We start from the raw sequence: 45,103 nt of genomic DNA, 5'->3' as shown, positions 1-45,103 counted from the left end.
CGCCATGATCGTCAGACTAGCTCGCCAAGAGCCTCTCTTGCCGATCTCGTGGCATCGCGAACCCGCAAGGTGATCATTTGTCAGACACGGCCTAGGGGGCGGGACCTTCGCGCTGCCGGAACCGGCCCGGCGCCCGGCCGCACCCGGCCCGCGCCGACGCGGGGCCGCGCCCCGCCCCGGCCACCACCGGCCCGGGCACCGGACCAGGCCCGGGCCCCGGACCAGGCCCGGGCACCGGCGCCGGTCGCGGCTCCCGTGCCGTCCGCAGCCGCCCCGCCCGGTCTCGGAGGCGGACGACCCCGGCCGGTACCGACAGCCCCCGCCGGGTAGCCCTGCCCCGGTCGGACGCCTCCGCCCCGTACCGTTGCCTCCCGTGACTTCCACCGGATCCGCCGTCGGCGTCCTCTCACCCCGGCGGTTCGTCGACTGGTTCCGGACGCATCCGCTCGCCTTCGACGCGACGCTCGCGTTCGGCGTGCTCGTCTGCATGATCGCCGGGTCCTTCACCGACCCGCACGGCAGCCCGAACGGGCCCACCTTCGGCGACCGCGCGCCCGACGCGTACAGCGTGCTGCTCATGGTCGCCGGGGCCGTCGCCCTCGTGCTGCGCCGGCGCGAGCCCTTCGCCGTGCTCTGCTTCACCGCGGCGGTCACCCTCGTCGAGCTGGTCGACGACAACCGGCCCGCCCCCATCTCCATGAGCGTCGTCGTCGCGCTCTTCACGGTCGCCGCGCGCACCGACCGGCCTACCACCTGGCGGGTCGGCCTCGCCACCATGACGGTCCTCACCGCCGCGGCCATGGTCTTCGGCCCGACCCCCTGGTACGCGCAGGAGAACCTCGGCGTCTTCGCCTGGACCGGCATGGCGGCCGCCGCCGGGGACGCCGTCCGCAGCCGGCGGGCCTTCGTCGACGCGATCCGGGAGCGCGCCGAACGCGCCGAGCGCACCCGCGAGGAGGAGGCCGGACGCCGGGTCGCGGAGGAGCGGCTGCGGATCGCCCGCGACCTCCACGACGTCGTCGCCCACCACATCGCCCTGGTCAACGTCCAGGCCGGAGTCGCCGCCCACCTCATGGAGAAGCGCCCCGACCAGGCCAAGGAGGCCCTCGCGCACGTCCGCGAGGCCGGTCGCTCCGCCCTCGACGAGCTGCGCGCCACCGTCGGCCTGCTGCGCCAGTCCGGCGACCCGGAGGCACCCACCGAGCCCGCCCCCGGCCTCGCCGTCCTCGACGGGCTGCTCGACAGCTTCCGCAAGGCCGGCCTCCCGGTCGCCCTGGCCCGCGCCGACGGAGACGGGCCGCTGCCCGCCGCCGTCGACCTGGCCGCGTACCGGATCGTGCAGGAGGCCCTGACCAACGTGCGCAAGCACGCCGGGCCCGACGCGCGGGCCGAGGTCAGCGTCGTACGGGTGGGCCGCACGGTCGAGATCACCGTCCTCGACGACGGCACGCCCCCGGCCGCCCCGGCCGGGGACCCCGCCGGCGGCCACGGGCTGCTCGGCATGCGCGAGCGGGTCGGCGCGCTCGGCGGCACCCTGACCGCCGCACCCCGCTACGGCGGCGGATTTCGTGTACAGGCGATACTGCCCGTGGTCCCCCGCACAGGAGGGGACGAGGGGGAGGACGCGTGACCATCCGGGTGCTGCTCGCCGACGACCAGGCCCTGCTGCGCAGCGCCTTCCGGATCCTGGTCGACTCCGAGCCCGACATGGAGGTCGTCGGCGAGGCCCCCGACGGCGCCCGGGCCGTCGAGCTGGCCCGTACCGAGCGGCCCGACGTCGTCCTGATGGACATCCGCATGCCGGGCACGGACGGCCTCGCCGCCACCCGCGCGATCACCGCCGACCCCGGCCTCTCCGGCGTACGGATCGTCATGCTCACCACCTTCGAGGTCGACGAGTACGTCGTGCAGTCGCTGCGCGCCGGGGCCTCCGGCTTCCTCGGCAAGGGCGCCGAGCCGGAGGAGCTGCTCGGCGCGATCCGCATCGCCCACGCCGGCGAGGCGCTGCTCTCCCCGGCCGCCACCAAGGGCCTGATCGCCACCTTCCTCGCCCAGGGCCCCCGGGACGACGGCGCGGGCGCCGCGGGCGAGGAGGGCCGGGTCCGCTCCGAACGCCTCGCCGCGCTCACCGCCCGCGAGCGCGAGGTCCTCGTCCTCGTCGCGGGCGGCCTGTCCAACGACGAGATCGGCCGGCGGCTCGACGTCAGCCCGCTCACCGTGAAGACCCACGTCAACCGGACCATGGCCAAGCTCGGCGCCCGCGACCGGGCCCAGCTCGTGGTCACCGCCTACGAGTCGGGACTGGTGCGCCCGAGGACGGAGTGACCCGGAGCGCGGGTGTACTCCCAACGCGGTATGCGCGGCGTAAAGAAGTGCACCCGGGGGCCGAGGACTTCCGGCGGCGGATGGCCGATCGTAGGGACGGGGGCGTCCCGGGCCGGTCGAAGGCCGGGACGGGACGCCCCCGACCGCCGACGCGTACGCCACGGAAGAGAGACCCCATCCCATGTCCTGGCTGTCCAGATTCAGCCTCGCGCAACGGGCCCTGATCGGGCTGACGTCGCTCGTCGCGATCGTGTTCGGGGCGATAGCGATCCCGCAGCTCAAGCAGCAGCTCCTGCCCTCGATCGAGCTGCCCGTGGTCTCGGTCCTCGCCCCGTACCAGGGCGCCTCTCCCGACGTGGTCGAGAAGCAGGTCGTCGAACCCCTGGAGAACAGCCTGAAGGGCGTCGACGGCCTCACGTCGGTCACCTCCACGGCCTCCGAGGGCACGGCCCTCGTCATGGCCTCCTTCGACTACGGCGACGAGTCGACGAAGCAGCTCGTCGCCGATGTCCAGCAGGCCGTGAACCGCGCCCGCGCCCAGCTGCCCGACACGGTCGACCCGCAGGTCGTGGCCGGCTCGACGGACGACATCCCGACCGTCGTCCTCGCCGCCTCCTCCGACAGGGACCCGCAGGCACTCGCGGACCTCCTCGACCGGACCGTCGTGCCCGCCCTCCAGGACATCGACGGCGTCGGCCGGGTCTCCGTCAGCGGCGTCCAGGACCTCCAGGTCTCCGTCACCCCCGACGAGCGGAAGCTCGCCGGGGCCGGACTCAGCACCATGAAGCTCGCCGAGGCCCTGCGCTCCGGCGGCGGCACGACGCCCGCCGGCTCCTTCACCGAGGACGGCAGGAGCCGCACGATCCAGGTCGGCGGCGGCTACACCTCCCTGCGGCAGATCGAGGACCTGCGCATCCCGTCGGCCGCCCCCGGCAGGAAGAAGGCCGTCCGCCTCGGCGACGTGGCCACCGTCCGCCAGGAGGAGTCCCCGCGCACCTCCCTGACCCGCACCGACGGCAGGCCCAGCCTCGCCGTCACGGTCACCATGGACAAGGACGGCAGCGCCGTCGCGATCTCCGACGCCGTCGCGGAGAAGCTGCCGGACCTGCGCCGCGACCTCGGCGCGGGCGCCGGGCTCACCGTCGTCTCCGACCAGGGCCCGGCCGTCGCCGACGCCGTCTCCGGCCTCACCACCGAGGGCGCCCTCGGCCTCGTCATGGCCGTCCTGGTGATCCTGGTCTTCCTCACCTCGGTCCGCTCGACCCTGGTGACCGCGGTCTCCATCCCGCTCTCGGTCGTCCTCGCCCTCCTCGTGCTGTGGACCCGCGACCTCTCGCTCAACATGCTGACGCTCGGCGCGCTCACCATCGCCGTCGGCCGGGTCGTCGACGACTCGATCGTGGTCCTGGAGAACATCAAGCGCCACCTCGGCTACGGTGAGGAGCGCCGGGAGGCGATCCTCACCGCCGTCCGAGAGGTGGCCGGCGCCGTCACCTCCTCCACCCTCACCACCGTCGCCGTCTTCCTGCCGATCGGCCTGGTCGGCGGCATCGTCGGCGAGATGTTCAGCCCCTTCTCGCTGACGGTCACGGCGGCCCTGCTCGCCTCCCTGCTCGTCTCCCTGACCGTCGTCCCGGTCCTCTCGTACTGGTTCCTGCGTGCTCCCCAGGGCACGCCGGAGGACCTGGCCGAGGCCCGCAGGAAGGCCGAGGAGGCGGAGGAGAGGAGCCGCCTCCAGCGCCTGTACGTGCCGGTCCTGCGGTTCGCGACCCGGCGCCGGTTCGCGAGCCTGGGCATCGCGCTCGCCGTCCTGGCCGTCACCCTCGGCATGACCCCGCTCCTGAAGACGAGCTTCTTCGAGCAGGGCGACCAGAAGGTCCTGAGCATCAAGCAGAAGCTGGCGCCCGGCAGCTCCCTGAGCGCCTCCGACGAGGCCGCGAAGAAGGTCGAGAGGCTCCTCGCGGAGACCAAGGGCGTCAAGGACTACCAGGTCACCGTCGGCTCGTCCGGCTTCATGGCGGCCTTCGGCGGCGGCACCGGCGCCAACCAGGCCTCGTACCAGGTCAGCCTGGAGGAGTCCGCCTCGTACGAGAAGACGCGGGACGCCCTGGAGAAGGGGCTCGCCGGTCTCGACGGGATCGGCGACGCCACCCTCGCGGCCGGCGACGGCTTCGGCGGCCAGGACCTGAGCGTGGTCGTCAAGGCGGCCGACCCGGAGGTGCTCGCGAAGGCCGCCGAGCAGGTCCGGACCGCGGTCGCCGGACTCGACGGCGTCACCGGCGTCCAGAGCGACCTCTCGCAGTCCGTCCCGCGCGTCTCCGTCACGGCGAAGCCCGCCGCGGCCGACGCCGGCTTCGACTCCGCCTCGCTCGGCATGGTCGTCGCCCAGGCCGTCCGGGGCACCCCGGCCGCCAGGGCGACCCTCGACGGCAGCGAGCGGGACGTCCTCATCACCTCGGCGAGGCCCGCCACGACCCTGGACGGGCTGAGGGCGCTGCCCCTCGGCCCGGTGCGGCTCGGCGACGTCGCCACCGTCGAGCTGGTCCCCGGCCCGGTCTCCATGACCCGGATCGACGGCGCCCGCGCCGCGACGATCACGGGCAAGCCGGTCGGCGACGACACCGGGGCGGTGAGCGACGCCCTCCGGAAGGAGATCGGCGGACTCGACCTGCCGGCGGGTGCCACCGCCACCGTCGGCGGCGTCAGCGAGGACCTGCAGGAGACCGGGATCAAGATGGCCCTGGCGATGCTCGCGGCCGTCGCGATCGTCTTCATGCTGCTCGTCGCGACCTTCCGGTCGCTGATCCAGCCGCTGATCCTGCTGGTCTCGATCCCGTTCGCGGCGACGGGCGCGATCGGTCTGCTCGTGGCCACCGACACGGCGATGGGCGTCCCGGCGATGATCGGCATGCTGATGCTCATCGGCATCGTCGTCACCAACGCGATCGTCCTGATCGACCTGATCAACCAGTACCGCGAGCGGGGCCTCGGCGTCGTCGAAGCGGTGGTCGAGGGCGGCCGGCACCGGCTCCGCCCGATCCTGATGACCGCCCTGGCGACGATCTTCGCCCTGCTGCCGATGGCCCTCGGCATCACCGGCGAGGGCGGCTTCATCGCCCAGCCACTGGCGGTGGTGGTGATCGGCGGCCTGATCACCTCGACGCTGCTGACCCTGCTCCTCGTCCCGACGCTCTACGCGATGGTGGAGCTCCGCAAGGAGCGCCGCGCGAAGCGGAAGGCGGCGAAGAGGAAGGGGAAGGACGACGCCGTGGCGCACGACCCGGAGCAGCCGGACGTCTCGCCGCTGGACGCGACCCTGCTGGACCTCCTGGACTGAGCCCGGTACGCACGAAGGGCGCCCCGCTCGTGTCGCGGGGCGCCCTTCGGCGTACGTACGGGGTGAATCGTTACGGCAGTGCCAGCATCCGCTCCAGGGCCAGCTTCGCGAAGCTCTCCGTCTCCTCGTCGACCTGGATCCGGTTGACGAGCTTGCCCTCGGCCAGGGACTCCAGGGCCCACACCAGGTGCGGCAGGTCGATGCGGTTCATGGTCGAGCAGAAGCAGACCGTCTTGTCGAGGAAGACGATCTCCTTGCCCTGGTCGGCGTACCGGTTCGCCAGGCGCCGCACGAGGTTCAGCTCCGTGCCGATCGCCCACTTGGAACCGGCCGGGGCCGCCTCCAGGGTGTTGATGATGTACTCGGTCGAGCCCACGTGGTCGGCGGCGGCGACGACCTCGTGCCGGCACTCGGGGTGGACCAGCACGTTCACGCCGGGGATGCGGGCCCGCACGTCCTCGACCGACTCCAGCGAGAACCGGCCGTGCACCGAGCAGTGGCCCCGCCACAGGATCATCTTGGCGGCGCGCAGCTCCTCGACGGTCAGGCCGCCGTTCGGCTTGTGCGGGTTGTAGAGGACGCAGTCGTCCAGGGACATGCCCATGTCGCGGACGGCGGTGTTGCGGCCCAGGTGCTGGTCCGGCAGGAACAGCACCTTCTCGCCCTGCTCGAAGGCCCAGTTCAGGGCCCGCTCGGCGTTGGACGAGGTGCAGATCGTGCCCCCGTGCTTGCCGGTGAAGGCCTTGATGTCGGCCGAGGAGTTCATGTACGAGACGGGCACGACCTGCTCGGCGATCCCGGCCTCGGTCAGCACGTCCCAGCACTCGGCGACCTGCTCGGCGGTGGCCATGTCGGCCATCGAGCAGCCGGCCGCGAGGTCGGGCAGGACGACCTTCTGGTCGTCGCCGGTGAGGATGTCGGCCGACTCCGCCATGAAGTGCACGCCGCAGAAGACGATGTACTCCGCCTCCGGCCTGGCGGCCGCGTCGCGCGCGAGCTTGAAGGAGTCGCCGGTCACGTCGGCGAACTGGATGACCTCGTCGCGCTGGTAGTGGTGGCCGAGCACGAAGACCTTGTCCCCGAGCTTCTCCTTGGCCGCGCGGGCGCGTTCCACGAGGTCGGGGTCGGAGGGCGACGGCAGGTCGCCGGGGCACTCCACGCCGCGCTCGCTCTTCGGGTCGGCCTCGCGGCCGAGCAGGAGGAGGGCGAGCGGCGTCGGCTGAACGTCGAGCTCATGACGGGGATGGGCCGTGGTCACAGCACGCACCCTTTCTTCGGGGAACCTTTTCGTCTAAATGACGCTATCTATGATAGCCCCTTCACGTCATGTTGACGATGTCCATAGTGTCGATGTGACGAGTTCGCCTTCCACGGGTGTGGACAGGGTGTGCGAGCATGAAAGGAGGAAAAACCCACTCGGCCCGGAATGAATCCGGGGCACCGTCGGTTTCCACCGTCGGCAAGCAGTCTCCGTACACACCGGGAGAGAAGCAGATGTCCGTATCGGACGAGAAGACCACTGTCAGCGACGGCATCCTCCTGTCCGACGCCGCCGCGGCCAAGGTCAAGGCCCTCCTCGACCAGGAAGGCCGCGAGGACCTGGCCCTGCGCGTCGCCGTTCAGCCCGGCGGCTGCTCCGGCCTGCGTTACCAGCTGTTCTTCGACGAGCGTTCGCTCGACGGCGACGTCGTGAAGGACTTCGACGGCGTCAAGGTCGTCACCGACCGCATGAGCGCCCCGTACCTCGGCGGTGCGTCGATCGACTTCGTCGACACCATCGAGAAGCAGGGCTTCACCATCGACAACCCGAACGCCACGGGTTCCTGCGCCTGCGGTGACTCGTTCAGCTAGGGCCGAGTCGTACGCGTGAGTGAGGGCGGGCCCCGGAAGAGATTCCGGGGCCCGCCCTCACGCGCGTCCGGGGACGTCAGCGGCGCGGCACCGTCTCGCCGCTCGCCGCGTCCACCACCGGCCGCGAGCCGAGCGGGGCGTCCAGGTCCACCGTCTTCACGACCTCCACCGCCATGGCCACGCACATCCGGCCCGGCTCGGTCGGGGACTCCTCGATCCGCAGGGCGACCCGCTCCGGGGTCTCCTCCGCCGTGACCGTGTACGTGCTGCACACCCCGCCCCAGAAGGCGACCGTCAGCTTCCGCCCGTCGTCCCCGGTCCTGTACGACTGGACCTGCCGGGCCGGCGCCGTGCCCTCGCCGGCCGGCGGCGGGGTCGTCACCGGCGGAGCCGACCGCCGGTCCTCGACCGCCGTGCGCACCACCGTGTACGGCGCCGCGTCCGCCGGGTCCGCCGTGAACAGCCACGCCGGTACGAGCAGCCGCTCACCGGCCACGTCCTGCGCCGCGAGGCCGAACACCGCGCCCGTCACCGGCACCTCGACCGGCGGGGCCGAGTCCGAGGCCGTCCCGCAGGGCACCACCGCACCGCCCGTGGGCTTCCCGGCGCCCGGAACCTCCTCCGTGCCCGGCTTCCCGGCGCCCGGGGCCTCCTCCGCGCCCGGCCGTTCCCCGTTCGGGACGGGCGTGGCGCAGCCGCCGATGCCGACCGGGCCCGTGCCCTTCGAGTCCTCGTTCAGCTCGGCGAGGGCCTTCGCCGCCCCCACCACGGGGTACGAGGCGCCCTCGGCCGGCTCGTCGAGCATCCCGCTCCCGCCGGAGATCCGGCCGTCCGGCTCGACGTGCAGCCCCGTCGACCAGCCGTAGGTCGGCAGGCCGCCCACCACCGGCTCGGCGTTGACCACCCGCACGGACCCGTTCATCACCTGCCCGGCCGTCACCTTCGCGTCGTCCTGGCCGAGCGCCTTCAGGACGGGAGCGGCCGCCGCCCTCGCCGCCGCCTCGCTCACCGGCGAACCGCCGCGCGGGGTCTTCGCCTCGCCCGGGGGCGGACACGCCTTGCCCTTGAGGCAGGTGTCGCCGACCGGCCCGCCGTCGTACCAGGAGTACGTCCAGTTCCCCGGCGCCTTGCGCGCCACGTCGAGGCGCGGCCCCGAACCGTCCTTCTCGGGCGCGATCGACCAGACGTCGTTCGCCAGGACGGGACGCCCGGAGACGCCGAGCGCGTCGGCCAGCCTGGTCACCTCCGCCGAGGTGACCAGGCCCTCCGGCCGGTGGACCGCGGCCGAGGAGGGCCCCTGGGGGAGTGGGCCCTTGGCTTTGTAGACGGTCCCGCGCGGACCGCCGCCCGGATCGGGCTCGCCCGGCGCGATCCCGGGACCCCCGTCCGTACCGCCGTCGCCGCCCCCCGGACGCAGGGGCGACGGGGGACCGGCCGCGTCCGCGGACCGGCTCGCGCCGTCCGCGCCGCCGCCGTCGCCGGACGCCGCGGTGGCGAGGTACACCCCACCGCCCCCGGCGAGCAGCACGCCCGCCGCCACCGAGGCGGTGAGCAGCGTCCGCCGCCTCCGACCGTTCTCCGTACCGCTCACGGCTCAGCTCCTTCGGCCCTTGGTGTCCTGTGGAAGACACCGGTGGGACGGAGCGGACGCCCGGACGGTTCCGTCAGCCGCCGTACTCGGCGGTGGCGTCGATCAGCCGGGCCGAGGCGGCCGGCACGACGACCCCGTTGATCAGGGCGGGGGAGACCGGGGCGGACTCCGGCGCCTCCGGGGCCACCCAGTGCGGGGCCATCCGGGCGCCGTCGCCGCGCAGCTGGGCGAGACTCATCTCGGACTCGTGTCGCTCGCGGGGAGCGGGGTAGAGACTCATGGGCGCACCGTACGCACCACGAGCCCGCGGAGAAAAGGCCTACTCTGGGGTAGTTTCCACTGTTCGGCAGGGCCGCCCCCAGCGGGTAGCGTGAACTGTCATTACCGCCTTCCCGCAGGAGCGCCCGCCGTGCGTATCGCAGTCACCGGCTCCATCGCCACCGACCACCTCATGACCTTCCCCGGCCGGTTCGCCGACCAGCTCGTGGCCGACCAGCTGCACACGGTCTCCCTCTCCTTCCTCGTGGACAACCTGGACGTGCGCCGGGGAGGCGTCGCCGCCAACATCTGCTTCGGCATGGGACAGCTCGGCAGCCGACCGGTCCTGGTGGGCGCGGCGGGCTTCGACTTCGACGAGTACCGGGCCTGGCTCGACCGGCACGGCGTCGACACCGGCTCGGTCCGCATCTCCGAGGTCCTGCACACCGCCCGCTTCGTCTGCACCACGGACCGGGACCACAACCAGATCGGCTCCTTCTACACGGGTGCGATGAGCGAGGCCCGCCTGATCGAGCTCAAGGCCGTCGCCGACCGCGTGGGCGGCCTCGACCTGGTCCTGATCGGCGCAGACGACCCCGAGGCGATGCTCCGCCACACCGAGGAGTGCCGGACCCGCTCCCTCCCCTTCGCCGCGGACTTCTCGCAGCAGATCGCGCGCATGGACGGCCGGGAGATCCGCACCCTCCTCGACGGCGCCACCTACCTCTTCTCCAACGAGTACGAGAAGGGCCTCATCGAGTCCAAGACGGGCTGGACCGACGCGGAGATCCTCTCCCGCGTCGGCCACCGCGTCACCACCCTCGGCTCGCGCGGCGTGCGCATCGAGCGGACCGGCGAGGACCCGATCGAGGTCGGCTGCCCCGAGGAGACGGCCAAGGTCGACCCGACCGGCGTCGGCGACGCCTTCCGGGCCGGCTTCCTCACCGGTCTGGCCTGGGGCGTCGGCCACGAGCGCGCCGCGCAGGTCGGCTGCATGCTGGCCACGCTCGTCATCGAGACCCTGGGCACCCAGGAGTACACCCTGGGCCGCGTCAACTTCATGGAGCGCTTCACCAAGGCGTACGGCGACGAGGCCGCCGCCGAGGTCCACGCCCACCTGGTCTGACGCCCGCCCCCGCCGGGCCCGGGACGCCCCGGGCCCGCGCGGTCAGGACACCCGCCGCACCACGTACGCCCGGCCGCCCTCCGGCGGGTCCCCCTCGCCCACGTACTCCTGGCCCCGCATCTCGCACCACGCCGGGATGTCCAGGCGCGCCGCCTCGTCGTCCGCGAGGACCGTCACCGTGCCGCCCACCGGCACGTCGCCGATCACCTTCGCCAGCTCGATCACCGGGATCGGGCAGCGCCGTCCCAGCGCGTCCACGACCAGGGAGCCGGGGCCGGCCGCCGGGGCCGCGGCCGGGGCGGCCGGGACGCCGAGCCGCTCCCGCACCCCCGCCACCACCCCCGGCAGCACGTCGAGGAAGCGGTCCACGTCCTCCGCCGCGGTGCCGGCCGGCAGGGACACCCGGACGTTCCCCTCGCTCAGCACCCCCATCGCACGCAGCACGTGGCTGGGCGTCAGCGTGGAACTCGTACACGACGAACCGGACGAAACGGAGAAACCCTCCCGGTCCAGCTCGTGCAGCAGCGTCTCCCCGTCGACATAGAGACAGGAGAAGGTGACGAGGTGGGGGAGCCGGCGCACCGGGTCGCCCACCACCTCCACGTCCGGCACCAGCTCCGGCACCCGCGCCCGGATCCGGTCCACCAGGGCCCGCAGGCGCGCCCCCTCGGCCGCGGCCTCCGCCCGGACCGCCCGCAGCGAGGCCGCCGCCGCCACGATCGCCGGCAGGTTCTCGAAGCCCGGCGCCCGGCCCGACTCCCGCTCGTCCGAGGGCCCTTGCGGGGCGAACCGCACCCCCTTCCGCACGGCGAGCAGCCCCACCCCCGCCGGACCGCCCCACTTGTGCGCGCTCGCCGTGAGCAGCGACCAGCCGCCCTCCACCGGACCCCAGCCGAGCGACTGGGCCGCGTCCACGAGCAGCGGCACGCCGAGCCCCCGGCAGGCCTCGGCCACCTCGGCCACCGGCTGCCCGGTCCCCACCTCGTGGTTGGCCGACTGGAGGCACGCCAGGGCCGTCCCCGTGTCGAGGGCCGCCGCGAAGACCGCCGCGTCCACCGCCCCCGACCGGTCCACCGGCACCTCGGTCACGGTCCCGCCCGCCGCCGCGTGCGTCTCGGCCGCGTGCAGGACGGAGGAGTGCTCGACCGCCGACACCACGAGCCGGTTCCCGGCGCGCCGGCGGCCCGCGAGCGCGCCGGAGACCCCCGCGTGAACCGCGCGCGTCCCCGAAGGAGTGAACACGAGCTCGTCGGGGCGGCAGCCCACCGCCTCCGCCGCGGCCTCCCGCGCCGCGTCGAGCAGCAGCCGGGCCCGCCGCCCCTCCCGGTAGAGCCGGGCCGGATCGGCCCAGCCCTCGTCCAGGGAGGCGAGCAGCGCCTGACGGGCGACGGGGTGCAGCGGGGCGGCGGACGCGGCGTCGAAGTACGGCATCCGCCCACGGTAGAACGCGCCGGGACCACCCGCCCCGCCCACCCCGGCCCGCCCCCGCCCGCCCGGCTTTTCTCCGGCCTCCCGCCCCGCTCCCCCCCCCTTTCTCCTCGCGGACCCCCGTGAGCCCTCGTCAGAACACCCGTCCGGTCCGCCGTCAGGCCACTGGACGGGTGCGCCGGACCCCCCTCCGGAACCCCGGACTCCACCCCTTCGGGGAGTCGGACGGCGCGTTGGGCACCCTCCCCGCGCGACCCCAAATAGCGTCCAGTAGGGTTTGGTCCGCATAAACATCCAAACCCCTGCCCGCGGCACGGGGCGGCGACCGACCAGCGAGACGGACGGCCGTGGCCGACCAACGCGGGCCGAGACTCTCGGGAAGGCGCTACGTGAGTCCCAACGGCTCCGACCGCTCGTCGCGGCGCCCGATGCGGCGGAAGCTGCCGCAGGTGCTGACTGCGGGCCTGATCCTGACGACAGCCACCGGCTGCTCGTACAACTGGGAAGACTTCCCCCGCCTTGGTATGCCCACCCCCGTCACGGAGGAGGCTCCCCGGATCCTCTCCCTCTGGCAGGGTTCGTGGGCGGCCGCCCTCGTCACCGGTGTGCTGGTGTGGGGACTGATCCTGTGGTCGGTCATCTTCCACCGGCGCACCCGCACCAAGGTCGAGGTACCTCCGCAGACCCGTTACAACATGCCCATCGAGGCGCTGTACACGGTCACCCCCCTCATCATCGTCTCGGTGCTCTTCTACTTCACCGCGCGCGACGAGTCCGAGCTCCTCAAGCTCTCCAGCAAGCCCACCCACACGGTCAACGTGGTCGGCTACCAGTGGAGCTGGGGCTTCAACTACATCGAGAACGTGCCCGGCGTGAAGGGCGACGCCAAGACGGACAAGAACCTGGAAAGCGTGCCGGAACGGTACAAGGTCCAGTTCCCGGACAACGCGGGCGGCGTCTACGACGCCGGCATCCCGGGTGACCGGAACCCCCAGACCGGCAACCCGGGCCCGACCCTTTGGTTGCCCCTGGGTGAGAAGGTCCGGTTCGTCCTGACCTCCCGCGACGTCATCCACTCCTTCTGGGTGGTCCCCTTCCTCATGAAGCAGGACGTCATCCCGGGTCACCCGAACGCCTTCGAGGTCACCCCGACCAAGGAGGGCACCTTCCTCGGCAAGTGCGCCGAGCTGTGCGGTGTGGACCATTCCCGGATGCTCTTCAACGTCAAGGTGGTCTCCCCGGAGCGCTACCAGCAGCACCTGAAGGAGCTGGCCGAGAAGGGGCAGACCGGCTACATCCCGTCTGGCATCGAGCAGACGGAACCGGCCAGGAACGCGGAGAAGAAGGTACTGTGAGTATCCTCAACGAACCCCGGGGTGCGGCTGAGGCTGAGGAGCCTTACGAGAACGAGGTTCCGCCGCGTCGCAAGCAGCCCGGCAATGTCGTGGTGAAGTGGCTGACCACCACCGACCACAAGACGATCGGGACGATGTACCTGGTCACGTCGTTCGCCTTCTTCTGCATCGGCGGCCTGATGGCGCTCTTCATGCGCGCCGAGCTGGCCCGTCCGGGTACGCAGATCATGTCGAACGAGCAGTTCAACCAGGCGTTCACGATGCACGGCACGATCATGCTGCTGATGTTCGCGACGCCGCTGTTCGCCGGATTCGCCAACTGGATCATGCCGCTGCAGATCGGCGCGCCCGACGTGGCGTTCCCGCGGCTGAACATGTTCGCCTACTGGCTGTACCTCTTCGGCTCGATCATCGCGGTGGCCGGCTTCCTCACCCCGCAGGGTGCGGCCGACTTCGGCTGGTTCGCCTACTCCCCGCTGTCGGACGCCGTCCGCTCGCCGGGCGTCGGCGCCGACATGTGGATCATGGGTCTGGCCTTCTCCGGCTTCGGCACGATCCTCGGCTCGGTCAACTTCATCACCACGATCATCTGCATGCGCGCTCCGGGCATGACGATGTTCCGCATGCCGATCTTCACCTGGAACGTGCTGCTGACCGGTGTCCTGGTCCTGCTCGCCTTCCCGGTCCTGGCGGCCGCGCTGTTCGCCCTGGAGGCGGACCGCAAGTTCGGTGCCCACGTCTTCGACGCGGCCAACGGCGGAGCCCTGCTCTGGCAACACCTCTTCTGGTTCTTCGGACACCCAGAGGTGTACATCATCGCCCTGCCGTTCTTCGGCATCGTCTCCGAGATCATCCCGGTCTTCAGCCGCAAGCCGATGTTCGGCTACATCGGCCTGGTGGCCGCGACGATCGCGATCGCCGGTCTGTCCGTGACCGTGTGGGCCCACCACATGTACGTCACCGGCGGCGTGCTCCTCCCGTTCTTCTCCTTCATGACGTTCCTCATCGCCGTACCGACCGGCGTGAAGTTCTTCAACTGGATCGGAACGATGTGGAAGGGCTCGCTGTCCTTCGAGACACCGATGCTGTGGACGATCGGCTTCCTGATCACCTTCACCTTCGGTGGTCTGACCGGTGTCATCCTGGCCTCGCCGCCGATGGACTTCCACGTCTCCGACTCGTACTTCGTCGTGGCGCACTTCCACTACGTGGTCTTCGGCACCGTCGTCTTCGCGATGTTCGCCGGCTTCCACTTCTGGTGGCCGAAGTTCACCGGCAAGATGCTGGACGAGCGGCTCGGCAAGATGACGTTCTGGACGCTGTTCATCGGCTTCCACGGCACCTTCCTGGTGCAGCACTGGCTCGGTGCCGAGGGCATGCCGCGTCGTTACGCGGACTACCTGAACGCCGACGGCTTCACCGCCCTGAACACGATCTCGACGATCTCCTCCTTCCTGCTCGGCCTGTCGATCCTGCCGTTCTTCTACAACGTCTGGAAGACCGCCAAGTACGGCAAGAAGATCGAGGTCGACGACCCGTGGGGCTACGGCCGTTCGCTCGAATGGGCGACGTCCTGCCCGCCGCCGCGGCACAACTTCCTCACCCTGCCGCGGATCCGCTCGGAATCGCCGGCGTTCGACCTGCACCACCCTGAGATCGCCGCTCTCGACCAGCTCGAGAACAAGCCGCACGAGGCCGAGGCCCTCACGGGCAGCAAGGAGGCCGGCAAGTGAAGATCCAGGGCAAGATGTTCATCTGGCTGAGCGTCTTCATCCTCGCCATGGCGATCCTGTACGGCGTCTGGTCCAAGGAGCCGGTCGGCACGACGGCGCTCTTCCTGGCCTTCGGCCTGGCCATCATGATCGGCTACTACCTGGCCTTCACGGCCAAGCGCGTCGACGCCATGGCCCAGGACGACAAGGAGGCCGACGTCGCGGACGAGGCCGGTGAGCTGGGCTTCTTCGCCCCGCACAGCTGGCAGCCGCTCTCGCTCGGCATCGGCGGCGCGCTCGCCTTCCTCGGCGTCGCGATGGGCTGGTGGATCCTTTACTTCTCCGCCCCGCTGATCCTCGTCGGCCTGTTCGGCTGGGTCTTCGAGTTCTACCGCGGCGAGAACCAGAACCAGTAGCGGTACCCCGCTCCGCACCGGAGCACACCGAGGGGCCCGGGCACTTCGTCACCGAAGTGCCCGGGCCCCTCTTTTGCCGCACTCGGCGCGCCCCCTCCGAGTGTTGTTCTTACGGTGAGGTCATGAACGACACGCCGCGCATTCGGACTGTTCTGAGCTGCACCCTGTTGGCCGTGACCGTCACCGCGGGCAGCGCCGCGTGCTCCGGAGCGGACGACCGCCCGTCGAAGGTGAAGGCGTACGACGCGGCGGACCAGCTCGCCGTCAGCGCCCCCGCCGGCGGGGTCAAGGCGGACCCCGAGAAGCCCCTGGAGATCACCGCCAAGGGCGACGAGGGCCGGATCACCGACGTCACCGCCGTCGACGCCTCAGGGCGCCACCTGGCGGGCGAGCTCACCGCGGACGGACGGCGCTGGCGCTCCACGGCCACCCTGGTGGCCGGCGCCCGCTACACGGTCCGGGTGGCCACGGAGAACGGGGACGGCGCCCCCGGCGCCCGTACGTTCACGTTCGAGACGGCCCCGGCGAAGCGGGCCCTGACCGCGACCTTCGGCCCGGAGGCGGGCACGTACGGCGTCGGACAGCCGGTCACCGCCGACCTCAGCCTCCCCGTGAAGGACCGGGCCTCCCGCGCGATCGTCGAGCGGGCCCTCAAGGTCCGCTCCACCCCCGCCGTCGAGGGCGCCTGGTACTGGGTGGACGACAAGAAGCTGCACTTCCGCCCGAAGGAGTACTGGCCCGCCGGCGCGCGCGTCACGGTCAGCGGCAATCTGGACGGCATCAAGGTCGGCGACAAGCTCTACGGCGGCGCGTCCGAGCCGCTGGAGCTCACCATCGGCGACCGGATCGAGGCCGTCGCGGACGCCGGGACGCACCGGATGACGGTGAAGCGCAACGGAGAAGTGATCAACACCATTCCGGTGACCACCGGCAAGCCCGGCTTCGACACCCGCAACGGGGTCAAGGTGGTGCTCGGCAAGGAGTACTACGTCCGGATGCGGGGCACCACCGTGGGCATCGCGGAGGGCAGCTCCGAGTCGTACGACCTGCCCGTGTACTACGCCACCCGGGTGACCTGGAGCGGCGAGTACGTGCACGCCGCGCCCTGGTCCGTCGGTTCCCAGGGCGTGGCGAACGTCAGCCACGGCTGCGTCGGCATGTCGATGGAGAACGCGGCCTGGTTCTTCAAGACCGTCCGCGCCGGCGACCTCGTGCAGACCGTCAACAGCGACGGCGACACGATGGAGGGCTTCGGCAACGGCTTCGGCGACTGGAACCTGTCCTGGGAGAAGTGGCGCGAGGGCAGCGCCCTGACGGAGACCGCCGGTGAACCGGTGGTCTCCACCGAACAGGCCCGCCTGCGGCCCTCCCTCTAGCGAGTGTCCCGCTTACGCGTCGAGCGAGAGGCGCGAGCGCAGCAGGGAGGCCAGGGACGCCGCGAACTCGACCGGTTCCACCGGAAGGGTGACCGCGGCGTCCGCGCGGCTCCAGGTGGCCAGCCAGGCGTCCTGCGGGCGTCCGATGAGCAGCAGCACCGGCGGGCAGCGGAAGACCTCGTCCTTGATCTGCCGGCAGACCCCCATGCCGCCCGCCGGCGCGGCCTCGCCGTCCAGGACGCAGACGTCGATCCCGCCCTCGTCCAGGCGCGCGAGGACCGCGGGAAGGGTGGCGCACTCCACGAACTCGACCGGGGGAACGTCGGCCGCGGGCCTGCGTCCGGCCGCCAGACGCACCTGCGCGCGCGTGTTCGCGTCGTCGCTGTAGACCAGGACCGTGGCACTCGACTGCATCGTTCCTCCGTGGGGAAGTCCGTGGGAAGGTCGTCGTCCGACGCGGCGGATGCTACTCCGGTCCACTGCCCGTCAACACCCGTTCAACACCTGTTCGAAGGGTCTCCCGGGGGCTCCGCGCTGGGCCGTTCGGGCTGGACACACCCCCCTGACACTCCGAACGGCACCCCCCGGAGTGAGGGCGGGATAAGCGACCGACATAATGTCGGTCGTGGCGACAGTAACGACAGTAGAAACAGGGCACGCGCACCCGTCGGTCAATCGACCGAACCTCACCAGCGTCGGAACCATCATCTGGTTGAGCTCCGAGCTGATGTTCTTCGCGGCCCTCTTCGCGATGTACTTCACCCTGCGATCGGTGACGGGTGCCGATTACTGGAAGGCCCAGGCAGAACATCTGGCCTTCCCGTTCTCGGCGACCAACACCACGATCCTGGTGCTCTCCTCCCTCACCTGTCAGCTCGGCGTGTTCGCCGCGGAGCGGGGCGACGTGAAGAAGCTCCGGACGTGGTTCATCATCACGTTCGTGATGGGTTCGATCTTCATCGGCGGCCAGGTCTTCGAGTACACCGAGCTGGTCAAGGACGCGGGCATGTCGCTCTCGTCCGGGCCCTACGGCTCCGTGTTCTACCTGACCACCGGCTTCCACGGCCTGCACGTGACGGGCGGTCTCATCGCCTTCCTGCTGGTCCTGGGCCGGACGTACGCCGCCAAGAGGTTCACCCACGAGCAGGCAACCGCCGCCATCGTCGTGTCCTACTACTGGCACTTCGTCGATGTCGTCTGGATCGGCCTCTTCGCCACGATCTACATGATCAAGTAATCGGTTCCGCCGACACGGCGGACCGAGACATCCAGCAAGCACCGACGCAGAAGATCCTGACACCGGGGTAATCCGTGAAAAAGCTCTCCGCACGACGACGCCATCCGCTGGCGGCGGTCGTCGTCCTACTTCTCGCGCTGGCGGCCACGGGGGGCCTGTACGCCGCGTTCGCGCCCGCGGGCACGGCGAAGGCCGACGAGACCGCCCAGTCCCTCGCCATCGAGGAGGGGAAGAAGCTCTACTCCGTCGGCTGCGCCAGCTGCCACGGAACCGGCGGTCAGGGCACCTCTGACGGCCCGTCCCTCGTCGGCGTCGGTTCGGCCGCCGTGGACTTCCAGGTCGCCACGGGCCGCATGCCGGCCCAGCAGCCGGGCGCCCAGGTCCCGAAGAAGAAGAACATCTACTCGCAGGCCGAGATCGACCGGCTCGCCGCGTACGTGGCCTCCCTCGGCGCCGGCCCGATCACGCCGACCGAGAAGCAGTACGACCCCGCGGGCGCCGACGCCGCCAAGGGTGGCGAGCTGTTCCGCACCAACTGTGCCCAGTGCCACAACTTCACCGGTGAGGGTGGCGCGCTGACCCACGGCAAGTACGCCCCGAGCCTCGAAGGCGTGAGCCCGAAGCACCTCTACGAGGCCATGCAGACCGGCCCGCAGAACATGCCCTCCTTCCCGGACACGACCATGCCGGAGAAGGAGAAGAAGGACATCATCGCGTACGTCCAGGCGGTCAACGGCGAGAAGGCCGACAGCCCGGGCGGTCTCTCGCTCGGTGGCCTCGGCCCCGTCAGCGAGGGTCTGTTCGGCTGGATCTTCGGCCTGGGCACGCTGATCGCAGTTGCCATCTGGGTCGCGGCCCACACCGCTAAGGCCAAGAAGTCATGAGTAGCCAAGAGATTCCAGAAGAGAACCTGCCGGCAGGGCAGGACACCGCGCACGGCGCGGTGAAGGTCGCCGACGACCCGTTCGCCGACCCGGGCCTCCCGCCCCACAAGCCCCGCATCCAGGACATCGACGAGCGGGCCGCCCGTCGGTCCGAGCGCGCGGTCGCCTTCATGTTCACGCTGTCGATGCTGGCCACCGTCGGCTTCATCGCCTCGTACGTGATCTTCCCGGTCGACAAGATCGTGTACATCTGGCCCTTCGGCCGGGTGTCCGCGCTCAACTTCGCCCTGGGTCTGACCCTCGGCGCGGCCCTCTTCTTCATCGGCGCGGGCGCGGTCCACTGGGCCCGCACCCTGATGTCCGACGTCGAGGTCGCCGACGAGCGTCACCCGATCGAGGCGTCGCCCGAGGTCAAGGCGAAGGTCATGGCGGACTTCGCGGCCGGTGCCGCCGAGTCCGGCATGGGCCGCCGCAAGCTCATCCGCAACACGATGTTCGGCGCGCTGTCGCTCGTACCGCTCTCCGGCATCGTCCTGCTGCGCGACATGGGCCCGCTGCCCGAGAAGAAGCTCCGGACCACGATGTGGGCCAAGGGTCTTCAGCTCATCAACATGAACACGCACGAGCCGCTGCGTCCCGAGGACGTCGCGGTCGGTTCGCTGACCTTCGCGATGCCCGAGGGCCTCTCGGAGCACGACCACGACTTCCAGACCGAGATCGCCAAGGCCGCCCTGATGATCGTCCGGATCCAGCCGGAGGACATCAAGGACAAGCGCGAGCTCGAGTGGTCGCACGAGGGCATCGTCGCGTTCTCGAAGATCTGCACCCACGTGGGCTGCCCGATCTCCCTGTACGAGCAGCAGACGCACCACGTCCTCTGCCCGTGCCACCAGTCCACCTTCGACCTCTCCGACGGCGCCCGCGTCATCTTCGGCCCGGCCGGTCACCCGCTTCCGCAGCTGCGGATCGGCGTGAACGACAAGGGCTTCCTGGAGGCGCTCGGCGACTTCGACGAGCCCGTCGGTCCTGCCTTCTGGGAGCGCGGATGAGCACCGTGACGGATACCAAGAAGAAGGCGCCCGCCGGTGAGCGGGTCGCCGACTGGGCCGACGGCCGCCTGGGGATCTACACGCTGGCCAAGGCCAACATGCGGAAGATCTTCCCGGACCACTGGTCCTTCATGCTGGGCGAGATCTGCCTCTACAGCTTCATCATCATCATCCTGACGGGCGTCTACCTGACGCTGTTCTTCCACCCGTCGATGAACGAGGTGGAGTACGCGGGCCCGTACGTCCCGCTCCAGGGACAGCTGATGTCCGAGGCGTTCAACTCGACCATGCACATCTCGTTCGAGGTGCGCGGTGGTCTGCTCATCCGGCAGATCCACCACTGGGCGGCGCTGATCTTCCTCGCCGGCATGTTCGTGCACATGATGCGCGTCTTCTTCACCGGCGCGTTCCGCAAGCCGCGTGAGATCAACTGGCTGTTCGGCTTCCTGCTGTTCTTCCTGGGCATGTTCACCGGCTTCACCGGTTACTCGCTCCCGGACGACCTGCTCTCCGGCACCGGTGTCCGCTTCATGCAGGGCGCGATCCTGTCCGTGCCGGTCATCGGCACGTACCTCTCGATGTTCCTGTTCGGCGGGGAGTTCCCCGGCGGCGACTTCGTCGCCCGGTTCTACTCGGCGCACGTGCTGCTGCTGCCCGGCATCATGCTGGGCCTGATGGTCGCCCACCTCATCCTGGTGTTCGTCCACAAGCACACGCACTTCGAGGGCCCCGGCCGTACGAACAAGAACGTCGTGGGCATGCCGCTGCTGCCCGTGTACATGGCGAAGGCCGGAGGCTTCTTCTTCCTGGTCTTCGGCGTCATCGCGATCATCGCGGCGATCGCCTCGATCAACCCGATCTGGGCGCTCGGCCCGTACCGCCCGGACCAGGTGTCCACCGGCGCCCAGCCCGACTGGTACATGGGCTTCGCCGAGGGCCTGATCCGCGTCATGCCGGGCTGGGAGATCAACCTCTGGGGCCACACGCTGGTCCTGGGCGTGATGATCCCGCTGGCGATCTTCCCGGCGGTGCTCGCCGCGATCGCGGTCTACCCGTTCATCGAGTCCTGGATCACCGGCGACAAGCGCGAGCACCACATCGCGCAGCGCCCGCGCAACGCTCCGACGCGCACCGCCTTCGGCGTCGCCTGGATCACCGCGTACATGATCATGCTCGTGGGTGGTGGAAACGACCTCTGGGCGACCCACTTCCACCTGTCGCTGAACTCGATCACCTGGTTCGTGCGGATCTTCTTCTTCCTCGGTCCGGTCATCGCGTTCATCGTCACCAAGCGGATCTGCCTCGGCCTCCAGCGCCGCGACCGGGACAAGGTGCTGCACGGCCGCGAGTCGGGCATCATCAAGCGCCTGCCGCACGGTGAGTTCGTCGAGGTCCACGAGCCGCTCAGCCAGGGCGAGCTGCACCGCCTCACGGCGCACGAGCAGTACGCTCCCGCCGAGCTGCCGCCGGCCGTCGACGAGAACGGCGTCGAGCGGAAGATCGGCCCCGTGGAGAAGCTGCGGGTCAAGCTCAACAAGGGCTACTACGGCGACGACAGCCAGATCGCCAAGCCCACCGTCGAGGAGTACAAGGAGATCCAGAGCGGCCACGGCCACCACTGATCACCCGAACCTCCCGACTTCCCCAGAAGTCGCCACGGTGAGAGCCCCGTCCATTCGATGGACGGGGCTCTTCGCCGTCCCCGGGGGTCGATAGGGTGGGCCCGTATCCGTATGCGACGACGCCCAGGAGCTGCCATGAGCGCTGCGACCCCCGCTGGAGGACCTACCACGGCGGGCCGCTCCTGGCCCGTCGTCCTGGACGGCCTGCTGTCCGGCCGCGACCAGAGCGCCGAGGACACCGCCTGGGCCATGGACCGCATCCTGCGCGGCGAGGCCACCGACGCGCAGATCGCCGGCTTCGCGGTCGCCCTGCGCGCCAAGGGCGAGACCGTCGAGGAGATCGCCGGCCTCGTCCGGACGATGTACGAGCACGCCAACACGATCGAGGTGCCCGGCCCCTCCGTCGACATCGTCGGCACCGGCGGCGACGGCGCCAAGACCGTCAACATCTCCACCATGTCGGCGATCGTGGTCGCGGGCACCGGCGCCAAGGTCGTCAAGCACGGCAACCGCGCGGCCTCCTCCGCCTCCGGCGCCTCCGACGTCCTGGAGAAGCTCGGCGTCAACCTGGAGCTGACCCCGCGCCGGGTCGCCGAGGTCGCCGAGGAGGCGGGCATCACCTTCTGCTTCGCGGTGAAGTTCCACCCGGCGCTGCGGCACGTCGCCGCGGCCCGCAAGGAGCTCGGCATCCGCACCACCTTCAACTTCCTCGGCCCGCTCACCAACCCGGCCCGCGTCCGGGCCCAGGCGACCGGCGTCGCCGACGCCCGGATGGCCCCGATCATCGCCGGGGTGCTCGCCGAGCGCGGCTCCTCCGCCCTGGTCTTCCGCGGCGACGACGGGCTCGACGAGCTGACCACCACGGCCACCTCGCGGGTCTGGGCGGTCCGGGACGGCGCGGTGCGGGAGGAGGCCTTCGACCCCCGGGACGTCGGCGTCGACCTCGTGCCCGTGGAGGCGCTGCGCGGCGCGGACGCCTCGTACAACGCCGACGTGGCGCGCCGGCTGCTCGCGGGGGAGACCGGCCCGGTGCGGGACGCGGTCCTGCTCAACTCGGCGGCGGCCCTCGCGGCCCTCGCGCCGGGGGAGGGCGCCCTGACGGAGCGGATCCGCGCCGGCATGGCGGAGGCCGCCGAGGCGATCGACTCCGGCGCCGCCCGCCGGGCCCTGGAACGCTGGATCTCCGTCAGCAACGCGTAGCGTTCCGGCCTTTCGCCGTACGACCCCGGTCCAGCATGCGGACCGGGGTCTTGCGCATCGGCGCTCCTGTGGCAGGATGCTCTTCAGGTCACGAGTGACAGCGTTTTGGCCCCGGCTTGCTGTCCGGCAACCCTCCGTCCGTGGCGGGGTGCCCCGGGTGATGACCAGGCCGTAGGCAGCGAGGTCTACGGCAAGCGCGGACCCCTCGAACACCAGGGGTCCTGGTCTCTCGAGGAGCTTTTTCCGTGAGCAAGCGAATGCGATAGGGCGAGTCCGCCCCTTCTTCACCCTCGGATCAGGGTCCCTTCCGCGTACCCCCACGTCCTCCGAGGCCTCACCCGTACCCCGCCGTCCCCGGCCGCGTACGGGATTCACCGAAGCCATTCCGCACCGCCCGCCGGGAGATACCGCCATGTCCGCACGCCCGAACGCCGTCGCCACCGCCGTCGCCACCGCCGCCGAGACCGTCGAGACCGCCGCCACCGAGTCCGCCGACCCCTGCTGCGCCGCCCCGCTGCCCGTCCTCGGCCGGGACGTGACCGTCCCGCTCGTCACCGGCGGCGAGGTGACCTACGCGGCGCTCGACTACGCGGCCAGCGCCCCCGCCCTCCAGCGGGTCTGGGACGACGTCGCCGCGTACGCCCCCTACTACGGCAGCGTCCACCGCGGCGCCGGCTACCTCTCCCAGCTCTCCACCGACCTCTTCGAGAACAGCCGCGCCACCGTCGCCGAGTTCCTCGACTGCCGCCCCGGCGACCAGGTCGTCTTCACCCGCTCCACCACCGACTCGCTCAACCTGCTCGCCGCCGCGGTCCCCGCGGACTGCCAGGTCTTCGTCTTCGAGACCGAGCACCACGCCTCCCTGCTGCCGTGGCGCGACGCCCGGGTCACCTACCTCAACGCGCCCCGCACCCCGGCCCAGGCCGTCGAGACCCTGGAGCGGGCGCTGGCGGACCGCGACCCCTACGGCCCCGCCCTGGTCTGCGTCACCGGCGCCTCCAACGTCACCGGCGAGCTGTGGCCGGTGAAGGAGCTGGCCGCCGCCGCGCACGCCCACGGCGCCCGGATCGTGGTCGACGCCGCCCAGCTCGCGCCCCACCACCCGGTCTCCGTGACCGACCTGGACGTGGACTGGATCGCCTTCTCCGGGCACAAGCTGTACGCGCCCTTCGGCTCCGGCGTCCTCGCGGGCCGCGCCGACTGGCTCCAGGACTCCCAGCCCTACCTCGCGGGCGGCGGCGCCTCCCGCAAGGTGGCGCGTCGGGCCGACGGTGGTGTGGACGTGGAGTGGCACACCACCGCGGCCCGGCACGAGGCCGGCTCCCCGAACGTCATCGGGGTCTACTCGATCGCCTCCGCCTGCAGGGCCCTCACCGAGGCCGGCTTCGACGCCCTCGTCGCCCGCGAGAACCACCTGATCGCCAAGGTCCGCGAGGGCCTCGCCGAGGTTCCCGAGGTCCGGGTCCTCTCGCTCTTCGGCGACGACGCCCCCCGCGTCGGCGTCATCTCCTTCGTCGTGGAGGGCTGGAACAGCTCCCACTTCGCCGCCGCGCTCTCCGCCGAGTACGGCATCGGCGTCCGCGACGGCCTCTTCTGCGCCCACCCGCTGGTCCGCACCCTGCTCGGCAGCGACCCGCAGGACCCGGGCGAGTGCGGCGCCCCCGAGACCGCGCCCGGCGAGCGGTCCCTCAACGCCATCCGGGTGAGCTTCGGCGCCGGTACGCCCGACGAGCACGTGGAGCGGTTCGTCGGCGCCGTGAAGGAGCTCGTCCGGGACGGCGCCCGGTGGAAGTACCGCACCGAGGACGGCCGCTGCGTCCCCGACCGCGGCTGATCGCTCACTCGTACGGGTGAAGGGGCCTCCCGACCGGGAGGCCCCTTCACCGTTCTCCGCGCGTGGAGCCTCAGGACTCCAGACCGATGGCGAAGGCCGCCTCCAGGTCGTGCTGCGAGTACGTGCGGAACGCGACATGCGTGTCCGTGGCCTCGACGCCCGGGATCTTGCTGATGCTGCCGGGGATCACGTCCGCGAGGTCGTCGTGGCGCGGAACCCGGACCATGGCGATCAGGTCGTACGTACCGGTCACCGAGAAGACCTCGCTGACGCTGTCGAGCGCCGCGATCGACTCGGCGATCTCGGGGATGCGGTCCACGCTGGTCTTGATGAGCACGATCGCGGTGATCACGGCTGGCTTTCTCCCTCGGTCGCCGCGGCTGGGGCTTTCACTCTATCCCCACCCCGGTAGCGCACCCAGGCGTAGAGGAAGCCGATCGCGAAGCCCACCACGTGGGCCAGATAGGCGACGCCGGGCCCCGCGCCCGCCGCCCGCGCGGCCATCCACTGGAGCGTGAACCAGAAGATCAGCACGATCCAGGCGGGGAAGCGCAGCGGCAGGAAGAAGAGGAAGGGGAAGAGGCTGGTGACCCGGGAGCGCGGGAAGAGGAAGAGGAAGGCCCCGAGCACCCCGGAGATCGCCCCGGACGCCCCGACGAGGGTCTGCTCGCTGTGGGCGTGCGCCGCCGCGTACCCGGCGAGGGCGAGGTAGCCGGTGCCCAGGTAGAAGAGGGCGTACGCGAACCGCCCCATGCGCTCCTCGGCCATCGCGCCGAAGACGTACAGGAAGAGCATGTTCCCCAGCAGGTGGAGCCAGCTGCCGTGGACGAAGAGCGCGGTGAACGGGGTGAGCAGGGCGCGCGGCTCACCGCTCATCAGCTCGGCGGGGACGACCCCCCAGCGGCGGAAGTACGAGCCCTGGGCCGCCAGGAGCGCGTCCCCCGTGCCGTGCGCCGGGTTCAGTCCGGAGACCGGGCTGAACAGGAAGAGGAGGCAGCAGGCGGCGATCAGGCCGTACGTCACCGCGGGCCCGCCGCGGACGCCCCGCCAGGTACCGGTCACCGCGCTTCGCCAATCGGTCACGGACCGATCATGGCGCACCCGGGACGAAGGGGACAGAGCGCCTCGCCGTGCCCCCGCTCGGCCGTGAGGCCGTAGGGTTGCGGGCAGTACGACCGCAGTTCGACGGCGCACCGCGGCTCCCGCACCTGAGTACCACGCAACAGGAAGAAGGACGGCTCGATGACGACGGTTCCCCTGCCGACCGCCGAGACCCGCTGGCGCTGCACGCTCTGCGGCAACCTCACCCGATTCGACGTGACCCGCTCCTCCAAGGTCGTGGAGTACGTCCATCTGGACCTCGCCGGTGAGCCGACGGTCGAGGAGCGGCAGGTGGTCAGTGAGACCATCGAGTCGGTCCGCTGCCGCTGGTGCAACGCGGTGGATCAGATCGAACTGGTGGACAGGCCGGGCGCCGCCTCCTGAGGGACGGCGCGGACGACATAGGGGTGACGGATCGTGGAGCAGCCCGCGCACGGTGGAGAGCCGGCCGGCGCGGCAGGTGACGCTGCCGAGACGCTCGACCACCCACTGCCGGAGGGCGTACGGCGGCGGGTCGTCGCGCTGGTCGCGGACGCCTTCGGCGGGCTGACCGTCGCGGAGCTGCCCGCGCCCCTGCGGCAGTACGCGCGGTTCACCGCGAGCCGGCGGGCCAAGTTCGCCGGCAACGCGATGGCGGCCGCCCTGGAGAGCGACCCGCTCTTCCGGCAGCGGATCGGCGAACGGCTCAAGCAGGGCCAGCCCGAGCTGGCCGGAGCCGTGGAGGGCGGCACCCCGCCCGCGGCCGCCGACCCCGTCGACGTGGCGGCGGCCGCCTACGTGCTGCGCCCGCCCGGCTGGGTCAAGCTGGTCGCCGCCGCCGGCGAGGAGGCCCTGCGGGTCGACGCCGAGCGGGCCGACGAGGCCGGCCGGCGCGAACTGGAGCGGTTGCGCGAGGAGATCGCAGCCGCCCGGGACCGGTCCCGGGGCGAGAGCGAGCAGTTGCGGAACGACCTCGACGCGGCCCGCAAGGAGGCCGAGGCGCTCCACCGCAAGCTGCGCAGCGCGCAGAGCGACGTGAAGCGGGGCGAGGCCGCGCTGCGCAAGGCCCGGGGCGAGATCGAGGCCGCGCGGGCGGAGGCGGCGGCCCAGGTGTCGGCCGCCGAGAGCGAGAGCCGGCGGCTGCGGGCCCGGCTCGGCGAGGTCGAGGCGGCGCTGGAGGCCAGCCGCAGGACCGCCCGCGAGGGACGCTCGGTGGAGGACATGCGGCTGCGGCTGCTGCTCGACACGGTCCTCGACGCGGCCCAGGGGCTGCGCCGCGAACTCGCGCTGCCACCTGTCTCGACGCACCCGGCGGACACCGTGGACGCGGTGGAGCCGGGGCGGATGTCCCCGAAGGACATCGCGGCGCGGGCGCTCTCCGAGACAGACCCGGCGCTGCTGGACCAGCTCCTGTCGCTGCCGCAGACGCACCTGGTCGTCGACGGCTACAACGTCACCAAGACCGGTTATCCGACGATGCCCCTGGAGAAGCAGCGGCTGCGGCTGCTCGGCGGGCTCTCGGCCCTGGCGGCCCGCTCGGGCGCCGAGGTCACCTGTGTCTTCGACGGGGCGGAGCTGGCGGCCCCGGTGCTCCTCGCGCCGCCGCGCGGGGTGCGGGTGCTGTTCTCCAAGCCCGGTGTGACGGCGGACGAGTTGATCCGGCAGCTGGTGCGGGCGGAGCCGCCGGGGCGGCCGGTCGTGGTGGTCTCCACCGACCGCGAGGTGGCCGACGGGGTGGCGAAGGCGGGGGCGCGTCCGGTGGCGTCCGCCTTGCTGCTGAAGCGGCTTTCGCGGCTCTCGTGACGTATCGTAACTCCTGGTCGCTATGCCCGGATTCTGGACGGCGGTCCGTCAACCTCCCCTCACTGCCCGTGCCGTGTATGTAAATAATGTGGTGTGTGAGCGAGATTTTCTCCGGTGGGATTTGAATGATCACAACTCGGTCACTAGGGTCAGGCCTCGAACCTTCGCGCGGTCGATCACCCATCCGGGGTGACGGCGGAGGAACCGCCTGCCCCTGACCGGTTGGGCGGCTCTGAGGAAGAAGGAGCTCGCCTTCGTGGCGTCCCACCGTCGACCCAAGCAGCCGAGCCGCACCCGTGTGACCGTGCTCACCGTGACCGCGGCCGCCGCCGTCGCCCTCACCGCCCAGTCCGGTGCCCAGGCGGCCCCCGCCAAGCCCAAGATCGACGAGGTCAAGTCGAAGGTCGACGAGCTGCACCACGAGGCCGAGGAGGCCACGGAGCAGTACAACCAGGCCGAGGAGCGCCGGGGCGAGCTGCAGAAGGAGATCGGCCAGCTCCAGGACAAGGTGGCCCGGGGGCAGCAGGAGCTCAACACCCTGCGCGACAAGATCGGTTCGGTCGCCAGCGCCCAGTACCGCTCCGGCGGCATCGACCCGGCCCTCCAGCTCTTCCTCTCCGGCGACCCGGACACCTACCTCGACAAGGCGTCCGCGATCGACCAGTTGAGCGCCCAGCAGGCCGACGTGCTCACCGAGATCCAGGCCAAGCAGCGCACCCTGTCCCAGCAGCGCGCCGAGGCCACCGGGAAGCTCGGCGACCTCGAGGACGTCCGCAAGTCCCTCGGCGACAAGAAGCGCAAGTACCAGGGCAAGCTGGCCGAGGCCCAGAAGCTCCTCAACACCCTCACCGCGGCCGAGAAGGCCAGGATCGCGGAGGAGGAGCGGAAGAAGGAGCAGCGCGCCAGCCGCGCCGCCGGCGAGCGGGTCGACCTGGGCAACGAGGCGCCCGCGAGCGGCCTCGGCGCCGCCGCGCTCAGCGCCGCCGCCACCCGGGTCGGCATGCCGTACGCCTCCGGCCAGGAGGGCCCCTCCTCGTTCGACTGCTCCGGCCTCACCCAGTGGGCCTACGGTCAGGCCGGCGCCAAGCTCAGCCGCGTCACCTACACCCAGCAGAACGACGGCACGAAGATCGGCCGCAGCCAGCTCAAGCCGGGCGACCTGGTCTTCTTCAACAACCTGGCGCACGTGGGCCTGTACGCGGGCAACAACACGGTCCTGCACGCCCCCTACCCGGGCGCCAACGTCCGCTACGAGGCGATGGGTTACCTGGGCTCGTTCCAGTTCGGCGTCCGCATCGGCTGACCCGCCCCCGCGACCCGCCGCGGTACACCGCCCGAACGGGTGGTTCGCGGCGACGCACGCTGACCCGACGCCCCGCCGGTGACCTGTGTTCTCCGGCGGGGCGTCACTTTGTGTGCCCGGCGCCCTCGTTGGACGGAGAGTGATCAGCCGCTACTGTCTGCCGCGCCAGTCTGCGTCGAGCCGAACGGAGCGCGATCCGTGGCGTCCCACCGCCGACCCGCCCGGGTCACCGTCCTCACCGCCGCCGCCGCGGCCACCGCGGCGGCGTCCCTCGGGGCCGTCCCCGCGAACGCCGACCCCGGGGCCGGCACCGGGGCCGCCCGGACCACGGTCGACCGCCTCTTCGAGGAGGCCGAGCGGGCCACGGAGAGCTACAACGAGGCGGACGAGAAGGCGGACGCGCTGCGCCGCACGGTCTCCCGGGCCCGGGACGGCCTCGCCCGCGGCCAGGAGCGCGTCAACCGCATGCGGGGCGTCCTCGGCTCGGTCGCCGGGGCCCAGTACCGCTCCGGCGGCATCGACCCCGCCCTCGCCCTGCTGCTCTCCTCCGACCCGGACAGCTACCTCGAACGCGCCTCCGCCCTCGACCGGCTCACCGCCCGCCAGAGCGCCGCGCTCGGCGAACTCCTGCGGGAGCAGCGCCGCCTCGGCCAGCAGCGGAGCGAGGCCCGCACGGTCCTGGCCGAGCTGGAGCACAGCCGCACCGAGGTCGCCCGCCACAAGCGCACCGTCGAGCGGAAGCTCGCCGAGGCCCGCCGGGTGCTCGCCTCCCTCACCGCCGAGGAGCGCGCCGACTTCGAGGAGCGCGCCTCCCGCACCGGGGGCCGCGAGGACGCCCGCGCCGGTGGCGCCCCCGGCGGGCCGGCGGGGGAGACGATGCCCGCCGCCGTCGACGCCGGTCCGGTCTCCTCACGGGTCGCCGCCGCCGTGGCCGCCGCCCGGAGCGCGGTCGGCAGGCCGTACGTGTGGGGGGCGACCGGGCCCTCCGCCTTCGACTGCTCGGGCCTGATGGTCTGGTCCTACCGGCAGGCCGGGATCGGCCTGCCGCGCACCTCCGCCGCCCAGCGGTACGCGGGCCGCCGGGTGCCGCTCTCGCAGGCGCGACCGGGGGACCTCGTCACGTACCGGAGCGACGCCAGCCACGTGGCGATCTACGTCGGGAACGGACAGGTCGTCCACGCCCCCTACCCGGGCGCCCGGGTCCGCTACGACCCGGTGAACATGATGTCGCACGTGACGGTGACCCGGGTCTGAGCCGGAGCGCGGGTCCGCCCGCCCCGGGAGCCGCCCCCGCCGTCCGGACCGTACGATCGGAGGCGTGGCGGGTCAGGGATACGGAGCGCGACGGCCGGCGGTCTTCTGCCTGCTGGCCCTGCTGCTCGCCCTGACGGGCCTCGTCGGCTGCACGGAGACCGGGCCCGTCCGCGCGACCACGCGGGAGATCCAGACGCTCCTCGACGCGCACGCCAGGGCCCTCCTCGCCCGCGACGAGCCCGGCTACCGGGCCGCCCTCGACCCCGCGTACGCGCCGGCCGCCCTCACCCTCTACCGGCGGCTCGCCGCGGTGCCGCTCGCCGGCTGGTCGTACGAGGTCACCGGCGTCGACCGCACCTCACCCGACCGGGCCACCGCCCGCGTCGACCTCGGCTACCGGCTCAGGGACCACGACCGGCGGCCCGTCACCGGCGCCCGCGTCCTGGACCTCGCCGAGCGGGACGGACGCTGGTACGTGACCGGTGAACGGCCCGCCGAGGGCGCGCCCCGGCAGCTGTGGGAGCAGGGCGACGTCACGGTCGTCCGAGGGGCCCGTTCGCTGGTCCTCGGCGCCGGCCAGGACCGGGCCCGGCTCCGGGAGATCGCGGCGGCGGCCGACCGGGCGGTCCCCGCCGTCGCCGGCGCCTGGTCCGGGGACTGGGCCCGCCGGGTGGTCGTCCTCGTCCCCGGCTCCCTGGACGCGATGGGGGAGCTGCTGGCGGCGCCGGGGGACTCCTACCGGGGGATAGCGGCCGTCACCACGGGCGAGACCAGGGGCGGGACGGACGCGCCCGCCGACCGGGTGATCGTCAACCCCGAGGCGTACGGGATGCTCGGCGACTTCGGCCGGCAGCTCGTCCTCACCCACGAGACCGTCCACGTGGCCACCCGCGCCCACACCACCCCGTCGACCCCGGTCTGGCTCTCCGAGGGCTTCGCGGACTGGGTCGCCTACCGGGACACCGACCGCACCCCCGCCCAGGCCGCGCCCGAGCTGCGCCGCGCGGTCCGGGACGGCGAGCCGCCCGCCCGGCTCCCCGAGGACCCCGACTTCGCCTTCGGCGGGGACGCGGAGGCCCTGGCGCGGGCCTACGAGGGCGGCTGGCTGGCCTGCGAGCTGATCGCGGACCGCTGGGGCGAGGAGGAGCTGACCGCGTTCTACCGGGCGGTGGGCGCGCACCCGGTCCGGGAGGGCGCGGTGGAGAACGCGCTCCACGACGTCCTGGACACCACCCCGGAGGAGTTCACCGGGGACTGGCGCGCCTACGTGGAGGAACAGCTCGGTTAGGGGGTGTCCCGCCGGTCGGGCCGGATCACGGCCGGGCCCGCCGTCGCTCAGCGGAGCGAGCCGGACAGGGTCTTCTCCCGGTCCGGGCCGGACGCCTGGGCGGGTACGGTCGCGGTGCCGATGAGACGCGGCTCCGTGACCGTCTGACGCCACAGGATCCGGCAGGCGAGGACGGCGGCGGCGACCAGCAGGCCGTTGCGGGTGAAGAGGACCGCCATGCCCAGCGGATCGCTCCGCGTCACGTGCCAGAACCACACCGGGAACTCGAACTGCGTCACCGCCGTCGCCCAGACCACCAGGTGCGCGGGCCGCTCCATCCGGCTCGACCGGAAGGCCAGGCACACCGCCGCCAGACCCACCAGCCACAGCATGTACTGCGGGGAGAGCACCCGGCTCGTCAGCGTGAACAGCAGCACCGCCACGAAGGCCGCGTCCGCCACCGTCGACGAGACGAACCGGCGCGCCCTGATCCGCCACAGCAGCAGCCAGCCGAAGGCGCCGACCGTCACCGCCATCGCGGCCGTCGACACCGCCGGCACGTACGGGCCGAGGAACTCCATCGAGCCGTAGTTCATCCGCACCTCGCCCTCCCAGCCGAAGTGCCGCAGCACGTGGAAGACCGTCGCGCCCAGCGACTCGACCTCGGTGCCCCGGTCCCGCTGGAAGGAGAGGAACGACAGCGCCCCCGGCCTCCACAGCACGCAGAGCAGCAGCACCCCGGCCGCCGCGCCCGCCGCCGCCGACCAGGAGCGGAACGCCGCCCGCCCCTTCCGGGTGCCCACGAGCAGCAGCGCCGGCCACACCTTCAGGACCGCCCCGAAACCGGCGAGCGCGCCGAGGACCCGCGGGCTCCGGCCGGCCGCGAGCAGCCCCGCCACGGCGGCGGCGGTCACCATCACGTCGTACCGGGCGTACGCGGTCGGGCCGAGCAGCGCGACGCCCGCCAGCCAGATCCAGGCGCCCCGGGACGTCCGGCCCGCCCGGCGGCCCGTGTACAGGAGGAGCCCGAAGACCAGCGCGTCGCAGAGCAGGGCGAGGACGAAGAAGGCGGCCGCGTAGCCGAGGAACGGCACCAGGTCGGGGGCGAGCATCACGAACGCCGCCGCCGGCGGGTACTGCCAGGTGACGTCGTCCACCGGGTACGTGCCGCTCCGCAGCACCTCGTACCAGCCCCGGTAGATGTTCTCCACGTCGAACGCGATGTCCGGCCCCGGGACCTCCACGACGTCGAACACGCACAGCAGGAGCAGGACCCGGGTGAGGCCCCAGAGACCGACGGCAAGCCACGGGCCCGTGCGCGAGCCCTTCCCCACTGCGCCCGTCGTCACTGACTGGTCCTCGTCCGGTCGGCCCGCTCGCGCGGGGGAGTGGTGGTGCCGGGCTGCGGGTGCGATCGCGTACTGTCGGCCACGATGCACAAGACCCTGATCGTAACCAACGACTTCCCGCCGCGTCCCGGGGGAATCCAGGCCTTCCTGCACAACATGGCCCTCCGCCTGGACCCCGAACGGGTCGTGGTCTACGCCTCCACCTGGAAGCGCGGACGCGAAGGGGCCGAGGCGACGGCCGCGTTCGACGCCGAACAGCCCTTCACGGTCGTCCGGGACCGCACCACGATGCTGCTGCCCACCCCCCGGGTCACCGCCCGCGCCACCGCGCTGCTGCGCGAACACGGCTGCGCGTCCGTGTGGTTCGGCGCCGCGGCCCCGCTCGGCCTGATGGCCCCCGCCCTGCGCCGGGCCGGCGCCCGGCGCCTGGTGGCCACCACCCACGGTCACGAGGCGGGCTGGGCCCAACTGCCCGCCGCCCGGCAGCTGCTGCGCCGCATCGGCGAGGGCACCGACACGATCACCCATCTCGGCGAGTACACCCGCTCCCGGATCGCCTCGGCCCTCACCCCCGCCGCCGCCGACCGGATGGTCCAGCTCCCGCCCGGCGTCGACGAGAAGACCTTCCACCCCGGCTCCGGCGGCGACGGGGTCCGCGCCCGCCTCGGCCTCAGCGACCGGCCCGTCGTCGTCTGCGTCTCCCGGCTCGTCCCGCGCAAGGGACAGGACACCCTGATCAGGGCCCTGCCGGCCATCCTGCGCCGGGTCCCGGACGCGGTCCTCCTGATCGTCGGCGGCGGCCCGTACGAGAAGGACCTGCGCCGCCTCGCCGCCGAGACGGGCGTGGCCGGATCCGTACGCTTCACCGGCGCCGTCCCCTGGGCCGAACTGCCCGCCCACTACGGGGCCGGAGACGTCTTCGCCATGCCCTGCCGCACCCGGCGCGGCGGCCTCGACGTCGAGGGCCTCGGCATCGTCTACCTGGAGGCCTCCGCCACCGGACTGCCCGTCGTCGCGGGCGACTCCGGCGGCGCCCCCGACGCCGTCCTCGACGGCGAGACGGGCTGGGTCGTGCGCGGAGGGTCCCCGGAGGAGACCGCCGACCGCGTCTCCACCCTCCTCCTCGACCCCGAACTCCGCGCCCGCATGGGCGAACGGGGCCGGGCCTGGGTGGAGGAGAAGTGGCGCTGGGACCTGCTGGCGGAGCGGCTGCGCGCACTGCTCTGAGCGGTACGGGAAGGGGCCCCGGGCGATGCGCCCGGGGCCCCTTCCCATATACGCGTCCGCCGGGCTCAGCCCCGGTAGATCGCCTCGATCTCGTCCGCGAAGTCCTTCGCCACCACGTTCCGCTTCAGCTTCAGGGACGGGGTGATGTGCCCCGCCTCCTCCGTGAACTGGGCGGGGAGCACACGGAACTTGCGGACCGACTCCGCCTTGGACACCGCCGCGTTGCCGTCGTCGACCGCCCGCTGGACCTCCGCCAGGAGCTCCGGGTCGTCCCGCAGGGACGCCGCCGTCGCACCGGCCGGCTTGCCGTGCTCGGACGCCCAGCGGCCGAGGAACTCCTCGTCCAGGGTGACGAGCGCGCCCACGAACGGACGCCCGTCGCCGACCACCATGCACTCCGCGACCAGCGCGTGCGCCCGGATCCGGTCCTCGATGACCGCCGGGGCGACGTTCTTGCCGCCCGCCGTCACCAGGATCTCCTTCTTCCGGCCGGTGATCGCCAGGTAGCCGTCCTCGTCGAGCGTGCCGATGTCGCCCGTGTGGAACCAGCCGTCCGCGAGCGCCTCTGCCGTCGCCGCCTCGTTGTTCCAGTACCCCGTGAAGACGTGCTCGCCGTGCAGCAGCACCTCGCCGTCGTCGGCGATCCGCACCACCGAGCCCGGCAGCGGCTGCCCGACCGTGCCGATCTTCTGCCGGTCCCACGGGTTGAACGCGGTCGCCGCGCACGACTCCGTCAGGCCGTAGCCCTCCAGGACGGTGAAGCCGATGCCCCGGAAGAAGTGGCCGAGCCGCTCGCCCAGCGGCGCACCGCCCGAGATCGCGTGCTCGCCGCGCCCGCCGAGGACCGCCCGCAGCTTGCCGTAGACCAGTTTGTCGAAGACCTTGTGCTTCAGCCTCAGGCCGAAGGACGGGCCCTGCGGGGTGCCCAGCGCCCGGCTGTACGCGATGGCCGTGTGCGCGGCCCGGTCGAAGATCTTGCCCTTGCCGTCGGCCTGCGCCTTGGCCCGCGCCGAGTTGTAGACCTTCTCGAAGACCCGGGGCACGCCCAGGATCAGCGTCGGCCGGAACGAGGCCAGCTCGTCCGTGAGGTTCTTGATGTCCGGGACGCAGCCCAGCCGGATCGGCGCCATCACGGACGCCACCTCGACGAGCCGCCCGAAGACGTGCGCGGCGGGCAGGAACAGCAGCACCGAGCACTCGCCCGTGCGGAAGAGGGGCTTCAGCCGCTCCACCACGTTGCCGCACTCGGCGAAGAAGGCCCGGTGGGTCAGGACGCAGCCCTTGGGGCGGCCCGTGGTGCCCGAGGTGTAGACGATCGTCGCCGGGTCGTCCGCGTTCGCCGCCGACATGCGCGCGTCGAGCAGCTCGTCGGAGACGCCGGCCCCGTCGGCGGTGAGCCGGGCGACGGCGTCGTCCTCGATCCGCCACACGTTCTTCAGCTCCGGCAGGTTCGCCCGGACCGAGGCCACCGACTCCTCGTGCGCGGCGGTCTCCACCAGGACGGCGGTCGCGCCCGAGTCGCCCAGGATCCACTGGATCTGCTCCGGCGAGCTGGTCTCGTACACCGGGACGGTCACCCCGCCCGCGCTCCAGATCGCGAAGTCGAGGAGCACCCACTCGTAGCGGGTGCGGGAGAGCAGCGCGACCCGGTCGCCCGGCTCCACGCCCGCGGCGATCAGGCCCTTGGCGGCCCCGCGGACCTCGGCGAGGAACTCGGTGGCGGTGACGTCCGTCCAGACGCCGTCGACCTTGCGCCCCATCACGGCGACGTCTGGGTGCTGGGAGGCGTTGCGGCGGATGAGATCCGTCAGGTTGCCGTCCGTGGGGACCTCGTACAGGGCCGGAAGGCTGAACTCGCGCAAGACTGCTGCTCCTCATCGGGCGCCGGCGCCACGGCTCTGTGTGATGCACCGGTGTAGTCCATATTCGGCCAGGTGCTCAGTGGGGGTGAGCACGACCGGACTGCCCGGACGTTACCCACCAGTACACGGTTCCCGATAGGGGGTCCCGGCCAGATGTTCCGTGCGTCACACACGCATGACGGTGCTCCGCGAACAGTAGTCCACCGATTTCCCGACGCGGAAGTAACCGCAGGTAGGGGGGTTGGGGGCCGGTCCCGGACCCGATTCCCCGACCGGCCCCCGAGGAGCCCCCTAAGGTGGCTCCATGCGAGTCCATGTGGTCAGTGACGTGCACGGCAACGCCGGAGACCTCGCCCGCGCGGGGGAGGGCGCCGACGCCCTGATATGCCTGGGGGACCTCGTCCTCTTCCTCGACTACGCCGACCACGGCAGGGGCATCTTCCCCGACCTCTTCGGCGCCGAGAACGCCGGCCGGCTCGTCGAGCTGCGCACCGCCCGCCGCTTCGACGAGGCCCGGGAGCTGGGCCGCCGCCTCTGGGCCGAGCTGGGCGTCGACCGCACCACCGCCGTCGAGGCCGCCGTGCGCCGCCAGTACGCCGAACTCTTCGCCGCCTTCCCCACCCCGACGTACGCCACCTACGGGAACGTGGACATCCCCCGGTTCTGGCCCGAGTTCGCCCGGCCCGGGACGACCGTCCTCGACGGGGAGCGCGTCGAGCTCGGCGGCCTCGTCGTCGGCTTCGTCGGCGGGGGCCTGCGCACCCCGATGCGCACGCCGTACGAGATCTCCGACGAGGAGTACGCGGCGAAGGTCGAGGCGCTCGGCGAGGTCGACGTCCTCTGCTCCCACATCCCGCCGGAGGTGCCGGACCTGACCTACGACACGGTGGCCCGCCGCTTCGAGCGCGGCAGCCGGGCCCTGCTCGACGCGATCCGGCGCACCCGGCCCCGCTACGCGCTCTTCGGCCACGTGCACCAGCCGCTGGCCCGGCGGATGCGGATCGGCGCGACCGAGTGCGTCAACGTCGGCCACTTCGCCTCGACGGGCAGGCCCTTCGCCCTGGAGTGGTGATCCCGGCGCTTCCCGCGTCCTCCCGGGCCTTCCCGTGGCGGGGCGGGCCCCGGGGCGCGATAGCCTGCCGTCGGCACGTTCGTGCCCCCTTGACTTCCGCCGGACCGCACAGTGGAGGAGCCACCGCGATGGCCGAACACACCAGCTCGAGCATCACCGTCGAGGCGGCGCCGGCCGACGTCATGGGCGTGATCGCCGACTTCGCCCGCTACCCCGAGTGGACGGGCGAGGTGAAGGAGGCCGAGGTCCTGGAGAAGGACGCCGCCGGCCGCGCGGCGAAGGTCCGGCTGCTCCTCGACGCGGGCGCGATCAAGGACGACCACACCCTGGCGTACACCTGGACCGGCGCCGACGAGGTCAGCTGGACCCTGGTCAAGTCCCAGATGCTCCGCTCCCTCGACGGCTCCTACCGCCTGACCCCGCTCGACGGCGGCCGGCGCACCGAGGTCACCTACCAGCTCACCGTCGACGTCAAGATCCCCATGCTCGGCATGATCAAGCGCAAGGCCGAGAAGGTCATCATCGACCGCGCCCTGGCGGGCCTGAAGAAGCGCGTGGAATCCGGCGCGTAGTCGCTGCGCGGCGGGACGGGTACGGCTCTGGGGGGTACGCCCCCCGGGCGGTCTCCGTGCCGGGCGCGCCTCCGCTCCTGGTACGCCTCCGCGCCGGGTGTGTCTCCGTGTCGGGTGCGCCACCGGCGCAGGGGGGAGTCCCGAACCGCTTCCGGGGCGGAAGTCCCGCGCGGCCCGGCGACGGACGTCTCCTCCGCCCCGGACGGGCCCCGTGGCAGGCGTCGTACGTGGTGCGGGAGCCGGTCCACGGCCTGGCCGGGCAGCCGGAGCGAGCGCCGTCCCCGACCTCGGGGCGCGGCCCGGGAGGCGTGCCGCCTCCGGCGGCCGCCCGGGGCCGGTGCGCCTTCGGTTCCGGGGCCGTCGGGGCCGGCCCCCGGTCGGCAGGGGGTTCCTCCCCCCCCCCCCCCCCGGACCGCAGGGCCCGGCTCGGGCGGGCACCGGTCGCCTCCCGGGGGGCTCCGTCCCAGGGGCCGCGGACCCGCCCCCGCCGGAGGCGGGTAGCGTCCTCCGCATGCGGATCATCCTTGTCACCGGCCTCGGCGGCGCCGGGCGCACCACGGTCGCCGCCGCGACCGCTCTCGCCGAGGCGCGGGCCGGGCGGCGGGTGCTGCTCGTCTCCGAGGACGCCGAGGACGCCGTGGGCATCGGGGGTGTCGGGAGCGTCGAGGGGCTGCCGGCAGCCGGGAACCCGCGGGTCCTGCGGCCCGAGCCCGCCGCCGACTTCCGCCGCGAGTTCCTCGCCCTCCAGGCCCGCTCCGGCGTCGCCCTCGACCTGCTCGGCGCCGCGCCCTTCGAGGACGCCGAGCTGACCGAGCTGCCCGGCAGCCGTCCCTTCGCCCTGCTGCGGGCCCTGCGCGAGGCCGCCGACGGCGATCACGAGCTCGCCGTCGTCGACCTTCCGCCGCTCCCCGAGGCCCTCGCCGCCCTCGCGCTGCCCGAGCAGCTCCGCCGCTACCTGCGCCGGCTCCTGCCCCCGGAACGGCAGGCCGCCCGCGCCCTGCGCCCGATGCTCGCCCAGCTCGCCGGGGTCCCCATGCCCGCGCAGTGGCTGTACGAGACCACCGCCCGCTGGGAGGCCGAACTCGCCGCCGTCCAGGCCGTCGTCGAGGACCCCGCCACCACCGTCCGGCTCGTCCTCGAACCGGGGCCCGCCGCCACCCGCGCCCTGCGCACCGCCCGCCTCGGCCTCGCCCTCCACCGCCTCCGCCTCGACGCCGTCGTCGCCAACCGGCTCCTTCCCGCCGGCTCCGAGGACCCCTGGCTCGCCGGACTGACCGCCGAGCAGCACCGGCACCTGGCGGAGCTCCGTACCGCCGGCGGCACGCTCCACGAGCTCCCGCACCTCGGCCGCGCCCCGCGCGGGGCCGACGACCTCGCCCTCCTCGCCCCCGCCGGGACCGGCGCCGCGCCCGCGCCCGCGCCCGCGTGGACCGTCGAGGACCGGCGCGAGGAGGACGGCGTCCTGGTCTGGCACCTCCCCCTGCCCGGCGCCGTCAAGGAGGAGCTCTCCCTCGTCCGGCGCGGCGACGAGCTGCTCCTGACCGTGGGACCGTTCCGGCGCAACCTCCCCCTCCCCGGCGCCCTGCGCCGCTGCGCCGTCACCGGCGCCGGCCTCGTCGACGGCGACCTCCGCGTCCGCTTCACCCCCGACCCCGGACTCTGGCCCCGTACGTCCTGAGCCCCGTGTACCGTCGAAGTACCAGCAGACTGAGGAGTGCGCCATGAGCGATTCGGACGCCTGGGCCAAGGCGTGCGCCGAGGACCTGGAGGCGGAGAAGGCCCGTCGCCGGGCCGAGCACGGGGCCGCGCCCGGATCGGCCGCCGAGGAGTTCCGCAAGCTCTTCGACGCCGTCGCGGGCAAGGTCTCCGAAGGCTTCGGCAACCCGCTCCTCGCGGGACAGGCCGTGCGGACCGTCCAGCAGTTCGTCGACCAGGCGAAGGCCGCCGTCGAGCCCGTCGTCGAGCGCAACCCGCAGGTCTTCGACCACCTCGCCGCCGCCGGCGGCGAGCTCCTCGCCGCCTACCGCTCCGCCGTCGAGGGCCACGAGACCCGCTGGACCCGGAAGGACACCCCCGCGCAGGCCCCGGAAGAGCCCCCGCGGACCCCCCGCGAGGACGGCGAAGGGCCCGGAACCGGCCAGCACATCGACCTGGATTGATCAGGGCGGGCCTCCCCCTCGGGTACGGTGGGCCCTAGCGGGGCTCGACCGAAAACTGAGGGACACATGGGACTCACCATCGGCGTCGACATCGGCGGCACGAAGATCGCGGCCGGCGTGGTCGACGAGGAGGGCAACATCCTCGACACGCACAAGGTGCCCACCCCGCCGACCCCCGAGGGCATCGTCGACGCGATCAGCACGGCGGTCTCCGAGGCCGGCAAGGGCCACGCGATCGAGGCCGTGGGCATCGGTGCCGCCGGCTACGTCGACGACAAGCGCGCCACCGTCCTCTTCGCGCCGAACATCGACTGGCGGCACGAGCCGCTCAAGGACAAGGTCGAGCAGCGCGTCGGCCTGCCCGTCGTCGTCGAGAACGACGCCAACGCCGCGGCCTGGGGCGAGTACCGCTTCGGCGCCGGCCAGGGCCACGAGGACGTCATCTGCATCACCCTCGGCACCGGTCTCGGCGGCGGCATCATCATCGGCAACAAGCTGCGCCGCGGCCGCTTCGGCGTGGCCGCCGAATTCGGCCACATCCGGGTCGTCCCCGACGGCCTGCTCTGCGGCTGCGGCAGCCAGGGCTGCTGGGAGCAGTACGCCTCCGGGCGCGCCCTCGTCCGGTACGCCAGGCAGCGCGCCAACGCCACCCCGGAGAACGCCGAGGTCCTGCTGAGCCTCGGCGACGGCACCCCCGAGGGCATCGAGGGCCGGCACGTCAGCCAGGCCGCCCGCGCCGGCGACCCGGTCGCCGTCGACTCCTTCCGGGAGCTGGCCCGCTGGGCCGGCGCCGGCCTCGCCGACCTGGCCTCGCTCTTCGACCCCTCGGCGTTCATCGTCGGCGGCGGCGTCTCGGACGAGGGCGACCTCGTCCTCGACCCGATCCGCAAGTCCTTCCGGCGCTGGCTGATCGGCGGCCAGTGGCGCCCGCACGCCCAGGTCCTCGCCGCCCGGCTCGGCAACAAGGCCGGCCTGGTCGGCGCCGCGGACCTGGCCCGCCAGGGCTGACCCGTACGGGAGCCTCCGCGCGAAGCCGTACGACGACCGCCCGCCGCGTCCCCTCGGACCCGGCGGGCGGTCGTCGTATGTTGACCCCCATGGCGATCATCGAACTGCCCAACTCCCGCACCGAGGAAGACGGTTCGGCCGTCCTCCGGGTCCTGAGCTACAACGTCCGCTCGATGCGCGACGACGAGGACGCCCTCGCCCGGGTCGTCCGGGCCTGCGCCCCGGACGTCGTCTTCGTCCAGGAGGCCCCGCGCTTCTTCCGCTGGCGCAAGCACGCCGCCCGGCTCGCCGCCAAGAGCGACCTCGTCGTCCTGAGCGGCGGCGCCACCGCGGCGGGCCCGCTGCTGCTCTGCTCCCTGCGGGCCACCGTGGAGCGCACCGAGGACGTGCTCCTCCCCCTCACCCCCGGCCTGCACCGCCGGGGCCTGGCCACGGCGGTCGTCCGCTTCGGCGGGGCCCGGGTCGGCCTGATCAGCTGCCACCTGAGCCTGCGGAAGGACGAGCGGTACGCCCAGGCCGGCATGGTCCTCGACCGGGTCGCCGCGCTGGGCACCCCGTACACCCTCGTCGCGGGCGACCTCAACGAACGGCCCGACGGCCCCGCCTTCACCCGGCTCGCCGGGGAGCTCCGGGACGGCTGGGCCGTCAGCCCGTGGGGCGGCGAGTACACCTCGGTCCCCGAGGACCCCCACCAGCGCATCGACGCGATCCTGGCCACCCCCGGCGTCGAGTTCCTCGGCTGCGGGGTCCCCACGGACCTGGACCCCGCCGACCTGAGGGCCGCCACGGACCACCTGCCGGTCCTCGCGGCGGTCCGGGTGCCCGCCGCGTAGGCACTTCCCTACACGACCGCCCCGCGGCCCGGGTCGTCGAAGCCGTCGTCATCGTCGTCGTGCTGCATGCGCGCGACCAGGGTCGCGAAGCCGCCCAGGAAGCCGCCCACGCAGAGCGTCGTCAGCCACCAGGTCATGTCCCACCGGAGCAGGACGGCCACGAGCAGCAGGACCGGGCCGCCGACCACGCCGAGCCAGGCGAACTTGGCCGTGGCGTCCGCCTCCGGCAGTGGGGGCGGCTCCGGCGGCACGAAGTGGCCCTCGTCGGAGTCGCCGGCGCCCTCCTCCGGCTCGGCGGGGGAGTGGTCCCGGGGGCCGGCGGGCCGCACCCCGGGCGCGAACACGATCGAACTGCCGAGCACCGGCTTCTCCGGACCGGCTCCGTCGCCCTTCGGCTCCGGTCCCTCGTCCGCCCCGGTCTTCTCGTCCGGGCCGGAGATCCCGGACGGGCCGGAGATCCCGGACGGGCCGGACGTCCCGGGGACCCCGGGTCCGCCGTCCGTCTTCGGCTTCCAGACCAGGTCCGGCTTCCCGGCCGCCTCCGGCGTGGGCGTGACCCCGCCCTTCCCGCCCGTCCCGTCCCCGGCACCGGCTTCGGCCCCGGCCCCGTCCAGGTCCTCCGGCTCCGGCAGGGACAGGTTCTCGATCGGCCGGAACGGCTTCGTCCCCGGCGGGTCCGCGGGCTCCTCGCCGTACCCCGCGACGATCGCGGCCCAGGCCGCCTCCTCGTCCATGGGCTGCGGCTCCCGGTCTCCGCCGTCCTGCTGCTCAGCCACCGCTCCTGCTCCCCTTCCCGCCGACCCGTTCCGGCGCGAGACGCTCGACGAGGGCCCAGCTCTCGTCGAAGATCCGCTCCGCGTCATGGTCCAACGTCGCCACGTGGTAGCTCTGTTCCAGCAGGACCTCCCGGACGTCCGTCGAGGACACCCGGCTCAGGATCCTGGCCGAGTCGGCCGGCGGCACCACGTGGTCCCGCGGACTGTGCAGCAGCACCAGCGGCTGCGTGACCTGCGGCAGCTCCCCGTCCACCGTACGGAAGAACTGACGCAGCGAGTACGCCGAGTGCAGCGGCACCCGGTCGTAGCCCACCTCCGTCACACCCTCCTTGGCGATGTCGTTAGCCACGCCCTTCGTGGTGGGGACCAGGTGCCGGACGACCGGCAGCGCGTGCGCGGCCACGCCGTGCACCTTGTTCCCCGGGTTGACCAGGACGAGCCCCCGCACCGCGTCCCCGTGCCGGGCGGCGAGCCGCAGCGCGAGGGCCCCGCCCATGGAGAGGCCGAAGACGAAGACGGTCCCGCACCGCTCCCGGAGCTCGCGCAGCGCCCGGTCCACCTCGGCGTACCAGTCGTGCCAGGTGGTGAGCCGCATGTCCTGCCAGCGGGTGCCGTGCCCCGGCAGGAGCGGCACCGACACCGACAGACCGCGCTCGGCCAGGTACTCGGCCCACGGGCGCAGCGACTGCGGGGAACCGGTGAATCCGTGACAGAGAAGGACGCCGACCTCTCCGCCCTCATGGCGGTACGGCTCGGCTCCGGGAAGGACCGGCACCGGGGTCTCCTGTTCGCTCGGCTTCGCGTTCGCCCCAGGGCGCGTCCCCGGACGCGCCCTGGATGCGCCTCCGGTGCGCCGAAGCGACGGAAAAAGGGGAAGGGTCTTCACCGTACGCGACCGGACCGACACCGACCAGGGCCGCAGCGGGGGGCGTGCGCCGGTACGGGATAAAGTCGGGGCCCTACGGCACACGGAAGGCATGACGAGTTGATCTACGGCGCGATGAAGTTCTCCCTCGGCGGCTCCCTGAAGCTCGCCTTCCGGCCCTGGGTGGAGGGTCTGGAGAACGTCCCCGCCGACGGGCCCGCCATCCTGGCGAGCAACCACCTGTCCTTCTCGGACTCCTTCTTCCTGCCGGCCGTCCTGGACCGCAAGGTCACCTTCATCGCCAAGGCCGAGTACTTCACCACCCCCGGCGTGAAGGGCAAGCTCACCGCCGCCTTCTTCAAGGGCGTCGGCCAGCTCCCGGTGGACCGCTCGGGCGCCCGGGGCGCCGGCGAGGCGGCCATCAGGGCCGGCATCGAGGTCATCGAGGGCGGTGGACTCTTCGGCATCTACCCCGAGGGCACCCGCTCGCCCGACGGGCGCCTCTACCGGGGCAAGCCCGGCGGCCTGGCCCGGGTCGCCCTGGCCACCGGCGCGCCCGTCATCCCGGTCGCCATGATCGACACCGAGAAGATCCAGCCGCCCGGCAAGCTCGTCCCCAAGCTGATGCGCCCGGGGATCCGGATCGGCAAGCCGCTGGACTTCACCCGCTACCAGGGCATGGAGGGCGACCGCTTCATCCTCCGCTCGGTGACCGACGAGGTCATGTACGAGATCATGAAGCTGTCCGGCCAGGAGTACGTCGACATCTACGCGACCGCCGCCAAGCGGCAGATCGCGGAGGCGGAGAAGGCGGCCAAGGAGGCCGTGAAGGCGGAGATCGCCGCCCGCGAGGAGTCGGGCGCGTAGGACCAGCACCGCCCCGGGGGAATCCGGGACGCGGGAGGGACCACCCCGTCGGGGGTGCGGGGGGCGGGGGAGAGATGGCCGGGCGCGAGCGCGTCGTACGGATGTCGGTCGAGCAGCCGCTGTGGCGGGCGCTGACCGGGTACCGGGTCCTGACCATGGGCTACGCGGTCCTGATCTTCGTCTTCGGCCGGGAGCGGTACGAGCGGCCCTGGATCGGCGTCGTCTACCTGACGGTGATGTGCGTCTGGACCCTCGCCACCCTTCCCAAGGTGGCGAACGCGGCCGGCTGCACCCGGCGCTTCCTGGGCGCCGACCTCGCCGTCGCCCTCACCGGCATCCTCCTCACCCCGCTCGCCGACGCACACGCCCGGTCGGTCGACGGCTCCACCCTGCCCTCCATATGGACCGCGGGATCCGTCCTCGCCTTCGCCATCAAGGGCGGCTGGCGCTGGGCCGGCGTCGCCTCCTCCCTCGTCGCCGTCGCCAACATCGTCGAGCGCGGCCACCCCAGCCAGGACACCGTCCACAACGTGATCCTGGTCTGGGTCGCCTCCATCGCCATCGGGTACGTCGTCGAGGTCGCCCGCGCCTCCGAGCGCACCCTCGCCCGCGCCCTGGAGATCGAGGCCGCCACCCGGGAGCGGGAGCGGCTCGCCCGCGACATCCACGACAGTGTCCTCCAGGTCCTCGCGATGGTGCAGCGGCGCGGCGCCGCGCTCGGCGGCGAGGCCGCCGAACTGGGCAGGATGGCGGGCGAGCAGGAGGTGGCCCTGCGCACCCTGGTGGCGGGCGGGCTCGCCCGGCCCAGCCTGGTCTCCGAGGACGAGTCCGAGGGGGCCGTGGTCCGGGTCGTGGAGGTGGCCGACGAGGCCGACGACTCCGCCCCCGTCGACCTGCGCGTCCTGATCGCCCCGCGCGCCGGGTCCCGGGTCACCCTCTCCGAGCCGGGCGCGCCGGTCCTCCTCCCGCCGCCCGCCGCCCGCGAGCTGGCCGCCGCCGTCGGCGCCGCCCTGGACAATGTGCGGGTGCACGCGGGCGGGGACGCCCACGCCTGGATCCTGGTCGAGGACTGGCCCGACGAGGTGGTCGTCACCGTCCGGGACGACGGGCCCGGCATCCCGGACGGCCGCCTCGCGCAGGCGGAGGACGAGGGCCGGATGGGCGTCGCCCTCTCCATCCGGGGGAGACTGCGGGACCTGGGCGGC

Annotated in this window: 40 protein-coding genes and 1 riboswitch (1 of these 41 running past the window's edge); of the genes, 29 read left to right on the top strand and 11 right to left on the bottom strand. The window is 72.6% G+C overall.

Annotated features, from left to right (window positions below; all coding sequences use genetic code 11):
* Nucleotides 1–373: 373 nt before the first annotated feature.
* From ACFY7E_RS17290 to ACFY7E_RS17280, 3 genes are all read left to right on the top strand, one after another.
* Nucleotides 374–1,630, top strand: coding sequence for a sensor histidine kinase (locus ACFY7E_RS17290; protein WP_389485616.1), 1,257 nt, complete (start codon nucleotides 374–376; stop codon nucleotides 1,628–1,630).
* Nucleotides 1,627–2,325 (top strand): response regulator, encoded by a 699-nt coding sequence (locus ACFY7E_RS17285; RefSeq protein ID WP_389485614.1) that lies wholly within the window; start codon nucleotides 1,627–1,629, stop codon nucleotides 2,323–2,325. Before ACFY7E_RS17290 ends, ACFY7E_RS17285 begins: the two co-directional genes overlap by 4 nt.
* Before the next feature lie 181 nt (nucleotides 2,326–2,506).
* The gene (locus ACFY7E_RS17280) at nucleotides 2,507–5,662 is read left to right on the top strand and encodes an efflux RND transporter permease subunit (RefSeq protein ID WP_389485612.1); all 3,156 of its coding nucleotides are present in this window, start codon (nucleotides 2,507–2,509) and stop codon (nucleotides 5,660–5,662) included.
* Nucleotides 5,663–5,732: 70 nt separating this feature from the next.
* On the opposite strand, the gene nadA is transcribed toward ACFY7E_RS17280, so the two are convergent.
* A complete protein-coding gene (nadA, locus tag ACFY7E_RS17275) occupies nucleotides 5,733–6,920 on the bottom strand; it encodes a quinolinate synthase NadA (RefSeq protein WP_389485610.1) in 1,188 nt (395 codons plus the stop codon).
* Nucleotides 6,921–7,156: 236 nt separating this feature from the next.
* Here nadA and ACFY7E_RS17270 point away from each other — a divergent pair, with 236 nt between their 5' ends.
* Nucleotides 7,157–7,513 carry an iron-sulfur cluster assembly accessory protein gene (locus ACFY7E_RS17270; protein WP_015033024.1) on the top strand — a complete coding sequence of 119 codons (357 nt, stop codon included), beginning with the start codon at nucleotides 7,157–7,159 and terminating at the stop codon, nucleotides 7,511–7,513.
* Nucleotides 7,514–7,589: 76 nt separating this feature from the next.
* Here ACFY7E_RS17270 and ACFY7E_RS17265 read toward each other — a convergent pair whose 3' ends face one another.
* Nucleotides 7,590–9,104 (bottom strand): hypothetical protein, encoded by a 1,515-nt coding sequence (locus ACFY7E_RS17265; RefSeq protein WP_389485607.1) that lies wholly within the window; start codon nucleotides 9,102–9,104, stop codon nucleotides 7,590–7,592.
* A gap of 73 nt (nucleotides 9,105–9,177) precedes the next feature.
* Nucleotides 9,178–9,384, bottom strand: coding sequence for a hypothetical protein (locus ACFY7E_RS17260; protein WP_383443104.1), 207 nt, complete (start codon nucleotides 9,382–9,384; stop codon nucleotides 9,178–9,180).
* 129 nt (nucleotides 9,385–9,513) lie between these two features.
* On the opposite strand from ACFY7E_RS17260, the gene ACFY7E_RS17255 reads away from it, so the two are divergent.
* Nucleotides 9,514–10,488, top strand: a complete 975-nt coding sequence (locus tag ACFY7E_RS17255) for a carbohydrate kinase family protein (RefSeq protein WP_389485604.1) — start codon at nucleotides 9,514–9,516, stop codon at nucleotides 10,486–10,488.
* A 42-nt stretch (nucleotides 10,489–10,530) separates the two neighbouring features.
* Here ACFY7E_RS17255 and ACFY7E_RS17250 read toward each other — a convergent pair whose 3' ends face one another.
* Nucleotides 10,531–11,919, bottom strand: coding sequence for a cysteine desulfurase/sulfurtransferase TusA family protein (locus ACFY7E_RS17250; protein ID WP_389485601.1), 1,389 nt, complete (start codon nucleotides 11,917–11,919; stop codon nucleotides 10,531–10,533).
* 386 nt (nucleotides 11,920–12,305) lie between these two features.
* Between ACFY7E_RS17250 and coxB the strand changes: the two genes are divergently transcribed.
* The 4 genes from coxB (at nucleotide 12,306) to ACFY7E_RS17230 (ending at nucleotide 16,775) form a co-directional block, all read left to right on the top strand.
* Nucleotides 12,306–13,271: a cytochrome c oxidase subunit II gene (gene coxB, locus ACFY7E_RS17245; RefSeq protein ID WP_389485598.1), complete on the top strand. Its 966-nt coding sequence runs from the start codon at nucleotides 12,306–12,308 to the stop codon at nucleotides 13,269–13,271.
* Entirely contained in the window at nucleotides 13,268–15,004 is a 1,737-nt protein-coding gene (gene ctaD / locus ACFY7E_RS17240; RefSeq protein ID WP_389485596.1) for a cytochrome c oxidase subunit I, read from the top strand. Before coxB ends, ctaD begins: the two co-directional genes overlap by 4 nt.
* Nucleotides 15,001–15,399 carry a cytochrome c oxidase subunit 4 gene (locus tag ACFY7E_RS17235; RefSeq protein WP_125658260.1) on the top strand — a complete coding sequence of 133 codons (399 nt, stop codon included), beginning with the start codon at nucleotides 15,001–15,003 and terminating at the stop codon, nucleotides 15,397–15,399. Before ctaD ends, ACFY7E_RS17235 begins: the two co-directional genes overlap by 4 nt.
* A 122-nt stretch (nucleotides 15,400–15,521) precedes the next feature.
* Nucleotides 15,522–16,775, top strand: coding sequence for an Ig-like domain-containing protein (locus ACFY7E_RS17230; RefSeq protein WP_389485594.1), 1,254 nt, complete (start codon nucleotides 15,522–15,524; stop codon nucleotides 16,773–16,775).
* Between the two features lie 12 nt (nucleotides 16,776–16,787).
* Here ACFY7E_RS17230 and ACFY7E_RS17225 read toward each other — a convergent pair whose 3' ends face one another.
* Complete coding sequence (locus ACFY7E_RS17225) at nucleotides 16,788–17,189, bottom strand: hypothetical protein (protein ID WP_383443122.1); 402 nt, start codon at nucleotides 17,187–17,189, stop codon at nucleotides 16,788–16,790.
* 202 nt (nucleotides 17,190–17,391) lie between these two features.
* Here ACFY7E_RS17225 and ACFY7E_RS17220 point away from each other — a divergent pair, with 202 nt between their 5' ends.
* From ACFY7E_RS17220 to ACFY7E_RS17195, 6 genes are all read left to right on the top strand, one after another.
* On the top strand, nucleotides 17,392–18,012 hold the full coding sequence (locus ACFY7E_RS17220) for a heme-copper oxidase subunit III (protein ID WP_383443124.1): 621 nt from the start codon (nucleotides 17,392–17,394) through the stop codon (nucleotides 18,010–18,012).
* Nucleotides 18,013–18,086: 74 nt separating this feature from the next.
* Nucleotides 18,087–18,896: a c-type cytochrome gene (locus ACFY7E_RS17215; protein WP_383443127.1), complete on the top strand. Its 810-nt coding sequence runs from the start codon at nucleotides 18,087–18,089 to the stop codon at nucleotides 18,894–18,896.
* Complete coding sequence (locus ACFY7E_RS17210) at nucleotides 18,893–19,945, top strand: Rieske 2Fe-2S domain-containing protein (protein ID WP_389485591.1); 1,053 nt, start codon at nucleotides 18,893–18,895, stop codon at nucleotides 19,943–19,945. The genes ACFY7E_RS17215 and ACFY7E_RS17210 overlap by 4 nt, the downstream gene beginning before the upstream one ends.
* Complete coding sequence (locus ACFY7E_RS17205; protein WP_389485589.1) at nucleotides 19,942–21,567, top strand: cytochrome bc complex cytochrome b subunit; 1,626 nt, start codon at nucleotides 19,942–19,944, stop codon at nucleotides 21,565–21,567. The genes ACFY7E_RS17210 and ACFY7E_RS17205 overlap by 4 nt, the downstream gene beginning before the upstream one ends.
* A gap of 135 nt (nucleotides 21,568–21,702) precedes the next feature.
* A complete protein-coding gene (gene trpD / locus ACFY7E_RS17200) occupies nucleotides 21,703–22,767 on the top strand; it encodes an anthranilate phosphoribosyltransferase (protein ID WP_389485587.1) in 1,065 nt (354 codons plus the stop codon).
* A gap of 86 nt (nucleotides 22,768–22,853) precedes the next feature.
* Nucleotides 22,854–22,970, top strand: a riboswitch (SAM riboswitch).
* Nucleotides 22,971–23,179: 209 nt separating this feature from the next.
* Entirely contained in the window at nucleotides 23,180–24,601 is a 1,422-nt protein-coding gene (locus ACFY7E_RS17195) for an aminotransferase class V-fold PLP-dependent enzyme (RefSeq protein WP_389485585.1), read from the top strand.
* 70 nt (nucleotides 24,602–24,671) lie between these two features.
* On the opposite strand, the gene ACFY7E_RS17190 is transcribed toward ACFY7E_RS17195, so the two are convergent.
* Both ACFY7E_RS17190 and ACFY7E_RS17185 read right to left on the bottom strand, forming a co-directional pair.
* Entirely contained in the window at nucleotides 24,672–24,953 is a 282-nt protein-coding gene (locus tag ACFY7E_RS17190) for an Lrp/AsnC family transcriptional regulator (RefSeq protein ID WP_030205672.1), read from the bottom strand.
* Nucleotides 24,950–25,684 (bottom strand): rhomboid family intramembrane serine protease, encoded by a 735-nt coding sequence (locus tag ACFY7E_RS17185; RefSeq protein WP_389485583.1) that lies wholly within the window; start codon nucleotides 25,682–25,684, stop codon nucleotides 24,950–24,952. The genes ACFY7E_RS17190 and ACFY7E_RS17185 overlap by 4 nt, the downstream gene beginning before the upstream one ends.
* Nucleotides 25,685–25,843: 159 nt before the next feature.
* Between ACFY7E_RS17185 and ACFY7E_RS17180 the strand changes: the two genes are divergently transcribed.
* The 5 genes from ACFY7E_RS17180 to ACFY7E_RS17160 all read left to right on the top strand — a co-directional run bounded on the left by ACFY7E_RS17180 (nucleotide 25,844) and on the right by ACFY7E_RS17160 (nucleotide 31,329).
* On the top strand, nucleotides 25,844–26,086 hold the full coding sequence (locus tag ACFY7E_RS17180) for a hypothetical protein (protein ID WP_015033005.1): 243 nt from the start codon (nucleotides 25,844–25,846) through the stop codon (nucleotides 26,084–26,086).
* A gap of 33 nt (nucleotides 26,087–26,119) precedes the next feature.
* Nucleotides 26,120–27,484, top strand: a complete 1,365-nt coding sequence (locus ACFY7E_RS17175; RefSeq protein ID WP_389485579.1) for an NYN domain-containing protein — start codon at nucleotides 26,120–26,122, stop codon at nucleotides 27,482–27,484.
* 256 nt (nucleotides 27,485–27,740) lie between these two features.
* Nucleotides 27,741–28,787, top strand: coding sequence for an NlpC/P60 family protein (locus tag ACFY7E_RS17170; protein ID WP_389485577.1), 1,047 nt, complete (start codon nucleotides 27,741–27,743; stop codon nucleotides 28,785–28,787).
* Nucleotides 28,788–28,985: 198 nt separating this feature from the next.
* Nucleotides 28,986–30,041, top strand: coding sequence for an NlpC/P60 family protein (locus tag ACFY7E_RS17165; RefSeq protein WP_389485575.1), 1,056 nt, complete (start codon nucleotides 28,986–28,988; stop codon nucleotides 30,039–30,041).
* Between the two features lie 64 nt (nucleotides 30,042–30,105).
* Complete coding sequence (locus ACFY7E_RS17160; RefSeq protein ID WP_389485572.1) at nucleotides 30,106–31,329, top strand: hypothetical protein; 1,224 nt, start codon at nucleotides 30,106–30,108, stop codon at nucleotides 31,327–31,329.
* Between the two features lie 47 nt (nucleotides 31,330–31,376).
* Here ACFY7E_RS17160 and ACFY7E_RS17155 read toward each other — a convergent pair whose 3' ends face one another.
* Nucleotides 31,377–32,657 carry a glycosyltransferase 87 family protein gene (locus ACFY7E_RS17155; RefSeq protein WP_389485570.1) on the bottom strand — a complete coding sequence of 427 codons (1,281 nt, stop codon included), beginning with the start codon at nucleotides 32,655–32,657 and terminating at the stop codon, nucleotides 31,377–31,379.
* Between the two features lie 84 nt (nucleotides 32,658–32,741).
* Between ACFY7E_RS17155 and ACFY7E_RS17150 the strand changes: the two genes are divergently transcribed.
* Nucleotides 32,742–33,884: a glycosyltransferase family 4 protein gene (locus ACFY7E_RS17150; protein WP_389485568.1), complete on the top strand. Its 1,143-nt coding sequence runs from the start codon at nucleotides 32,742–32,744 to the stop codon at nucleotides 33,882–33,884.
* A gap of 65 nt (nucleotides 33,885–33,949) precedes the next feature.
* On the opposite strand, the gene ACFY7E_RS17145 is transcribed toward ACFY7E_RS17150, so the two are convergent.
* A complete protein-coding gene (locus ACFY7E_RS17145; RefSeq protein WP_389485565.1) occupies nucleotides 33,950–35,746 on the bottom strand; it encodes an AMP-dependent synthetase/ligase in 1,797 nt (598 codons plus the stop codon).
* 304 nt (nucleotides 35,747–36,050) lie between these two features.
* Between ACFY7E_RS17145 and ACFY7E_RS17140 the strand changes: the two genes are divergently transcribed.
* The 6 genes from ACFY7E_RS17140 (at nucleotide 36,051) to ACFY7E_RS17115 (ending at nucleotide 41,390) form a co-directional block, all read left to right on the top strand.
* Nucleotides 36,051–36,818 carry a metallophosphoesterase gene (locus tag ACFY7E_RS17140; protein WP_389485562.1) on the top strand — a complete coding sequence of 256 codons (768 nt, stop codon included), beginning with the start codon at nucleotides 36,051–36,053 and terminating at the stop codon, nucleotides 36,816–36,818.
* Between the two features lie 128 nt (nucleotides 36,819–36,946).
* The gene (locus tag ACFY7E_RS17135; protein WP_383447363.1) at nucleotides 36,947–37,390 is read left to right on the top strand and encodes an SRPBCC family protein; all 444 of its coding nucleotides are present in this window, start codon (nucleotides 36,947–36,949) and stop codon (nucleotides 37,388–37,390) included.
* Between the two features lie 511 nt (nucleotides 37,391–37,901).
* Entirely contained in the window at nucleotides 37,902–39,068 is a 1,167-nt protein-coding gene (locus ACFY7E_RS17130) for an ArsA-related P-loop ATPase (protein ID WP_389485559.1), read from the top strand.
* A 43-nt stretch (nucleotides 39,069–39,111) separates the two neighbouring features.
* Complete coding sequence (locus ACFY7E_RS17125) at nucleotides 39,112–39,549, top strand: DUF5304 domain-containing protein (RefSeq protein WP_389485557.1); 438 nt, start codon at nucleotides 39,112–39,114, stop codon at nucleotides 39,547–39,549.
* Between the two features lie 66 nt (nucleotides 39,550–39,615).
* Nucleotides 39,616–40,557 (top strand): ROK family glucokinase, encoded by a 942-nt coding sequence (locus tag ACFY7E_RS17120; RefSeq protein ID WP_383447372.1) that lies wholly within the window; start codon nucleotides 39,616–39,618, stop codon nucleotides 40,555–40,557.
* Between the two features lie 89 nt (nucleotides 40,558–40,646).
* The gene (locus tag ACFY7E_RS17115; protein WP_389485554.1) at nucleotides 40,647–41,390 is read left to right on the top strand and encodes an endonuclease/exonuclease/phosphatase family protein; all 744 of its coding nucleotides are present in this window, start codon (nucleotides 40,647–40,649) and stop codon (nucleotides 41,388–41,390) included.
* A gap of 8 nt (nucleotides 41,391–41,398) precedes the next feature.
* On the opposite strand, the gene ACFY7E_RS17110 is transcribed toward ACFY7E_RS17115, so the two are convergent.
* Together ACFY7E_RS17110 and ACFY7E_RS17105 are read right to left on the bottom strand one after the other, a co-directional pair.
* A complete protein-coding gene (locus ACFY7E_RS17110) occupies nucleotides 41,399–42,166 on the bottom strand; it encodes a hypothetical protein (RefSeq protein WP_389485552.1) in 768 nt (255 codons plus the stop codon).
* A complete protein-coding gene (locus ACFY7E_RS17105; protein WP_389485550.1) occupies nucleotides 42,159–42,941 on the bottom strand; it encodes an alpha/beta hydrolase in 783 nt (260 codons plus the stop codon). Before ACFY7E_RS17105 ends, ACFY7E_RS17110 begins: the two co-directional genes overlap by 8 nt.
* Nucleotides 42,942–43,151: 210 nt before the next feature.
* Between ACFY7E_RS17105 and ACFY7E_RS17100 the strand changes: the two genes are divergently transcribed.
* A complete protein-coding gene (locus tag ACFY7E_RS17100) occupies nucleotides 43,152–43,898 on the top strand; it encodes a 1-acyl-sn-glycerol-3-phosphate acyltransferase (protein WP_183953177.1) in 747 nt (248 codons plus the stop codon).
* 74 nt (nucleotides 43,899–43,972) lie between these two features.
* Nucleotides 43,973–45,103, top strand: the 5' portion of a protein-coding gene (macS, locus tag ACFY7E_RS17095) for a MacS family sensor histidine kinase (protein ID WP_389485547.1). Its footprint extends 81 nt past the window's final position; only the first 1,131 of its 1,212 coding nucleotides appear in the window; its start codon is at nucleotides 43,973–43,975; its stop codon lies beyond the right edge, outside the window.

The sequence above is a fragment of the Streptomyces sp. NPDC012825 genome, from assembly GCF_042900925.1.
Classification (GTDB): Bacteria; Actinomycetota; Actinomycetes; order Streptomycetales; family Streptomycetaceae; genus Streptomyces.
The sequence above is the reverse complement of the archived record's forward strand: the minus strand, read 5'-3'. Positions and strand labels throughout refer to the sequence as shown.

Coding starts and splice junctions, on each gene's coding strand:
- ACFY7E_RS17180 (WP_015033005.1), top strand. CDS start 25,844: ATGACGACGGTTCCCCTGCCGACCGCCGAGACCCGCTGGCGCTGCACG.
- ACFY7E_RS17115 (WP_389485554.1), top strand. CDS start 40,647: ATGGCGATCATCGAACTGCCCAACTCCCGCACCGAGGAAGACGGTTCG.
- ACFY7E_RS17230 (WP_389485594.1), top strand. CDS start 15,522: ATGAACGACACGCCGCGCATTCGGACTGTTCTGAGCTGCACCCTGTTG.
- ACFY7E_RS17260 (WP_383443104.1), bottom strand. CDS start 9,384: ATGAGTCTCTACCCCGCTCCCCGCGAGCGACACGAGTCCGAGATGAGT.
- ACFY7E_RS17220 (WP_383443124.1), top strand. CDS start 17,392: ATGTCGGTCGTGGCGACAGTAACGACAGTAGAAACAGGGCACGCGCAC.
- ACFY7E_RS17135 (WP_383447363.1), top strand. CDS start 36,947: ATGGCCGAACACACCAGCTCGAGCATCACCGTCGAGGCGGCGCCGGCC.
- ACFY7E_RS17150 (WP_389485568.1), top strand. CDS start 32,742: ATGCACAAGACCCTGATCGTAACCAACGACTTCCCGCCGCGTCCCGGG.
- ACFY7E_RS17250 (WP_389485601.1), bottom strand. CDS start 11,919: ATGCCGTACTTCGACGCCGCGTCCGCCGCCCCGCTGCACCCCGTCGCC.
- ACFY7E_RS17120 (WP_383447372.1), top strand. CDS start 39,616: ATGGGACTCACCATCGGCGTCGACATCGGCGGCACGAAGATCGCGGCC.
- trpD (WP_389485587.1), top strand. CDS start 21,703: ATGAGCGCTGCGACCCCCGCTGGAGGACCTACCACGGCGGGCCGCTCC.
- ACFY7E_RS17225 (WP_383443122.1), bottom strand. CDS start 17,189: ATGCAGTCGAGTGCCACGGTCCTGGTCTACAGCGACGACGCGAACACG.
- ACFY7E_RS17210 (WP_389485591.1), top strand. CDS start 18,893: ATGAGTAGCCAAGAGATTCCAGAAGAGAACCTGCCGGCAGGGCAGGAC.
- ACFY7E_RS17195 (WP_389485585.1), top strand. CDS start 23,180: ATGTCCGCACGCCCGAACGCCGTCGCCACCGCCGTCGCCACCGCCGCC.
- ACFY7E_RS17140 (WP_389485562.1), top strand. CDS start 36,051: ATGCGAGTCCATGTGGTCAGTGACGTGCACGGCAACGCCGGAGACCTC.
- ACFY7E_RS17125 (WP_389485557.1), top strand. CDS start 39,112: ATGAGCGATTCGGACGCCTGGGCCAAGGCGTGCGCCGAGGACCTGGAG.
- ACFY7E_RS17205 (WP_389485589.1), top strand. CDS start 19,942: ATGAGCACCGTGACGGATACCAAGAAGAAGGCGCCCGCCGGTGAGCGG.
- ACFY7E_RS17280 (WP_389485612.1), top strand. CDS start 2,507: ATGTCCTGGCTGTCCAGATTCAGCCTCGCGCAACGGGCCCTGATCGGG.
- ACFY7E_RS17270 (WP_015033024.1), top strand. CDS start 7,157: ATGTCCGTATCGGACGAGAAGACCACTGTCAGCGACGGCATCCTCCTG.
- ACFY7E_RS17130 (WP_389485559.1), top strand. CDS start 37,902: ATGCGGATCATCCTTGTCACCGGCCTCGGCGGCGCCGGGCGCACCACG.